Source organism: Pseudomonas sp. NFACC08-1 (genome assembly GCF_900106735.1).
GTDB classification, from domain to species: Bacteria; Pseudomonadota; Gammaproteobacteria; order Pseudomonadales; family Pseudomonadaceae; genus Aquipseudomonas; species Aquipseudomonas fluorescens_Q.
Map to the genome: position 1 here is coordinate 714,459 of NZ_FNNL01000002.1, position 55,771 is coordinate 770,229.

The window sequence follows — 55,771 nt, forward strand, 5'->3', positions numbered from 1 at the left end:
TACGAGAAGACCATTCCCACGGGGCATCCCTATGTCGCCAATTTCCTGGAGAATCGCAAGGAACTGAGCGGCCTGGGCAACTCGCTGCGCATCGCCGTGGAGGTCAAGCAGGGGAGCATTTTCACCAAGGACTACCTCGACACCCTGGCCAGGCTCAACGACGAGCTCTATCTGCTGCCGGGCGTCGACCGCCCCTACATGAAATCATTATGGACCCCGACCACGCGCTGGACCGCCGTGACCGAAGACGGGCTCGACGGCGGCACGGTGATCCCTGACGACTACGATGGCTCGGCCACCAGCCTCGAGCAGGTGCGAACCAACGTGGCCCGTTCCGGGGAAGTCGGTCAATTGGTCGCCGGCAACTTCAAGTCCAGCGTGATTTTCGTGCCGTTGCTGGAAATCAATCCGCAGACGGGCAAGGCGCTGGACTATGGCGAGTTTTCCCGACAACTGGAGGCGCTGCGAGACAAGTACCAGACCGATGACCTGCGGATTCATGTCACTGGCTTTACCAAGATTGTCGGCGACCTGATCGAGGGCATGACCCAGGTACTGCTGTTTTTCGTGGTGGCGGTGCTGGTGACGGTCTTGGTGCTGTTTGGCTACACCCGTTGCGCGCGAAGCACCTTGGTGGTGGTGATCTGTTCGCTGGCGGCGGTGCTTTGGCAACTGGGGTTGCTGGCGCTGCTCGGTTATGAACTGGACCCATACTCGGCCTTGGTGCCGTTCCTGGTGTTCGCCATTGGCATGAGCCATGGCGCGCAGAAGATGAACGGCATCATGCAGGACATCGGCCGTGGCACCCACCGGGTGGTCGCCGCGCGCTATACCTTCCGCCGACTGTTCGCCGCCGGCATCACCGCTTTGCTCTGCGATGCGGTGGGCTTCGCGGTGTTGCTGCTGATCAACATTCGGGTGATCCAGGACCTGGCAATCACCGCCAGCCTCGGGGTGGCGGTGCTGATTTTCACCAACCTGATCCTGCTGCCGATCCTGCTCAGCTATATCGGCGTCAGCCCGGCGGCGGCGCAGCGCAGCCTGAGTGCGGAAACCACCGAGCAACAGGCGCAGATCAAGCATCCCCTGTGGCGTGTGCTCGATTTGTTCACCCAGCGGCGCTGGGCCACGGGCGCCATGTTGACTGGCTTGCTGTTGGCCGCGTCTGGTTTTGCCGTGAGCCTGCACCTGAAAATCGGCGACCTGGACCCCGGCGCTCCAGAGTTGCGTGCCGACTCGCGTTACAACCGCGATGCGTTGTTCATGACCCAGAACTATGCGGCCAGCTCGGATATTTTCGTGGTCATGATCAAGACCCCCGAGGATCAATGCACCCGTTACGCCAGCTTGTCCGCGGTAGATGCGCTGGCCTGGCAACTGGAGCAATTGCCCGGCGTGGAATCGACCACCTCGATGGCCGCGCTGAGCAAGATCGCCACGGTCGGTTACAACGAAGGCAACTTCAAATGGTATGAACTGATCCCCAATGACGGCGCACTGGGGGCCGTGCAAACCCGTGCCCCGCGAGAACTGTTCAATCAGGGCTGCTCGATGCTGTCGCTGTACGTTTACCTGGCCGATCACAAGGCTGACACCTTGAACCGGGTGGTGGAGGCCAGTGAGCAGTTTATCGCCGGGCACCAGATGCCGGAGGTCAAGTTCATGCTCGCGGCCGGCAGTGCGGGTATCGAAGCGGCGACCAATATCGTGGTGAAGAAGTCCATGCGCGAGATGCTGTTCTGGGTCTATGGCGCGGTCAGTCTGCTATGCCTGGTGACCTTCCGCAGCTGGCGCGCAACCCTGTGCGCGATGCTGCCGCTGATGCTCACCTCGATCCTGTGCGAGGCGCTGATGGTGGGGCTGGGCATGGGGGTGAAAGTCGCGACGCTGCCGGTCATTGCACTGGGCGTGGGCATCGGGGTCGATTATGCGCTCTATGTGTTGAGCGTGATCCTGGCGCGAATGCGGGCCGGTGACACCTTGGCCCAGGCGTATTACCAGGCGCTTCTGTTCACCGGCAAAGTGGTGTTGTTGACGGGCATGACTTTGGCTGTGGCGGTGTCGACCTGGGCGTTCTCGCCGATCAAGTTTCAAGCTGATATGGGGATTTTGCTGGCCTTCATGTTCTTGGTGAACATGCTGGGAGCCTTGATCTTGCTGCCGGCGTTGGCTTGGTTGCTGTTGCCGCAGAGGGTGTTTTTAAAAAAGCCTGAGTTGAGTCGGCAGGGGCGGTGGGTTCGAGGGTGATGGGGGATATGGCACTGCGCAATACCTGCGTTAAGCCAGCGTGGTTAATGGGCCGCCGAGATCAACGCCCGCCGCGAGGTGGCCTGATAGCCGACCTGGTTCTTTGGTGATCGCGTTTCCTCTGTGGGAACGAGCTTGCTCGCGATGACGGTGGTTCAGTCACATGCATGTCGGGCTTGCTGGCCTCATCGCGAGCAAGCTCGCTCCCACAGGGTTTTGTATCGAATCTAGGTGTTGTGAACACATCACCATCCCCAGAACTGCAGCCACCAGCCATAACCCACCAGGCTGCTGGCCAAGACCAGGCAGGCCATGGCTGGCCATCGTCGGATCGGTGGAGTCTGCGCCTGCTGCAGGCGTTTGCAGCCCAGCCATAAACTCCAGGCTATCGCCGCTATCAGCAATACGGCCCGAGCCGGTTGTACCCATTCCAGCAGTAGACCTTCATAGCGCAGCAGCTTGACCGTGGTGGCCGACAAGCCGAGGAACAACCCTGCACCGCCAAGGGGCGTCAGGGTGATGGCTAAGGGCGGATATTGTGTGCTGTCACCCGAGAGGCGTGCCGCCAGGCGCATCAGCAGCATCAGCGAAGTGCCTATCAGTAGCGCACTCATGCCCAGGTACGCAACGATGCAAAAACCATCGAGCCAACTGAAACTGTCATTGAGTTGCGGATAGTGCGTCAACAGCCACCAGGGTGCATTGTCCTGGAGTGCCCAGAGCCAATCATGACCGACCAGCCATTGGGCCAGGCTTTGCTTGAGGTCGATGAACCATGGGCTGACAGTCCACTGGAAGGCGCCCATGGCCAGGCCGATGACACCGAACAACAGCAAGCGAACATCCCAGGGCGAGAGGGTGTTAGCCGTCGAGTGCAGGATTTCCTCGCTGCTGGAGCGGGCAATCAGGCGCACCGCATCGCGCTGGCCGCTGCAGCGACCACAGGCGTGGCAATCGGCGGCGCCACGCATGCGGCGGATGTCCAGCAAGGGCGCGCAGTTGGGAGGAGGGCGGCGCGGTGCGGGGTTTTTCAGCCAGCGTTGTTCGTCCACCTGAAAGTGCACCGGCGCCAAGCGAGCGAGCAGGGAAAAGACGCCGCTGACCGGGCACAGGTAGCGGCACCACACCCGCTTGCCCCGGGCGAACAACAGGCCGACGATCACCGCGGCGACGGTCGAGCCGCCCAGGATCAGCAACGCCGCCTGGGCGTAGTCGTAGACGCTGATCAGTTGACCGTAGAGGGTCGTCAGGCAGAACGCCAAGGTCGGCCAGCCAGCCCAGCGCAATCCGCGCGGCACCCCTAAGCCCTTGCCGTACTGGCTGGCCCATTCGCTCAAGGCGCCTTCCGGGCACAGCACGCCACACCAGAGCCGCCCGAACAACACGATCGACAGCAACACGAACGGCCACCACAGGCCCCAGAACAGAAACTGCGCCAGCAGCGTGAGATTGTCGAACAGGCGTGCCTGGCCGCTGGGCAATGGCAGCAGGGCCGGCACCACCAGCAGCACCGCGTAGAACAGTACCACTGCCCATTGCACGGCACGAATGGTTGCACCGTGGCGCCGCATGCCGTCGCCCAGGAGTTGGAGCCAGGGGTTCAGGTCGGGCATGGCAGGTTTTCCGTCTTGCGTGGCCGCAGCCAGCCCGCGACGACGCCCCAATAGCCCAGCCACACCAGCAGCGTCATCGCACTCGGGCTGGCCCGATACCCGGTGAAGTCCGCCAGGAACCCGCCGAAACCATGGCCGTCGTCGAGAATCGCGCTGCTGTCCCACAGCGCGTCGCCAATGGCGCGATACACCGCCTCGGGCCAATCCATCGCGAGCAGTTGCCCGCCGACCCGCTCGATACCGCTGACCAGCAACGCCGCCCCCAACAGCAGCAGGATCGCTTCGCTGATGGCAAAGAAACGCGGCCATGAGATGAATCGGCGGCTGCTGTGCAGCAACGAGACGGTCAGCAGCGACAGCACCAGCCCGGCCAGCGCGCCCGCAGCGAACAAGCCCAGTTGCGGCCCTTGCAGGCGCCCACCGGCACCATACAAGAACACCACGGTTTCACTGCCTTCGCGACTGACCGCCAGCAGGGCCAGCACCAACAGGCCCAGGCCGCCCTGGCGGCTCAGGCGCTGGTCGGCGTGGCGCGCCAGGTCATGCTTGAGCGTCCTTGCGTTTCGATGCATCCAGCCGACCATCTGCACGATCAGCAGGCTGGCGACCAGTGCCAGCGACGCTTGGAACCATTCATTGGCCGTCCCGCTCATGGCCTCGCCGGCCAGCAGGATCAGGCCGGCCAGCACGCCCGAAAGCAACAGGCCCAGCGCCGCGCCGGTCCATACATAGCGCAACAGCTGGCTGGCCTGGTGTTGCCGGCTGACCCAGGCCTGGAGAATCCCGATCACCAACAACGCCTCGACGCTTTCGCGCCATACAATGAACATCGATTGAGTCATGCAAATGCCTCCTGCAGACCAACTACTGCGCGAGAATCCCGCCCTCGGGCAGTTGCGGATTGAATTCGTCGAAAAACGGATAGTGCCCCGGGCGCAGTGGGTGGATGACCACGAAGGTCGTGACACCGGGCGAGAGCACTTTCTCGACGCGCAAAGGCGTGCTTTCGAACTCCGCCGGGCCTTGGCCGATGTTCTTCAGCACGATCTTGAAGCGTTGCCCGGCCGGTACTTCCAGTTGCGACGGCGTGAAATGCCCGTCGCGTATGCTCAGCTCGTAGGTCGGCAGTTCGGCATGGGCGATCGAGGGCAGCAGCAAACCGGCCAGCGTCAACCAGGCCAGGCGTCGATGAGGCGCGACGTGCCGTGGGCAGGATGAGCGGCGCATGCTCAGTACCCGCCTTTTTTACCGATCCCGGCATAGACGAATTCGTAATGCAGCTCGCAACGTTCGAACCATGGCGCCACGCCGGTTTCCTTGTCGGTATGACGGCCGAGGGAGCCATGGCCGCCAGGTGGCAGGAGGGTGAACGTCAGTTGATATTTGCCCGGGCCGAGCAGCTTGACGTTGTCGCCATAGTGCGGCCCGTCGTTGGCGACCATGGCGTGGAAGTCACCCTTGAGTTCGGTGTCGTTGCCTTGTTTCTTCAGTTGGAACGACACATTGAGGTAGGGCACGAAACTGCCTTCCTGGAAGCCCTGCTTATTGTCCGCCGTGGCGCGGATGTCGGCTTCCAGATGCACGTCGGAATCGGCAGTGGCGCGCATCATCCCGGCCGGGGCCATTTCAATCGGCTGCAAATACACCGCACCGACCTCCAGTCCCGGGCACAGTTGCGGTTCGCCGATGGGGTATTCCTTGGCCTGGGCCAGCGGTGCGAGAAACAGCAGGGCCAGAGGCAGAGTTGCAAGTGTGCGCATGATGACTTCCTGGTTGGCTAAATGATGGCGCCGAGTCTAGGAAGCTTTGCTGCGAATAATAATGATTCTTGTCAATTTTCAGCGCGAATTTTCCAACAACGAGTGACGACTCGTTCCTGCGCGGTTGTTCTTGATCGCGATCAAGGGGCACGGCGCCCCGACGCGGTAGGGTGCGGGTACACCCATCCGTTATACGGGGTCGTCATGGCAAAGCCCTTTCCCATCAGTCCCAAACATCCCGAGCGCATTTGCTGGGGGTGTGATCGCTACTGTCCGACCAGTGCGCTGGCCTGCGGCAACGGTGCCGATCGAACGATGCATCCGGCTGAGATGATTGGGGAGGATTGGTATCTGCACGGGGATTGGGGGTTGGAGCTGGTCGATATCACCGCCAAGGTCATCGATCCAAGCGCCACTCACCCGAAGGAATGAAATAACCTGTAGTGAGGGGCCCCCTGTGGCGAGGGAGCTTGCTCCCGCTCGGCTGCGAAGCAGTCGTAAACCGGCGGGTGGGGTGTGTCTGATGCTGCGCATTTGGCAGGTTTAGGGGCCGCTTCGCAGCCCAGCGGGAGCAAGCTCCCTCGCCACAATGGATCATACGCACCTTAGAGCTTCGGCAACTGCCCGATCCGCCCCATCATCTCGGTCACGATCTGCAAGTCCAACAGGAACTGCTCGACCGTCTTGAACTCGTTGTCGTTGTGACCGGTGTACTTGACGTCGGGCATGGCCAGGCCGAATTGCACGCCATTGGGCAAGTCATGAACCGAAGTGGCGCCGGCAGAGGTGCCGTATTTGTGTTCCATGCCCAGGTTTTCACTTGCCACGGCCAGCAGTGCCTTGACCCATTCCCCCTCGGGGTTGCGATACATCGGCTCGTCAATGGAATAGTCGAAGGCCACCGCGACGTGGGACTTCTTGCTCCAGGCGGCCAGTTTGTCGGCGATTTCAGTCTTGAGGGCTGCTGTGGTCTTGCCCACTGGCACTCGCAGGTTGACCGCCAACTTGAAGGTCTTCTCGTCCATGCCGACGTAGGTCAGGGACGCGGTCAGCGGGCCCATGAAAGCATCGGAAAAACCAATTCCCAGTTTGCTGCCCAGATAGTCCAGGCCCCAGTTGTCGGCGGCATAGCGGGCGGCGTCGGTGATGTGGTTGCGTTTGAGCGCGACCTTGCCGTCCAGGCCATGGATGAAGTCCAGCATCCTTGCCACCGGGTTGACGCCTGACTCGGGTTCGGAGGAGTGGGCGGACACGCCAGTGAAGGTCAGTTGGACATCCTTGCCGACAACCTGGCTGGCCACCTCGAAGTGACCGCCATTGCGCTTGGCATAGTCGGTACCGGCCTTGAGCAGGCTGGTAGCCAATTCGGCGGGCTTGTCGCTGGCGAAGGTGGCAACGGACGTCGACGGAATCTGATTGGTCGCCAGGCCGCCCGTCAGCGCGGTAATTTCTGCCCCCTTGCCCTGTGCAGCGCGTCGGGTGAAGTTCGCCATGACGGTGCCATAGCCTTTCTCGGCGATCACTACGGGGTAACCGCCATCCAGTGCCAGGTTGTAGTTGGGCGTCGGGTTGCGTTCAAAGTAATAGGGGATGGCGTCGCCAGTGGTTTCCTCGGTGGTGTCGACCAGCAGCTTGAAGTTGCGCGCCAGCGGCAGTTTCTCTTCCTTGATGATTTTCATGGCATAGAGCGCGACCACGATGCCGTTCTTGTCGTCCTCGGTACCGCGGCCATACATGCGGTCGCCCACCAGGGTGACCTTGAACGGGTCGAGGCGGGTGCCATCTTTCAACACCCAGTTTTCCGGCGTTACCGGCACCACGTCGGCATGGGCGTGAATGCCGACGACTTCGTCACCGCCGCCTTCGAGGGAAATCTCATAGACGCGGTTATCGATATTGCGGAAGTTGAGGTTGAACGCTTCGGCCAGGCTTTTGATCTTGTCGGCGATCTTGAGAAATTCCGGGTTCTCGTGCTGGGCGACGCCGTCCTTGCGAAAAGTCGGGATGGCGACCAGTTCCTTCAGCGTCTCGGTGGCCGCTTGGCCGTATTTCACTCGGGCATAGAGACCCAACAGGCGATGGATTTCATTCTGCTGTTCAGCGGAAAGGGTTTTGTTGCCTTGGAACGCGCTGATGGCCGGGCCGAGGTTGGCGGTTTTGCCCAGGTCGCTCTTGGCCACGTCGGCCAGGAACTGCCTGAAATCGGTGGCTGAGGTGTTGGAGAAGGTTTTGACGATGGCTGCGCCCTGTTGGGCGGTGATGTTGGCGAATGCTGGTGTGGTGATCGAAGCGAGGCTGGACAGCAGCAGGGTGGTCACTGCCAGATGTTTGAGCGAGAAGTCCATTGCTGGGCATTCCTTTGCAGGCGGTAGGAGACAAGTGTCTGATTTGATGACACAAACGCTTGCAACCTAACACCGCGAGGAAAGGGTGGGGGAGTCCTGCAGGAAAATCTGTCGCACAGCGAAGCAAAAACGGCGCAGAAATGAAAAATGGCGCAGGGCCATCAAACACCCGAAAACCCATGTGGCAGCGAGCTTGCTCGCGAAGGCGGCGATACATTCAGCCTCAATGCAAGCAGGCCCGCCGCTATCGCGAGCAAGCTCGCTGCCATAGGTGCGCATTGCTTAATGCGGTGCGCGGGGGATCGTCTTGAGCAGGTCTTCAGGGCTGATGTGGCCGACCACGGGCTGCGCCGTGCTGCCAGGTAACGGCAGGTCGAGGATGTGTCCCTTGATCTTGCCGACCACGTGCATTTCGCAGGGTTTGCAATCGAACTTCAACGTCAGCACTTCATCACCGTGTATCAGCTGCATCGGCGCCACCTTGGTGCGCACGCCAGTGACCCCCTTGGCCTGCTTGGGGCAGAGGTTGAACGAGAAGCGCAGGCAGTGCTTGGTGATCATCACCGGCACTTCTCCCGTTTCCTCGTGGGCCTCGAACGCCGCGTCGATCAGCTTGACGCCGTGACGATGATAGAAGTCCCGGGCCTTCTGGTTGTAGACGTTGGCCAGGAACGACAGGTGCGATTCCGGGTACACCGGCGGCGGGTTGGTCTCGGCCTTGCGGCCACCGCGTGGGTGGGCTTTGATGCGGGCGCTGGTCAGGGCCTCGATGGCTTCGCGGCGCAAGGCCTTGAGCTGCGAGTTGGGGACGAAGAACGCCTGGGGCGCATCCAGCTCGATCGCGGTGGCGTGGTATTCGGTGGTGCCCAGTTGGCCGAGCAGGTCGTGCAATTGCTCCAGGGCCTGTTCCGGCTTGTTGGCCTGGCCGAACGGTCCGTCCAGGGCGACGCTGGCGCTGATGCCTTCTTCGCTGGTGGCGGTCAGTTCCAGGCGCTCTTCGCGCAGGCGCGCAACCCAGGCCAGGCCGACGCGGCGCTCGGAGGAGGTCTTGAGCAACGCTTGCTGCCAGTTGTGGTCCAGGTTGCGGCTCAACGGGTGGTTGGGGCGCAACTGGTACATGCCGGCCGGCATCTCGTTGGGTTCGACACGGTAGCGGTAACGCTTCTGGCCGTCCTCTTCGAACTCACCCTTGGGCTCGGCGATGTTGGCGCGGAAACCGACGACTTCGCGCTTGACCAGCACATTGAGGCCGTCGCCGTTGGACAGCGGATCGAAGGTCACCACTTGCAGGTCACGTTTGCCGACTTTTTCCACCACGCCCACCGGCACGCCCGTAAAGGTCGGCGAATCGAAGGCGCCGATGTCGATCTTGCGTTCGCTGACGAAATAGTCGGTGCTGCCACGGTGGAATGTCTTGTCCGGGTCGGGGACGAAGAAGTGCGCGGTGCGGCCGCTGGACGCGCGGGCCAGGTCCGGACGGTCTTCGAGGACATCGTCCAGGCGCTGGCGGTAATAGGCGGTGATGTTCTTCACATAACCCATGTCCTTGTAGCGGCCTTCGATCTTGAATGAACGCACGCCGGCTTCGACCAGGGCGCGGATGTTGGCGCTCTGGTTGTTGTCTTTCATCGACAGCAGGTGTTTTTCGTAGGCGACCACCCGGCCCTGGTCGTCCTTGAGGGTGTAGGGCAGGCGGCAGGCCTGGGAGCAGTCGCCACGGTTGGCGCTGCGGCCGTTCTGGGCGTGGGAGATGTTGCACTGGCCGGAAAACGCTACGCACAGCGCGCCGTGGATGAAGAACTCGATGGCCGCCTCGGTCTCGTCGGCGATGGCGCGGATTTCCTGCAGGTTCAGCTCACGGGCCAAGACCAGTTGCGAGAAACCGGCCTGGTCGAGGAACTTCGCTCGGGCCAGGGTACGGATGTCGGTCTGGGTGCTGGCGTGCAGCTCGATGGGTGGAATATCCAGCTCCATCACCCCCAGGTCCTGGACGATCAGCGCATCGACGCCGGCATCGTACAACTGGTGGATCAGTTGGCGGGCTGGCTCCAACTCATTGTCGTGCAGGATGGTGTTGATGGTGGTGAACACACGGGCGTGGTAGCGATGGGCGAACTCCACCAGCCGGGCAATATCGCCCACTTCGTTGCAGGCGTTGTGACGTGCGCCGAAACTCGGGCCACCGATGTACACGGCGTCGGCGCCATGCAGGATGGCCTCGCGGGCGATGGTCACGTCGCGGGCGGGGCTGAGCAATTCCAGATGATGTTTGGGCAAGGACATTTGTTTTTAGTCAGGCTGGTCACGGTCGAAGCGAGCATTGTAGCCGCCAGGCGCCTTGCAGGCACCTGTGGACTTGGGTTAGCACGACCTTGACCGATACGCGGCGGTCCTGCTGGGGTCACCCAGGCGTCGAGCCGGCGCTGCACCAGCGGTTGCGCCCGGTGTTCTTGGCCAGGTACAGGAAGGCGTCCGCGGCCCTGATCAGCATGGCCGGGGTGACGTCCTCGCCGCTCGGCTGGCAGGTGGTGACGCCCGCGCTGATGGTCACGATGCCCAAGGGATGGTCGCCATGTTCAATGTTCAAGGCCCTGACCGCTTCGAGGATTTGCTGCACGACCCTGGTGGCGCCGGCGCTGTCGGTGTTTGGCAGCAGCACGGTGAACTCTTCACCGCCGTAGCGGACAGCCAGGTCGCCCGGCCGCTTGATGGTCTGCCTGAGCGCGGCTGCAATCGCCCGCAGGCAATCGTCCCCGGCGGCATGGCCGTATCTGTCGTTGAAACGCTTGAAGTAATCGACGTCGAGCATGATCAGGGCCAGGGACGAACCCTGGCGCCTGGCCAGGCGGATCTCATCGGCCAGGGCGATGTCCAGGCGCCTGCGGTTGCCCAGCCCGGTCAGGCTGTCGGTCAGCGCCATGTCGCGCATGGCCTGGTGGGCGCTGCGAATCTGCTTCTCCATGGCCATGCGGTAGCGCAGTTGGCTCAACACGATGAGCCCGAAGCCCACCAGTATCGCGATCAGGAAAATCAGCACCAAACCGGTCTTGAACAGGTCGCGGCGCCAGGGCGCGATGATCGATTCGCGGGACAAGCCGGCTTCCACCACCAGCGGGTAAGTGGTCAGCGCCCGGTAGCCGTATAGGCGCTCGGTGTCGTCGACGACGGCCTTGGCTTCGGCAACCCCTTGGTTGGAGGTGGGTAAATGTTCTCTGAAAATCACGCTGTTAACCAGGCTCTTGCCAATCACCGAAGCGACGAAGGGACGTCGGACCAGGATCGTTCCGCTGCGCTTGGCCAGGACCAGCGCGCCTTTGCCATCGATTTTGAAGTCGCCGTAGTAGTCGACGAAATAGCTCACCTTAACTGTTCCCAGCAATACGCCGGCAAACGAGCCATCGGGGTTGTTCAGGCGGCGGGAAATGGGAATGATCAGGTCATTGGTGGAACGGCTCTTGACGACGTCACCGATGCGCACGCCTTGATCCTTGTGGGTGCGGTGGTATTGGAAGTAGTCGCGGTCGGCGTTGTTCGCCATTTCCGGGATCGTCTCCTTGTCCGTCGCCAGCCATTGGCCGTCCGGGCCATAGATAAACAACCCGTGCAGTTGCGGCATGATGGCGGCCTGCTGCACCAATAGTTTATGGATGCGCGGGATATCCATGTTCTGCAGGCCATCGCCCTCCACTCGTTCGGCGAGGGCGGCGGTGACCACATCCACTTGTCGAATGGTGTCTTCAGCGTGCTGGGCCGTCGCCCGCGCCAGGTTCGTCACTGAATCCCGGGCAGATGCAAAAGCGGCGCGGTAGTCGCGCCAGGTCCGCCAGCCTTCGACGGCCAGGAAGGCCACAACCACCACCAGCATGAAGCTCACGGTGAGCCGCAACGCCGCTCCGGCCTGGGCGCTCTGGGGAGAAAAGACCTCATCAGTGTTTTCAATCTTTGGCTCTGGCCGTTTGCGTCCGAGCATCAACATTTCCTTTTACGACGGGCCTGCACACTATTGATGCGCAGCCTATCTTATTCGATTTCAGCACGTTAGCTTGCTACGACGAGGCAGGTACAACCGGCGACACACGATTGGGGAGAGAGGTTTCATGAAAGTTGGCGTCATTTCCGACACCCATGGTCTGCTCCGCCCGCAAGCGCTGGCAGCATTGCAGGGGTGTGAGCGTATCATCCATGCCGGTGACATCGGCAGCCCCGAGATCCTGGATCAATTGGCGTCGATTGCGCCATTGCACATGGTGCGCGGCAATAACGACCTGGGGGCCGATTGGGCCGGGCCGCTTGCTGACCGCCTGCAATTCGACCTGTGTGGATGGCAGGTCTTGCTGGTTCACGACATTGCCGATGTACAGGACTCGCTCGACCCGGGCGTGAACTGGGTGATCAGCGGCCATTCCCACAAGCCGGGCATCGAATGGCGTGGCGACCGGCTGTACCTGAACCCTGGCAGCGCCGGCCGGCGGCGGTTTACGCTGCCGGTGACGCTGGCGTTGGTCGAGGTGAGCGCTGGCGCGATCGAGCCGCGGCTGGTCCAGTTGCTGGAGTGATGGACACGCTTACTTGAAGTATTTGTCGACGTAGGACTGGATTTCCTTGCGCATGAAGCGCCCGGATTCATCCGCCCGCTCTTCCCAGCCGAACACGCACGCGGTGACGATGCCGTCGAAGCCGGTCTTGGCCAGCTCACTGAAGAACAGGTCCCAGTCGATCTCGCCCTGGTGCATGTCCATATGCTGGTGGACGGTGACCTTGGCGCCGGGCGGGTTGACGATGTAGCGCAGGCCGGACGAGGCCTTGTGATTGTAGGTGTCGGCGATGTGGACATGGGCGATCATCGACCCGGCCTCGGTGATCATGGCTTTCATGTCATCGCCGAAATAGAAGGTGTGCGGCGTGCAATAGAGGAACTTGACGTTGTTCGAACCGAGGGTCTTGAGCATGTCGAGGGCCGGGTGCAGTGTCTCGCACCAGTCCTCCGGGTGAGGTTCGACGTTCAGCGTGACGCCTTCTGCCTCCAGGACAGGCACCAGTTCTTCCATCGAACGCCACCAGGCCGCTTCGCTCGATTCGTGGCTGTGCACACCACCGCAGCAACTGACTTTATGCCCGCGATCAGGCGACGGCCCACGGCCGAACTCCGAGTTCATCGTCGTGCAACCCATTTCCACGGCGATCTGGATGGCCTCCTTCCAGTAGTTCACCGCTGCCCGGCGTTCGTCTTCGTGGGGGCTGGCCCAGCGATACATCGGCAGCAGCGAGGCCAGTTGCAGATCGTGATCGCGCAGGGCTTTCTTGAACTCGGCGATGCGTTCCTTGTGGGCGCGGGGGCGAACCCACCAGGGCAGGAAATCTTCCCGTGGCGACAGTTCGAGGTATTCGAAACCGAGCTCGGCAGTCTTGCGGCACAGGTCCGGCAGGCTCAGGTGGCGATGCATGTAGGGGTCGAGGGCGATTTTCATTGTTGTTCTCCTTAGGAACGCTCATTACCCGTGGCGAGGGAGCTTGCTCCCGCTGGACTGCGCAGCAGTCCCAAGACGGGGCCGCTTCGCAGCCCAGCGGGAGCAAGCTCCCTCGCCACAGGGTTATTTGACTGACGGGTGTCGGGTCAATAGGCGACCCAAGCAGCATCCTGGTTGGCCGATTCCACGCAGCGTTCGATCCAACGCACGCCTTCCACGCCGACGTCGATGTCGGGGTAGCGCAGGGCGGCCAGCACCTCGCTGTCACCGCGGTTCGCTGCATCCATGGCCAGGGCGAAGCGGCGATAGAGATTGGACCAGGCTTCGAACAGCCCTTCGGGGTGGCCACCACCGATGCGGTCGTCCTGCAGCGCGTCGGCGTGCAGGTAGCCCATGCCGCGTTCCAGGGTCTGCGCAGGTTGGCCCTGGATCTCGAAGCTCAACTGGTTGGGCCGCTCGTCCCACCATTCAAGGCTGGCCCGGGAGCCGATCACGCGGATTTTCTGCCCGTGCATGGAACCGGCATTCACAGCGCTGGACCAGACCATGCCCATGGCGCCGCCTTCGTACTCCATCAAGGTGTAGGCGTTGTCTTCCAGCGGTGCGCGACTGGCGACGAAGCTTTGCCGGCTGCACATCAAGCGTTTGATCTTGAGATCGGGCAACATCACCTTGGACAAATACAGCGGGTGCGTACCGACATCCCCCAGTACATAGCTGGGCCCGGCCTGGCGCGGGTCGACGCGCCACTGGGTGGCCTGGTTCTGCGCCTCCACCGGGGCGCAGTGAAAACCATGGGCAAACTGCATGTGCACCATGCGGATCTCGCCCAGTGCCTGCGCCGCGATCATCGCCCGGGCCTGCTCGATCAACTGGTGCCCGGCATAGCCGTAGGTCAAGCCAACGATGCGTCCCTTGGCGTGCGCCAGGGTGCGCAGCGCCTCGGCCTGCTCGAGGGTAAAGCACAGCGGCTTTTCGCAGACCACATGCAGCCCTGCTTCCAGGGCGGCGCGGGTGATGGCGTAGTGGGTGCCGTTGGGCGTGGCGATTGACACCGCTTCAATCCCGTCGGGACGTTGTGCTTCCAGCTCGAACAGGCTGAGGTAGTCCGGATAGCAACGCTGGGGGTCGATACCCAGTTGCTCGCCAAAGGCTCGGCCACGGGCTGGATCGATATCCAGCGCCGCGGCAACCAACTCGAAATTCCGGTCGCGCAGGGCGGCCGAGCGATGGATGTAGCCGATCTGGCTGTGCTCGCCGCCACCGACCATGGCCCAACGGATGGGCCGCGTGATTGTTTTGCTGCCGTTGATCATGACGTTGTCCTTGTGTGATCAGAAACCGATGCGGGCCAGGTAGGCGCGGCTGGCGGCCACGTCGTCGAGGCTGCTCCCGGCGTTGCGTGGGTCACGCTCCTGTTCGACGGTGATGCAACCCACATAACCCAGTTCATGCACGAGGCTGTGCAGCGCCGGGTAATCGATGACGCCCCGCCCGATGGGGCACATCACGCCCCGGGCGCAAGCGTCGAAGAAGCGGATGCGTTCGTTCAGCACCTGGTCGAACACCGCCGGGTCGATGTCCTTGAAGTGCAGGTAGTCCAGGCGATGGGCGTAGGTGCGCAGCGACGCGACCGGGTCCATGCCCGCGTAATAGAGATGCCCGGTGTCCAGGCACAACCCGGCGACTTCATCGGGAATGTCGTCCACCAGGCGCGCCAACTCGTCGGCGAACTCGATGTAGCCACCGGCGTGGGGATGGATGACGGCGCGGATGCCGTATTGATGCCAGGCGATGTCAGCGATGGCGCGGATGTGCGCCATCATCGTGTTCCAGCGAGCATCGTCCAGGCGTGGGGCACGGTCCGAGTGACCGGCTGCGTAGTCGCGCGCCTCGTGGCCCCAGTCGATGATCACCAGGTACGGCCCGGCGAAGCGTTGGCCGAGCTGTTTTTCCATGGGGGGCAACTGCCTGAGCAACGTGCAGATGTCGTGGGCCTGGCGCAGCAGTCCAGGCAGGTTGGCGGGGTTGACCAAGTCGTCGAAGATCGTCCCGGCAACCACGTGCAGGTCGTGTTCGGACAAGGCCGGGCCTACGTCTTCGGCGTCCAGGGGCAAGTAACCATAAGGCCCCAGCTCAATGCCGCGATAACCGGCCTCGGCGGCTTCGCCAAGTACCCGGCGCCACGGTGGCAGGAACGGGTTCTTGACGTCATCGACGCCCCAACAGCAGGGCGCTGTACAGATGTGAATGGCCATGGAAGCTCTCCGGCTGTGTTTATTGTTATGGGCTGGACTTGATGCTATTGCGTTGCTGGGGAGGGGGCCATGGGGCGTTGGCTTAATCTGTCAAAACCCCTCATGATGCCGGGCAGAGGTGTCAAAACATGTCAGAAAAGCCACGCCGAATGCTTCGCCCCACCATGGCTGATGTCGCCCGGGAGGCCGGGGTCAGCTTGTCTACCGTCGACCGGGTGTTGAACCTGCGCGCCGATGTGCGCGCCGATACCGCCCAACGTATTGCCGCGGCGGCCGCGCGGTTGGGGTTTCATGCCAAGGGCGTTATCGAGCAGCGGGTGCTCAACGACCGCCCGACCTTGCGGCTTGGCTTTCTGTTGCAGAAAAGCGGCGTACCTTTTTACCAGGGGCTGGCCCATGCGTTGTCGAACGCTGCCGCGACCTGCACGCGAGCACGGATTCGCGTGGTCATCGGCTACTTGGACGACCTCGATCCGGTCATCGTGGCGCAACGTATCCTGGCCCTGCGCGATCAAGTGGACGGCCTGGGCGTGGTGGCGGTGGATCATCCCCGGGTCCGGGAGGCGGTTGCGCAATTGCGCGAGACAGGGGTTTCGGTGGTAGCGCTGCTGTCGGAGCTGTCCAGCGCCAGCGGCACGGGGTATGTCGGGTTGGACAATCGACTCACGGGCCGCACGGCAGGTTGGTTCATCAGCCGTCTGGCGAGTCGACCCGGGGCGGCGGCCGTCATGCTCAGCAGCCAGCGTTTCCAGTGCCAGGAATTGTGTGAGCTGAGCTTTCACAGTTATCTGGCCGAGCACTCCAGCGAATGGGAGCTGCTCGCGTCGCGCCTGACGCTGGAGGACGATGAGTTCGCGTATGGCAACACGCTGGATTTGCTCACCGCAGAGCCTGACCTGGTAGGGCTTTATGTGGCCGGTGGTGGCATCGCCGGCGTATTGCGGGCCTTGCGCAGCCTCCAGAAACAGAAGATTCGCTTGCCTGTGGTGGTGTGCCATGACCTGACGCCGTTGACACGCGAGGCGTTGAAGACGGGGCTGGTCCAGGCGGTGCTGTCTCATCCCGTCGTGACCATGGCCGAACAGGCAGTCGAAGCCCTGGTCGAGGCAGCGACTGCCACCTCGCCAGGCTCGGCGCCGAGGCGGGTGGTGCCGCTTCAGATCGATGTGCCGGAAAGCACCTGAATGTTTGATGCATTCTCAGCCGCCGCTTTCGCGAACAGGCTGGTTCCGTCGGCTCCTGGGTATTAAGCCTCTTGGCCTGCTTGAGCCTCTGTCAGGGTCGGATAGTCCGTATAACCCCGCTCGTCGCCCTGGTAGAACGTCGATGCGTCAGGGGCGTTCAGCGCCTGGCCCCGTTTGAAACGCTCCACCAGGTCCGGGTTCGCCAGAAACGGCGTGCCGAATGCCACCAGGTCGGCTTCTCCACGGCTGATGGCAGTGGCCGCGCGTTCGGCGCTGTAGCCGCCATTGGCGATGTACGGCCCGCCAAAGCGGCGCTTGAGTTCCAGGAAGTCGAACGGGCCTTCGCCCAACTCCACAATGTGCAGGTAAGCCAGGCCATAGCGGCTGAGCATTCTGGCGGTGTAGTCGAAGGTCGCTTGCGGGTTGCTGTCGCTCATCGAGAAGTAACTGAAGATCGGCGACAGGCGAACACCGACACGGCTGGCGCCGAAGACTTCAATCACCGACTCGACCACCTCCTTGAGGAAACGGGCACGGTTCTCGATCGAGCCGCCGTAGGCATCGGTCCGTTGGTTGGTGCCATCACGCAGGAACTGGTCGATCAGGTAGCCGTTGGCGCCATGAATTTCCACGCCGTCGAAGCCGGCCAGCTTCGCGTTGGCCGCGGCCTGGCGGAAGTCGGCGACCACACCGGGGATTTCATCGAGCTCCAGGGCCCGTGGCAGCTCATAGGGCTTGAGACCTTCGGCGGTGTAGATCTCGCCATCGGCCTTGATTGCCGAAGGGGCTACGGGTTGGGCGCCGTTGACCTGCACCAGCGGATGAGAAAGACGGCCTACGTGCCAGAGCTGCAGAAAGATCTGTCCGCCCTCGGCATGAACTGCGTCGGTCACCTGTTTCCAGCCGGTGATTTGCTCAGGGGTAAAGATCCCTGGCGTTCTCAGGTAACCCTTGCCCTGGGCCGACACCTGGGAACCTTCGCTGACGATCAGGCCGGCGCTGGCCCGTTGGCTGTAGTACTCGGCCATCAGGGGCGTGGCGGCGTCACCGGCACCTGCCCGGCTGCGGGTCATGGGGGCCATGATCATGCGGTTTTTCAGGGACAGCTTGCCGACCTGGGCGCGGGACAGCAGCAGGTCGAGACCGATGTTGGTCATGATGTTCACCTCTATGGGATTCGGACAGTGGATCAGGGTTGAGTCGAGGAGCGGCTAGGCCAGCCGACCCTCTTGCTGCAAAACGGTGCCGATGCGCTGGATTTCCTTCTCGCCTTTTTCCAGTGCGGCTTTGCTGGTGTGCACGGAGTAGTAGCCCATCACCAGGTCGTGGGGATGCTTGACTGCGGAGCCGAGCACGAAGGACGTTGCGCCTTGGGCAACCATGTCGATGGCCCCGCCGGATTCATCGAAGACCACCATTTCCCCGGCATTGACGGTGTCGCCAGCATCGAGACTGCCGTCGTTGACCGCCAGCCAGGCGACGGTGTGCCCGGCCGGTGGCGTGTAGCGCCAGTGCTCGTTGTCTTGCAACTGCACGGCGAGGTAATTCATGCCTGCTGGCGCCGCGACACTGCTGCGGGCGCTGCCGTATTGGCCGAGCAACACCAGCGCCGGACCTTCACGGGGGATCTCGGAGGGCGCCAGGTAGACGCTGCGGGCCGGGGCATTTTCTTCTGCCGCCGGCAGCGCAACCCAGAGCTGGAAGCCTTGGTTCGGCAAACCTGCGACGGGGCGGGCGGTGTGCCATACGCCGTTACCGGCTTGCATCCACTCCATGCCGCCGCTGGGCAGCGTGCCTGACTGGCCCGTGGTGTCTTCGTAGATCACCTGGCCCTCGATCATGTAGGTCAGCGTGGCAATACCGGAATGCGGGTGCATGCCGAAACCTCTGTGCAGGGCGTCGGCGTTGAAGGCGAAGTGATCGAGAAACACGAATGGCTTGCAGAGCTGGCCCAGGTCACCGGGACTCATGAGCCGGGTGATCGGCCCATGGCGGTTGCCGGAGGTGCGATGGACGATGGCGCGGGGCGGTGCTGCGACGATGCTGTTCATGGGGTGTCTCCAAGTCTTGGGCGTTGGGCCTCGATGCGAGAAGGATAAGTGCCTGCCAATAGATTGATTAGCCGATACAATCGGATTGAACTCATCCATAAAACGAAGGAATGTCAGTGCCATGCTCGATCTCAACGATGTTGCGCTGTTCGTTCAGGTGGTCCGCAGCGGCAGCTTCGCCGAAGCCGCCAGACGCTTGGGCATGCCTTCCAATACCGTCAGCCGACGGGTTCAGCAGTTGGAGGCCCAGCTTGAATCGCGACTTTTGCAGCGCTCGACCCGCAAACTCACGCTGACTCATGCGGGCCAGGGGTTTTATGAGCGCTGCGTGGATGCGGTGGACGGCCTGATGGATGCCGGACAGGCGCTGATGATGGGCAGCGAGGAACCCAGCGGCCTGGTGCGCATCGCGGCGATGGCGGATTTTTTCGATTTCTTCCCGATGCAATGGGTGGCCGACTTTTTAGCCGCGCATCCGCGAGTGCAACTTGATTTCGTGCTCAGCGACGCCCGGGTCGATCTGATTGCCGACCGCATCGACGTTGCCTTTCGCGGCGGTCCCTTGCAGGACTCGGGGTATGTCGGTCGCCAACTGCTCAAGAACGACGGTGACGGCATGGTCGCCAGCCCCGCGTACATTGCCGCGCGCGGCGCACCGCTTTCGTTGCAGGATCTGGCTCACCACGACGGCGTGAGTTTCGCTCATCCCGGCGGCATGACCCATTGGCGATTCGTTGGCCCGGACGGCATCGAGGAACAGGTGCAGATCGCCAGCCGATTCCACGCCAACACCGCCCAGGCGTTGCGCAGGGCGACCGTCGCAGGCCTTGGCATCGCCGTGTTGCCCGGGGCGCTGAGCAGCCTCGACCTGGAAGCCGGAAGGCTGGTGCGTGTCCTGCCACAATACCAACGCGTCGGCTTCGGTCTGAATGTGCTCTATCCGAGCCGGCGGCAGTTGCCGCTGGCGGTTTCGGCTTTCATCGGGTTGGTGATGGAGAAACTTGAGCTCAAGGCGTTTCCGGCGCGGATGCAGTGAGTGAGCCATCCAGGCCGGTGTCGTGGCGGGATAAGCCCGCTGTGCCGCACCTCAATACCGTGGCGAGGGAGCTTGCTCCCGCTGGCTGCGCAGCAGCCTACAAGCTGAACGCAATCAGCCTGACAGACCTTGGCGACGGGTTTGGGGCCGCTGCGCAACCCAGCGGGAGCAAGCTCCCTCGCCACAAAGGCATTCCCTCTCCAAGATGTGGATGTCAGGGGTGGCGCTACCGCGTGCATCGACCTTCTTGCCACACCGCTAAACCGCTCTTGTGGCGAGGGAGCTTGCTCCCGCTGGCTGCGCAGCAGCCTAAAAACTGGACGCAGTCCGCCTGACAGACCTTGGTGATAGGTTTGGGGCCGCTGCGCAGCCCAGCGGGAGCAAGCTCCCTCGCCACAGGTTCCGTGTGTCTCAGCTGCAAACAAGACTCGCCTTGTTCCTTTGGGTATCACGCCCGGGCAGTAGCCCATTTTTTTCCTTCCCAGCAACGATAAAAACCCTCGTTTCGCAAATTCCCGCCTGCCAACACAATCGCCTCGACACCTCATCTCGATAGCCGCAACCGCAGAACAACAAGAAAGCCGAACCCGAGGCGGCGCCATGCCCGCCTGAATCAAACCTATTGTCGGAAGTGCACAGACATGCCTGTTGAACCCCTACACATCGATACGCTCGTCATAGGCGCCGGCCAAGCCGGCATAGCCATGAGTGAGCACTTGAGCCGGCAAGGCGTACCGCATCTCGTGGTGGAGCGAAGCGGCATTGCCGAAGCTTGGCGCACATCACGTTGGGATTCGCTGGTCGCCAATGGCCCGGCCTGGCATGACCGTTTTCCGGGGTTGGAATTCGAGGGACTCGGTCCTGATGACTTCGCGACAAAGGACCAGGTGGCCGATTATTTCGAAGCCTATGCCAACAAGTTCAACGCACCGATCCGTACCGGCGTGGAGGTCAGGAAAGTCGAGCGCAATGTCGGCCGTCCGGGGTTCACCGTTGAAACCTCTGAAGGCTTGATCGAGGCGATCCATGTCGTCGTCGCCACCGGGCCCTTCCAGCGACCGGTGATTCCACCGATTGCACCCGATATGGCGACGGTTACCCAGTTGCACTCGGCCCAGTACCGCAATCCCCGGCAATTGCCCGAGGGGGCTGTGTTGGTGGTGGGCGCCGGGTCGTCGGGGGTGCAGATCGCCGATGAACTGCAGCGCGCCGGCAAACAGGTCTATCTCTCGGTGGGCGCCCACGATCGTCCGCCCCGGGCCTATCGCAACCGCGACTTCTGCTGGTGGCTAGGCGTGCTGGGCGAGTGGGACGCGGAGGCGGTCCAGCCGGGCAAGGAGCACGTCACTATCGCGGTGAGCGGTGCCCGTGGTGGCCATACCGTGGATTTTCGCCGGCTGGCCCAGGAGGGCATCACCCTGGTGGGGCTGACGAAATCGTTCAATGGCAGCGTGGTGACCTTTGAGCCGAATCTGGCCGAAAACATCGCCCGCGGCGACGAAAACTACCTGGCGCTGCTGGATGCCGCCGACGCCTACATCGCCCGCAACGGCCTGGACCTGCCGCTCGAACCTGAAGCTCGTCACCGGCTGCCTGATCCGCAATGCCTGACCCGGCCAATCCTGGAACTGGACCTGGTCGCCGCCGGCGTGACCAGTGTCATCTGGGCCACCGGCTACTCGGTGGATTACAGCTGGCTGAAGGTCGACGCCCTCGGCGCCAATGGCAAGCCTCGGCATCAGCGTGGCGTTTCCAGGGAACCGGGCCTGTATTTCGTCGGCTTGCCCTGGCTGTCGCGACGGGGCTCGGCGTTCATCTGGGGCGTCTGGCATGACGCCCGGCATATTGCCGACCACATCGTGAAGCAACGCATTTATCTCGCCTATCAGGATGCTGCCCAGCGCCAGGCGTCGGCACTCGACAGCGATTCACAGCGTTCGAAAACCAGTCTCACGGGAGTTCGTTGATGCCTACTCACACGCGTATTCGCATGTTCAATACCAAGGACACCTACCCGAACCAGACGCTGGACAACGATCTGTGCCAGGCCGTGCGCGCCGGCAACACCGTCTACGTGCGTGGTCAGGTCGGTACCGATTTCAATGGCCAACTGGTGGGCCTCGGCGATCCTCGCGCCCAGGCCGAACAGGCCATGCGCAACGTCAAGCAATTGCTGGAAGAGGCCGGCAGTGACCTGAGCCACATCGTCAAGACCACGACGTACCTGATCGACCCGCGTTATCGCGAGCCGGTGTACCAGGAGGTCGGCAAGTGGCTCAAGGGCGTGTTTCCGATCTCCACCGGCCTGGTGGTCAGTGCCCTGGGCCAGCCGCAGTGGCTGATGGAAATCGACGTGATTGCGGTGATCCCCGAATAAGGAGTGCGGCATGACTTTTTCCATCGTCGGGCGCTGCGCCGAAACTGGCCAGTTAGGCATCGCCATCAGCTCCTCGAGCATTGCCGTGGGTGCCCGTTGTCCCTGGTTGCGAGCCGGCGTCGGCGCGGTGTCGAGCCAGAACATTACGCTGCCGGCCCTGGGCCCGCAGGTTCTCGATGAATTGGCCAGCGGCCTGACCGCGCAAGCGGCGCTGGAGCGGACCCTGGCGCGCAACGGCTACGGCCAATACCGGCAGGTGGCGGTGATCGATGCCGAGGGCCGCACGGCGATTTTCAGCGGCGAGCATACCCTGGGCACCCACAACGCCGTGGCCGGTGAGCAATGCGTGGCGGCTGGCAATCTGTTGGCCAACGCTGCGGTGATCGAGGCCATGGTCACGACCTTCGAGCGGGGCGGTGGTTGTCTCGCGTCACGCCTGCTGAGCGCGCTGCAGGCCGGGCAGGCGGCCGGTGGCGAAGCCGGGGCGGTGCACTCGGCGGCGTTGTCGGTGGTGGATGACCTGACCTGGCCCATCGTCGATCTGCGGGTGGATTGGGCCGAGGAAAATCCCATCGGCGAGCTGGAGAAACTCTGGCTGGCCTATCAGCCACAACTGCTGGATTACCTGACCCGTGCCCTGGACCCGACAGCGGCGCCCAGCTATGGCGTGCCGGGCGATGAATGAGCTGCGCAGCCGGGAAATGCTCGCCAGCCTGGTGGGCTTTGCCACGGTCAGTCGCGATTCGAACCTGGCGCTGATCGAGTTCGTTCGCGATTACCTGCAAGGCTTGGGTGTGGCCTGCGAGCTGATTTACAACCCAGAGCGGACCAAGGCCAACCTGTTGGCGAGTATCGGTCCGGCGGTGTCCGGTGGCGTGGTCTTGTCCGGGCATACCGACGTGGTGCCGGTGGATGGCCAAGCCTGGACGGTCGATCCGTTTTGCCTGAGCGAGTTGGACGGCAAGCTGTTCGGGCGCGGCACGGCGGACATGAAGGGCTATCTGGCATCAGTGCTGGCAGCGGTGCCGACATTCCTCGCCAGCCCGCTTCGGCGACCGGTGCACCTGGCGTTTTCCTATGACGAAGAGGTGGGTTGCCTGGGCGTTCACAGCTTGCTGGAGGTGTTGGTTCGGCGAGTTCCGCAACCGGCCCTGTGCCTGATTGGCGAACCCACCCAACTCCGACCGGTGCTGGGGCACAAAGGCAAGCTGGCGATGCGTTGTCATGTGCGAGGGGCGGCCTGCCATTCGGCCTACGCCCCTTACGGGGTCAACGCCATCGAACAGGCGGCGCGCCTGATCGGGCGGTTGGGCGAGATCGGCGCGCAACTGGCCGAACCCTCGCGGCACGACCCGCGCTTCGACCCGGCGTTTTCCACGGTGCAGGTCGGGGTGGTCCACGGCGGCACGGCGCTGAACATCGTCCCGGCGGACTGTCGCTTCGATTTCGAGGTGCGCGCCTTGCCGGATTTCGATCCCCTCGTGGTGGTCGAGCAATTGCAAGGTTATGCCGAGCAGACCCTGCTGCCGGCCATGCAGGCGGTGGCGGGGGATACCGCAATCCGCTTCGAACCGTTGTCGGCCTACCCGGGCCTCGCCACTTCGCCGGACAGCGCGGCCGCCCGACTGGTTGCGCAACTGTGCGGCAGCGACGCGTTCGGCACCGTCGCCTTTGGCACCGAAGGCGGCCTGTTCCATCAGGCCGGGGTGCCGACGGTGGTCTGTGGCCCCGGCAGCATGGACCAGGGGCACAAGCCCGACGAATACGTGAGCGTTGAACAAATGGCCGCCTGCGACCGCTTGATGGATCGGCTGGCGAGCCATCTCTGTGAACCCAATGATTGCTGACCGCAAGGTGCCTGAGGAGGACGATTTCAAGGGAAGGAGATTCCTCGCGGTCAGCCAGGCGACACCCATGAACAGGCCGACAAGAGCCTTTGCTGTAGACCTTGCCGCCCGTATTTACGGTCACTTTTGAGTCCCGTCACCGGCTCGTGCGGGCGAGCCGGTATTTTCGAGGAACCGCTTCATGTCCAGATCCTTGCGTTGCAATATCGCGTGTGCATTGGCGTTGTTGAGTTCAAGCGTCATGGCCGCGCCCCAGAGCTTGACCGTGATTTCCTTCGGCGGCGCCACCAAGCAGGCCCAGGACAAGGCCTACTTCCAACCTTTCAACGCCAGCGGCGCGGGAAACATCGTGGCTGGCGAATACAACGGTGAATTGTCGAAGATCAAGGCCATGGTCGCCGCCGGCCACACCAGCTGGGACGTCGTCGAAGTGGAGAGCCCAGAGCTGTTGCGTGGTTGCGAGGAGGGGCTGTTCGAGAAGCTTGACCTGGGGCGCCTGGGCGACCCGGCGAACTATGTGCCGGGAGCACTCAATGAATGTGGGGTCGCCACCTACGTCTGGTCGATGGTCCTGGCTTATGACCAGAGCAAGCTCGCCAAGGCACCCAAGTCCTGGGCGGATTTCTGGAACGTTGCCGAGTACCCAGGCAAGCGCGGCCTGCGCAAGGGCGCCAAGTACACTTTGGAAATCGCCTTGCTGGCCGACGGGGTCAAGGCGCACGACGTGTACAAGGTGCTGAACACCCCGGAAGGCGTGTCCCGGGCATTCGCCAAGCTCGACCAGATCAAGCCGAACATCCAATGGTGGGAAGCCGGCGCGCAACCGGCGCAGTGGTTGGTGGCGGGGGACGTGGCGATGAGTGCGGCCTACAACGGACGCATCGCGTCGGCGCAGAAAGAAGGCATGAAGCTGAGCATCGTCTGGCCGCAGAGCCTCTACGACCCGGAGTACTGGGCCGTGGTCAAGGGCACGCCGAACAAGGCCCTGGCCGAGCAGTTCATTGCCTTTGCCAGCCAGCCGCAGACCCAGAAGGTGTTTTCGGAAAACATCCCTTATGGGCCGGTGCACCGCAAGACACTGGCGCTGTTGCCGACGGCGGTACAGGAACAGTTGCCCACCGCCGAGGCCAACCTGGCTGAAGCCCAAGCCGTGGACGCGGAGTTCTGGGTCGACCATGGCGAGGAACTGGAGCAACGCTTCAACGCCTGGGCCGCTCGCTAGAAACATCCCTTGTGGCGAGGGAGCTTGCTCCCGCTGGGCTGCGCAGCAGCCCCAACACCAGGCGCCTCGGTGTATCAGCCTGACCGCGTTCGGCTTGCATGGGGTCGCTGCGCAACCCAGCGGGAGCAAGCTCCCTCGCTACGGGGTTGGTGTTTTACTTACAGGCCGGGGCGGGCAGTTGTGCCTGGCCTGTCGTGGCTCAAGGCAGCCATTGCCTGAACTGTTCCTTGCAATAGTCGACAAACAACTGCGCCGGCTTGGTAAGGTGCGCGCGCTTGAGCCAGCCTGCCACCAGTGCCGAACCGGTCACGTCCTCGGCGATGTCGACGCACACCAGGTATTGCCCATCGTAGGTGCAGGTGGAGTGCGGGCGGGTCACCAGTACGGCAAAACCAAAGGACTGGCCGACCATGCCCCGCACCATCTCGATGGACGGCGAGCTGAAGACAATGTTGGGCGTCAGGCCCAGCTCCTCGAAGATGCTCACGAAATAAGTGCGACTGGGCTGCACATCCAGCAGGATCATCGGTTCGAGGGCCAGGTCGCGCAGCGATACCTGGGCCTGGTCGGCGAAGCGATGCCCCACCGGCAACAACGCGTAAGGGCGTTGCGGCGCCGTCAGTGCTTCGGTCTCGATGGTACTGTCGAGGTCGTGTTCATAAAAAATCGCCAGGTCGAAACGCCCCCCTGTGAGGCCTTGCACCAGCTCCTGTTGCTCGCCATCCTGCACGCGGATTTCCACCCCCGGGAAGCGCTCGCGAAAGCCCGCGATCAGCCGTGGCAGGTAGAGCGGAGCGACGGTTTCGAAGCAGCCGATGTCGATCTGCCCGCTGACCACATCGTTATCGGCCAGCGCGTTCTGCTCGAACTCCCGGGCCATGCGCAGCAGTTCCTGGGCCTTGCGATAGAAGCGCGCGCCGCCGGGCGTCAGCGATACTCCCTGGGCGTGATGACGAATGAGCAATTGCACACCGAAACTGTCTTCCAAGCCCTTGATGGCGGAGGCGATCGACGGTTGGGCGATGTACAGCTTGCGAGAGGCTTCGGCGACGCTGCCACATTCGACGGTGGTGACGAAGTACTTCAGCTGACGTAGGGAATAGGACGCCACGGCGCACCTCGATCCGGATGATTCTGCCTACCTTACCTTGTGCACGGAGGACGATGGGCGGGCATTGATGCGGATTTTGCTGGGCAGTGACGATATTCAGGCTGGCTTGGGGACGAGCGCCGGAAAAAACGCCTGCCCAAGGATCGTTGGCAGGCGTCGGGAAAGACCGGCGAAGACCCGAAGGATATCGACGGTGTGCCAGGTTATGTCGAACGGAGGGAACCTCACCGGAATGCTTAAATCGTTGCCCGCAATTCACGTGGCGACAGGCCATAGCGTGAGCGAAAGCGCACCGCAAAACGTGAGGCCGAGGCGTAACCGCAGGCTCCGGCAATTTCACCGATGGGACGAGACGTTGTTTGCAACCATTGCAACGCCGTCGCCAGTCGAACGCCTTCCAGGATGCTCCTGAAACTGTCCCCCTCATTCGCCAGTTGGCGGCGCAATGTCGACTCACCCAGGTTAAGTTGCTGTGCAACGCTCGCCACCGTCCAGTCTCTCTCCGGGCTGCCCATCACCATCTGCTGCACACGTTCGCAAATGGGATCGTTGCGCCCCATCAGCAAAGGTCCGATCTGGCCACCAAGGCACAGGCTCAGAAGAACCGCTTCCCCATAGAGCGTGCGTAATGCGTCCGGGGCGTTCGCATTGATGGAGGCCAACAGCTGATTCCATGCCTGTGTCGTGTGCCTGTCCAGAGGGACGCACAGATCGGTCTTCAGTGCACCGCGACGGCTCATGATCTGTTGGCTATATTGGCTGCTGAAGTTACGCAGTGTCGAGAGGGGAAAGGTGACCGCATCGGCGATGTAGTGACCGTGAGGGCCGGGGAAGTTCGAGATACCAAGCTCGCGTCCGGCCGGCATCAGAATCAGATGTTGCGGCCCCGCGCGCATCTCCCGGTCATCCCATTGCAACAGTTTTTCCCCCTGCCGCACTCGACACAGAGTGGTCGCGAACACCGGTACCCTTGACAAGCTAAGGGGCTGTCGCGCCTGTATGACACACGCATCGATAATGTTTTCCCGGTGCTGTATGCCGTCACAAGCGCGCATCGTTTTTAACGTCCGTAAGTTGAAGTGATCGTCGCTTTGGCCAGGACGTTGGCATTGAGCATGTATCCAACCAAGGCGCCACTGGCCTCACCGTCGAGGGGTAGCTTATCGACTTTCAATGCCCATACGGTGAATTGATAGCGATGGGGCTTATCCCCTACAGGTGGGCAAGCCCCGCCGAATCCTGGCTGGCCATAATCGGTTCGCCCTTGTACGGCACCGGCAGGCAGGTTCGCTCCCACTCCTCTTGGCAAGCTATTGGTAGAGGCGGGTAGGTTGACCACCGTCCAATGCCACCAACCGCTACCCGTCGGCGCATCGGGATCATAGACCGTGATCGCGTAACTTTTGGTCCCCGCGGGGGCGTTTGTCCAGGAAAGCTCAGGAGACGTGTTGCCACCTTCGCAACCGAAGCCCTGGAACACTTCGCGACTGGTCAGCGGACGGTTGTCAGCAATATCCCGGCTGGTCAGTGAGAAGTCGGCAGCGTATCCACTGAATGCTACGGCCATGGTGAGTGCAGGCAGGAGTGACCTGATTTTCATCGTGATTCCATCTGGGGCTTAAAAGTGAAGCTCGAGTCTAGGATGAACAAAGAGTGGTTACTGTGCCGAAACGCTCGGCCAAAGTGCCGAAATGCTCGATTGACTACTGACCTGTGTTAACCAGGCGCCATTCCAGCACCTGGGCCATTTGAAAGCGGACTCGGTGGCGATGCCGATATCCAGGGACATCTCGTTCATATTCGCTTCGCGCCGGGTGTTCGTGAGGGGAGGTCTGCAAGGTTATCAAGTGATCGTGCCCGTGGGTGCGGCTTCATGGGCTCGGATACCGAATATTTAGGTGCTATTGATATGCCATTAAGGTATTTAAATTAATATTCTTATAGCTTTAAAGTCGTTATCTTCAGTCTTTCACCTACTGTGAGGTTCACCAGACCATGGCTTTCAAGCGTCCTGCGCTCACCTTGTTGGTTTCCCTGGCGGCCACTGCGCTGCTCAATCCCTTGGCCCACGCCGAGGGCAAGATCAGCATCGCCCAGCAATTCGGTATCGGCTACCTGATCCTGGATGTGGTGCGTGACCAGCAGCTCATCGAGAAGCATGGCAAGGCCCAGGGCCTGGATATCAAAGTGGACTGGAACAGCATTTCCGGCGCGACGGCGATGAACGAGGCCTTGCTGACCGGCGCTCTGGATGTGGTGTCGGCAGGCGTTCCACCGATGCTGACGATCTGGGATCGGACCCGCGGCAAGCAGAACGTCAAGGCCATCGCCTCGCTGGGATCGATGCCCAACTACCTGTTGACCAACAACCCGAACGTGAAGAGCCTCAAGGACTTCACCGACAAGGACCGGATCGCTGTCCCGGCCGCAGGGGTCGGATTCCAGTCGCGCACGTTGCAGATCGAAACCGCCAAGGTGTTCGGCAACGATCACTTCAAGAAATTCGACGACATCTCGGTCAGCCTTCCGCACCCGGATGCGACGGCGGCGCTGATCGCCGGCCAGTCGGAGATCAATTCACACTTCTCCAGCCCACCGTTCCAGTACCAGGCACTGCAAAGCCCCAATGTGCACAAGGTGCTCAGTTCCTATGATGTGCTGGGCGGGCCCGCGACGTTCAACGTGCTCTACACCACGGAAAAATTCCACGACGAAAACCCCAAGACCTACAAGGCGTTCTACGATGCCCTGGTGGAGGCGCAAGGCATCATCAAGGCCGACAAGCCGGCCGCTGCCCAGACCTACATCCGCGTTGAACAGTCCAAGTTGCCGCTGGCGCTGGTGGAGAAAATCGTCACCGACCCCGAAATCGACTTCACCGTCGTTCCGCAACGCACCTACATCTATGCCGAAAAACTGCATGAACTGGGCGTGTTGAAAAACAAGGCTGACAGCTGGAAGGACTATTTCTTCGAAGAGGCCCATGCCGACGCCGGCAGCTGAATCCGGGCCGATTATCCGTTTTCGGCACAATTGCCCGACCGGCCCACGGGGCGGAATGGAACTTGCCTGAGCTTTGACCCGTAAGCCCTGGAATCATCAAAGGTCGGGTCAATGAACAACTCCAACATGGCGCAGCCAGCGGTCTCGTGGGACCTGTTGCCGACGCTGCCGATCAATCGGTTCCGCACCGCTGACATCGATGAGCACGCCCGCAACATGGGGGGTTGGCAGGTCTGCTATGACCAGTTGACCCCCGGGCGTTTCGACGGTGAGTTGATCGAGTTCCGCTCGGACTGGATGCAACTGGTGCGCGACCGCTCTAATCAGGCCATGACCAAGCAAGGCATGGCCTGGGAGGGCGCCATCACCTTCAGCGTGCCGCTGAGTGCCGATGGACCGGTCTTTTGCTCCGGGCACCCGATTGTCGAACCCAGCCTGTTGGTCGCCCGCGGCCAAAACCTGCCCGAGCTGCGCACCCCCCAGCATCTGGATCTGCTCGGTGTCGCCATCGACGAGCAGGCGTTGGAACATGTGCTGGAGCGCCAAGGCAGTCGCTTTCGAATTACCGATCTTCCCAAGTGTTACCGTCTTGGCAATTCGACGCTGCCCGCCGAGCTTGCGGCGTTGTTCGATGAGCTTGAAGGGGGCGAGCAGGGGCGTGATTCGTTGCTGGGGTACGAGTCGATTCGCCGGGGCCTGCGGGACACGGTGACGTTGCACATATTGGAACTGGTGGCGCCTGACGAAGCGCCGCCGCTCAGTCCCACGGCGCGCAAACGCATGGTCGACCGCGCCCGGGAATATGCCTTGACCCATGTCGATGAGCCGCTGTCGATCCTCGACCTGTGCAATCACATCGGTGCCAGCCGACGCAAACTGCAGTATTGCTTCCAGGAGACCCTGGGCATCAATCCGGTGGCTTATCTGCGGGCGTTGCGCCTCAATGCGGTGCGCCGTGAGCTGCGCAATGGCGATCAGGCGCTGGGTGTGCAGGAGGTGGCAGCGCGCTGGGGGTTCTGGCATTTGAGTCGGTTTTCCAGTGATTACCGGACCCTGTTCGGCGAAACCCCATCACACACGTTGCGCCGCACGCATCTGTGCTGAAAACGGATAACGGCTGACCGGCCGGCTCCCTAGGATGACCCCGACACCACATGGTCGGAGGGGCATTCGATGTACCAAAACAAAAAAACAAACACCTGGCACTGTACGTGGTTAACCCTGGGGCTGATCGGTGCCTGCACCGCTGCCCATGGCACCGAAAACGGCGCACCGACCACGGCGGTCGGGGTCTATGATTTCGGCGCGGGCATGATGCCGCCGGCCACGCCCTTTGGCACTGTCGGCCTGCGTACCGCGTTCTATTCGGCCAACGTACAGAAAGATCGCCACGGCAAGTCCGTGGACAACCATTTCTCCCTGGATGTCTTGTCCATCGGCCTCGCCTACATGCGCATGACCGATTACACCGTGCTGGGCGCCAAGTATGGTTTCGGCGCCGTCGTGCCGTTTTTCCAGATGGACGCTTCGCTACAGGTGCAGACCCCTGTCGGCCCGCTGGACCTGGAAGCCGATCCGTTTCGCATGGCCGACATGCAGGTGTTGCCGGTGATTTTGCAGTGGACCCTGTCGCCGAACCTGTTCGTCAATGCCCAGTTCCAGATCCAGGCCCCCACCGGCGACTACGACAAGGATCGCTTGATCTCGCCGGGCCTCAACCACTGGACCTTCTCGCCGATCCTCAACGCCACCTACATCTCCGACAGCGGCTTCGAGGTGTCTTCGAGCTTTGAGGCCGACATCAACACCCGCAACCACGCCACCGACTACAAGAACGGCGTCGAATACCGCCACGAGTTCGCCGTGGGTCAACACGTTGGCCCTTGGACGGTGGGCGTGGGCGGCTATTACTACCGGCAATTCACCGATGACGATGCGCCGGGCCTGGAGGCGGGCAATCGCGCCCGGGTGTTGGCGGTCGGGCCGGCGGTGAGCTACTTCAAGCCTGGCATTCCACCGGTGTGGCTGCATGTCTACAAGGAGCTCGATGCGCGCAATCGCGCCGAGGGCTATACCGCGGCGCTGCGTATTTCCCACAGTTTCTAGAAGGGGCTCGTCATGAACCAATCAAGTTCCGTTTCAACGGCGGCCACCCCGTCGCGCCAGGCCAGTTGGCGCGAAGGCGCAGTGCTGATGCTGGGCAGCAGCCTGACGATCATGGGCGCGGTGATGGTCACGCCGATCCTGCCCCGGTTGGGTGCCGAATTCGGTCCCTTGGAACCGCGCGCCGATCTGCTGGTGCCGTTGGCGATCACCGGTCCCGCCCTGGCGATTGCCGTGTGCGCGCCGTTGGCTGGCTGGTTGGCCGACCGGGTTGGACGCAAGGCGTTGCTGGTGATTGCCACGGTGCTCTACGCCTTGCTCGGTGCATTACCGGCCCTGCTCGATAGCCTGACTTCGATTGTCGGTGTGCGGCTGTTGTTCGGGTGCACGGAGGCGGCGGTGATGACCTGCTGCGCGACGCTGATCGCCGACTATTGGCAGGGCGAGGAGCGGTTGCGTTACGTCAACCGGCAGGTGGTGACCATTGGCCTGGTGGGGGCGCTGTTTTTCGTGGTGGGCGGTGTGCTCGGCGAGCACTCGTGGCGTGCGCCATTCCTGTTGTATCTGCTGCCACTGCTGCTGGTGCCGGCCATGATGAAAATCCTCTGGGAACCGCCGGTGACGAAGCAGCAGAAGGTCGAGCAGCGCGTCGATGAGTCGGCTCCGGCCAAGGTCGCCGTGCTGCCACTGCTGGTCGGCTACCTGATGATTCTGGGCGGCATGGTCTTGACATTCATCATGCCTATCCAGGCGCCGACGTTGTTGGTCAGCCTGGGCGTCACCTCCAGCACGCTGATCGGCCTGGCGGCGGGGCTGAGCCTGTTGGCGACCTTGGGCGGTTCGCTGATGTGGCCGTTGCTGCGCCGTCGCTTCGGCATCGCCGGTTGCAACGCATTGTTGCTCGGCTTGATGGGCCTGGGGCTGTGGTTGCTGATGCGCGGGCAAAGCTACAACGCTGTGCTGGTGGCGGTGTTCATCCAGGGCCTGGGGGCCGGGTTGCTGGTGCCCAATGTGATGGCGCCGGTGATGAATGCCTTGACCGCCAACACCCGCGGCCGGGGTTTGGGCGGGTTTACCTCGTGCCTGTACATCGGCCAATTCGTCAGTCCGCTGGTGGTGGCGTCGGTGGTTGTCTTCGCCGGTGACCTGCGTCACGCCATCCAGTGGCTGGCCCTGGCCAGTTTTACCTTGGCATTGCTCTGGGTCATTGCCGGTCTGCGTGCACGGGGCCAGGGGCAGGCGAGCACCGTCGGATCACATCAATCGTCGTGACATAAGGAATCTGAAACATGGGTATGCAAGACATCCACCATTTGATGGACAGTGAAGACGCCACGGCGCTGGCCGAGTGGGTCAGGCGTGGCGAAGTCCAGCCCGGCGAACTGCTGGAAACCGCCATCGAGCGCCTGGAGCGGGTCGAGCCGCAGCTCAATGCGGTGGCCGAGCGTTTGTACGATTCGGCCCGGCAAGCCGTGCGCACGCCACAGGTTGGCCAAGGCTTGCTGGCCGGTGTGCCAACCTTGATCAAAGACCTGTTTTCGCCGGTCCACGGCGCGGCGATGACTAACGGCTCACGCGCACTGGGCGACTTCCGGGCGGATTTCGAATCGGAAGTCGTGACGCGTCTGCGTCGTGCCGGATGTCAAGTGATGGGCACCAGCACTTCGCCGGAGTTCGGCACCTCGTACTCCACCGAGTCCGCGCGCTTCGGCGCCACCCGCAACCCCTGGAGCACCGACCACAGCGCCGGTGGCTCCAGCGGTGGCGCGGCGGCGTTGGTGGCGGCCCGGGTGGTGCCGTTCGCCCATGGCAACGACGGCGGTGGTTCATTGCGGGTGCCGGCGTCTTGCTGCGGTGTGTTCGGGTTCAAGCCCAGCCGTGGCCTTATGCCGTCGGGGCCGATAGTGGGCGAGGGCTGGGCGGGGATGGGCACGCCCCATGCGATTACCTTGTCGGTGCGCGACAGTGCGGCGCTGCTGGACGCCACCGCCGGGAGGGACCTGGGGGCGCCCTATGCCGCGCCGGTCCAGGCGTTGCCGTATGTGATGGCGGTGCAGGCTGATCCCAAGCCGTTGCGCATTGCCCTGATCGAGCAACTCGAGCCTTGGCCTACGTCACCCCAGAGCCTTCAGGCGGTGGGCGAGGCCGCGCGGTTGTGCGAGTCCCTGGGGCACCGTGTCGAACCGGTGAGCCTGCCGGTGGGATTGCTGGAGTTTCTCGACCACGTGTTCACCATCATTGGCGCCAGCTCTCGTCACTATGTCGACCTGCTGGGCCAGATGCGTGGGTTTGCCGTGCAGGCCGAAGAGCTGGAGGTGCGCACCCGGATCATCTTGCGGGACAAGGGCAACGTCAGCGGCGCCCAATATGCCGCGGCGGTGGAATGGATTCATGCCCTTGGCCGGCAGTTGGCGGTGTTCATGCAGGATTATGACGTGATCCTGAGCCCAGTCCTGACCCGTGAACCGGTGCTGATTGGCGAGCTGGATCTGCAGGATGTGTGCATGAGCCTGGATCAATTGATCGAGCGCTACCACAGCTATTCGCCATTCACTGCACTGTTCAATGCCAGCGGCCAGCCGGCGATGTCCGTGCCGTTGTCCTGGAGCGCCAATGGCCTGCCGATGGGGGCGCATTTTGCCGGTCGCTTTGGCGAGGAAAACACTTTGCTGGCCCTGGCCGCCCAACTGGAACGCGCCCAGCCCTGGCGCGGCCGAGTTCCACGGGTCAACGCCTGCCGGCGATGAAACTGTGGGAGCGAGCCTGCTCGCGAAGGCGTTGGGTCAGTCGGCATCATGGTTGACTGAATAGTCCGCTTTCGCGAGCAAACCCGCTCCCACAAGCGGGATTTTTGCTGATAGGGCTCTGGGGTTGTCACAGAGCCCTTGAAGGTCAGTAGCGGATCATCACCGACTTCAGTTCGGTGTAATCATCAATGAATGCACTGCCGAATTCACGGCCTATCCCTGAAGATTTACTGCCGCCAAAAGGCACCGCCGGGTCGAGCAGGGTGTGCATGTTTACCCAGACCGTGCCAGCTTCGATGGCGGGAACCATGCGCAGGGCTTTGCCCAGGTCGTTGGTCCAGAGACTGGCGCTCAGGCCGTAGGGCGTGTCGTTCATCAGCTCCAGCAGTTCCTCTTCACTGTCGTAAGGGAAGAACGTGGCGATCGGGCCGAAGGTTTCTTCGTTGAGCAGGCTGTCGTCGCGGCGATTGGCGAGGATGATGGTCGGCTCCACATAGCAACCGGGTCCATCGATCAGCTTGCCGCCGTGGACGATGGTGTTGTTCTGTGCGCGGGCCTTGGCGAAGAATTCCGCGAGTTTGCGCTGGTGCTGGCGGTTGGTCACCGGGCCGAATTCGGTGCGTTCGTCCAAGGGCGAGCCGATGGTGAGTTTGCTCAGGCGCTGGGCCAGTTTGTCCATGATCGACTCGATCTGCGAGCGATGAACAAAGAACCGTTCCGCTGCTGCACAGATCTGTCCCGAATGCAGAAAGCCGGCCTCGATGATGCCGTTGACCGCCACCTCGGGATCGATATCACGCAGGAACCCCGCCGCATTCTTCCCGCCCAGTTCCAAGGTTGCACGGGTCAACCCGGCGCCCATGGCCGCTTGGCCCACCGCCAGGCCGGTGGGCACGGAACCGGTGAATGAGACCTTGTTGGTGCCTGGGTGTTCGATCAGCCCTTTGCCCACTTGGCCGCCGCCGGTCAACACATTCAGGGCACCGGCCGGAAGGCCGGCCTCGATGGCCAGTTCAGCGATGCGCAGGATGGTCAGCGGGGTGAACTCGCTGGGCTTGATGATGATGCTGCAACCGGTCACCAGGGCTGAGGCCAATTTCCAGATGGCGATCATGGTGGAAAAATTCCACGGTACGATACCGACCACCACTCCGACCGGTTCGCGCAAGGTGAATGCGGTATAGCGTTCGCCAGCGAAGGAGGGCAGTGATGGGGTGATCGTCTCGCCGTTGATCTTGGTCGCCCAGCCAGCGTAGTAGCGCAGGAAATGTGCGGCCTGGTCGACTTCGAAGGCCCGGGAGACGTGGATGATCTTCCCCGACTGGCAGGTCTCGATCTGCGCCAGCTCTTCGCGGTTGCGTTCCAGCAGGTCTGCCAACTTGAGCAGCACATGGCCGCGGACCGCGGGTGCCGTTTGGGACCACTGCTTGAAGCCGCGGCGGGACGACTCCACCGCCACATCAATGTCGCCGGAAGTGGCGTCGCTGACCTGGGCGATGACTTGGCCGTTGGCAGGATTGACGACGTCAAGTGTCTGGCTGCTCTGGCTTTCGACGTAGCCACCGTCGATGAACAGGGCGTGATGTTTGCCGAGGAAGGCTTCGACCGGAGGCAGCAGGGCAATATCGCTCATGAGGGTTTCCTGATCACGAATAGGGAAAGCCCCGAGGGTAATCCCGGCAGGATCATCCAGCTTGACTGTGCCTGCCGCGCCGTATGTCTGTGGCTGCCAGCCTGGGTGGTTGGCAGCCAGGAGCAAGGCCTCGTGCAGGCAGGGACAAGCCAGCCAGGCCGGTTTGCGATCAGATTCGGGTTTCGACTTGATGGCATAGGGGCGGGCGATGTTTCTCCAGACCAACAAACAGAGACTGGCGTTGACTGCGCAGGTGCAACGCGTGCTGACCGGCGAAACGGAGGACACGCCACAGCTCGACGCGTATCCGCAACTGCGCACCGTCCTTGAGCAGCATGCACGGCAGGTGGCGAGCGCGACTGCACATCTGCATCAGGTCGAAGCACAAGTGCAGGCGCAAACCCTGCAATGGCAGCACTGCGAGCGTGAGATGCACAGGGTTCGCCAGCAATTGGAGCAAGCCCTTGAGCGCGAGCAGGCGCTTGAAGTTCGTCTGGGCGAACACAGCCAGCATCTACAGCAACAACGCCAGGATGCGCAGATCTGGGAGTTGCTGCAATCGACCTTGACTGAAGGCTGCTGGGATATCACGGTCGTCAACGGTGACCTCCAGCACCCGGCCAGTGGCATGCGCTTTTCCAGTCAGTTCCGTTCGCTGCTGGGGTATGGGCCGGATGACTTGCCCGATGGCTGGGATGCCCAGGTCGGCATCACCCACCCGGACGACTTGCCCAAGATCATGGCCATTTTCGATCAGGAAATCCTTGGCTCCCAGGGCAGCGGTGAATACGTCTTCGAATACCGGATGCGCCACAAGACCCGGGATTACATCTGGTGTCGTGAACGCGGTCGGGCGGTACGCGACTCGCATGGGCAACTGGTGCGGGTCATTGGTGCGGTGCGTGATATCAGCGATGAGCGCTCGGCCCAGTCCACCCATCAGCGCATGCTCGAACAGAACCAGGTGACCTACGCCCAGATTGCCACGGTGGTGGGGGTGATCAAGGGCATTGCCGACCAGACCAATCTGCTCGCCTTGAACGCCGCGATTGAAGCCGCCAGGGCCGGAGATGTCGGGCGCGGTTTCTCAGTCGTGGCCGATGAGGTGCGCAAGCTGGCGCAGAGCACCCGGCAGGCGACCCATCAGATCCAGACCATGTTGCATCAGCACAAACAGTAAGCCGAGCGGGAGCTGCCGTCGGGGCAGCTCCCGCCACGTTCAGAACGCAACCGCCACGGTTCTGGCCGTTGAACATCGAGTCCCAGTCCTTGGAGTAACGGCTGTAGCGATAGGTCAGGTCCGGTGTCCAGGGCAGGTCGGCGAAGGTGTAGCCGGCTTCGCCGTACCAGGCTTTCTCCGGGCCCGCGTCCTTGTCCTGCCAGGCGTACTCGAAGGAGAAGTGGGCGTTTTCGATGCCAGCATTGCCGGCGCCGCGCAGGCTGTAGATGTCCATGCCTTCGTGCTGTTTCTGGAAGTTGCTGGCGTAGCGGTCATCGACATCGATGCCATGGATATAGGCCAGCCCCAGGGTGCCAGGCGCGGCGGTGTATTCCAGGGTTGGCCGTCCCGTAGAAACTGCCCAGGTTGCCGAGTGTCTGGTCGATACTCAGGCCATACTTAATGAAGTCTTCGCGCCAGCTTGAACCACCGGTGGAGCCGTCGTAGTTCTTGCGGCTGTTGAACAGCCCGTAGACCGCCAGGAAGTTGCCGATGACGGTGGTATCTTCGTCGGAATAAAGCTCATAAGCCTGGGCCGGTGAATCGGCGACCAGCAGGGCGATGCCCAAGCCGATGGGCATTGCGCAGCAGAGGTGTACGGCGTGTGTGCCCCATGGTGGAATTCCCCAGTGCGATTGGACAGTAGAGCGCGCATTAAGGGGAGAGGTACCCAGGGAAGTCTTTCACCTGCCTGCCATGGAGTTGATCCAGGCCGCCAGCGCGGCGGTGTTGGCAGGCAGCAACAAAACCGGCGGCAGACATGGGCAAGACGCCCGGCGCGGTGCGGCGCAGAGTAAGGCTGCACGCAACGCCGTTTCGATCAGGGACTGGTTGGGGAAGGCATGATCGCCGGTTCCTGGACGGCTGTGGCATCCATACTAAAAATACGCTTTCGAGGACCTTGCACCATGTCGATCAATGACAGGCTCACCGAGCACTTGAACCGGGGTTCGGTGGGCTTTCCCACCGCGTTGGCCAGCACCATTGGCTTGATCATGGCAAGTCCCGTGATTCTCACCGCGACCATGGGCTTTGGCATTGGCGGCAGCGCCTTTGCCGTGGCGATGCTGATCGCCGTGGTAATGATGCTGGCCCAGGCGACGACGTTTGCCGAGGCGGCGTCGATTCTCCCGACCACCGGCTCGGTCTATGACTATATCAACTGTGGCATGGGACGTTTCTTCGCGATTACTGGCACCTTGTCGGCCTATCTGATTGTCCATGTGTTCGCCGGAACCGCCGAGACCATCCTGGCCGGCGTCATGGCCCTGGTGAACTTCGAACACCTCAACACCCTGGCCGAATCGGCAGGTGGCTCCTGGTTGCTGGGCGTGGGGTTCGTGGTGGTCTTTGGCGTGCTCAACGCGTTCGGCGTCAGCGCCTTTGGCCGGGCCGAAATCATCCTGACGTTCGGCATGTGGACCACCCTGATGGTGTTCGGCGTGCTGGGCCTGATCGCCGCTCCGGCAGTGGAGTTGGAGGGCTGGTTCGGCGCGTCCGTGGTGGGCACCGATATGGTCACGGTGCTGTCGCTGGTGGGCATGGCCATGTTCATGTTTGTCGGCTGCGAATTCGTCACGCCGCTGGCACCGGACCTGCGCCAGTCCGCTCGGACCATGCCCCGGGCCATGATGCTGGGCTTGTTCAGCGTCGCCACCTGCATGTTCATCTACGGTGCGGCGATGAAGCGCCAAGTGGAAAACGTGCTGCTCGATGCCACCAGCGGCGTGCATCTGCTGGACACCCCCATGGCGATTCCACGCTTCGCCGAACAGGTCATGGGCGATATCGGCCCGATGTGGCTGGGCATTGGCTTTCTGTTTGCCGGTGCGGCGACCATCAACACCCTGATGGCCGGCGTACCGCGGATTCTCTACGGCATGGCGGTGGACGGTGCGTTGCCGAAAATCTTCACCTATCTGCACCCGCGCTTCAAGACGCCGTTACTGTGCATCCTGGTGGCGATGCTGATTCCGTGCCTGCACGCGTGGTGGCTGGGTGGCAATACCGACAACATCATGCACCTGGTGCTGGCCGCGGTGTGCGCCTGGAGTTTTGCCTACCTGCTGGTGACCGTGTCGGTGGTCAGCCTGCGGATTCGTCGTCCCGATCTGCCGCGGGCCTATCGCTCGCCGTGGTTCCCGTTGCCACAGATCCTGTCCAGTGTCGGCATTATGCTGGGCATGTGGTTCATCACACCGCCCGGCATGAACCCGGCAGACATCTACGTGCCCTTCGCGGTGATGCTCGGTGGCACGGCAGCGTACGCCTTGTTCTGGACCCTGGTGGTACAGAGGGTCAATCCATTCAAGCCAGCGTCGGTAGAAGACGTGCTGGCCAAGGAGTTCTCCCATGAACCAGGGCAACTTGCGGGCGAGTTTGTCGACCCTGCTGCAAAAACTGTCTGAGTTGTTCAGCGCCCAGCACACCCCGGCCGGGTATCGGCCCGGGGTGACCCTGGAACACCTGCGGCGCAACCTGGCGCTGGCGCAATTCGAGGTGACGGGCCTGACCACGGCGACGGCAGCCACCGACGATGGCAGCTTGCAGTTGGAGATCGTCGAACGCACCGAGTCGCAGTTGTTGATGCACCTGGTGATGACCGAGTTCGTCCTGCGCGTGCCTGCCTCCCGAGAGGGCACGGCGCGCCTGGAGCTGCACCACGGCGGGGCTGTTCGGCGCAGTGGTATTCGCTGCCGGCAGCGGGACGGGCGCAGTGACCTGGCGGACCGGTTGCAGGCGGCGGTGGAGCAGGATCTTGTGCTGTATCAGGCCCTCATGCCCCTGGATTTCAAACGGCTGCGCATCGATTTGCAGGGACGCCAGTGGTGCGTGCGCCTGGAACACATGGGCGGTAGCGAAGTGGTCAATCGCATGCCGGCCTTTCGTCGGTATATCCCGTTGAGCCGCGAGCAGCGCTGCGTCTTGCTGGCAACCTTGAGCGGTCTGCAGCGGGTACTGGCAACGCTCTGATTCTGTTGTGCTGCCCTGGCATCATTCCTGCTACTGCTCTGGCGATCAGGTACTTGTTGCGTGTATATAGATAACATGTTAACTATTGCCGCACAAAAACAAAAAGCCACTGCGGAGAATGCCATGAGCATGCAACAGGTTGGGCAGGACGGTCTGGACACCTGGAACCGGGATCTGCGGGCGACTTGCGGCCACTTCGATACCGAGCTGGCCTTCAATCGTTCCCTGTTTATTGGTGAAGTGTCGAATTTCCATCGGGGTGGCCTTGCCCTCGCGAACCTGCGCACCAACGCCGGTAGCATCAAGCGTCACCTACCCAACGCGGATCACGACGATGACCAGGATTGCTTCCTGGTCAGCCAGCGCAGCGGCTACTGCCGCATTACCCAGAACGGCTTGAGCATTCAGCTGGCACCCGGTGAACTGCTGCTGATGGATTCCGTGGGGGCGCTTGAGATCAGCCCGTTCGGCCTGATCGAGCACGCGGTGCTGTCCTTGTCTCGCCAGGACGTGTCGCGACAACTGGGCGGGGAGACCAAGACTTTCGGCAAGGTTTCGTCCAGCAAGGCGTGTGGGCGGATGCTGCATGTCTTGATGGACCAGCTGTGCAGGGACACACCCGACGGCGAGGGCGCCGCGGGCGAGGGTGAAGCGTTGCAGAGTGCCTTCGTTTCGCTGTTGGGCTCGGCCTTGGAGCACAGTAGCGATGCCCGTGATGAGGGGGTTGCGTTGCAGGGCAGCCATCTGCGCAGCTATGTACAGAAGGTCATCGACGAGTCACTGACCCAGCCCGGCCTCAGCCCGGTGGGCCTGGCCAATCGACTGAATATTTCGGTGCGGCATCTGTATCGATTGTTCGAAGAGCAGGATGACAGCGTTTGCCGCTATATCCAGCGGGCCCGGCTCAAGCGCAGCGCTGATGACCTGACCAATCCGTTCCTGCGGGACGAGTCCATTACCTCGATTGCCTACAAATGGGGCTTTACCGATTCGGCGCATTTCAGCCGTTCGTTCAAGAAGCAGTTCGAGCTGTCGCCCAAGGAGTTTCGTTCCAGCCGTTTGCAGGAGGGGCAAGGGATGGCTTGAATGAGGTCGTCGTTGACTGGATGATCGCTATCGCGAGCTTGCTCGCGATGACGGTGGTCCATCCACCCTCACCGCAAGCTGACTCCCCCCACTCAGGTTCAGACCTCCGGCAACGTCGAACCCCCGTCGACCACCAAAGTCTGCCCGGTCACATAACTGGCCAGGCTCGATGCCAGGTACAGCATGGCGCCGGCGATGTCACTCGGTTGGCCCAATCGACCCAGCGGCACTCGGCGGGCAATGTCCTGGTTGACTTCATCGTCGCCCAGGTTGGCCATGGCCGGTGTCGCGATCATGCCCGGCTCGACCCCATTAACGCGGACATTCTCGGCCGCCAGTTCCAGCGCGGCATTGCGAATGAAACCATTGACCCCGGCCTTGGAGGCCGCGTAGTGGCTGAGCCCTGGATACGCCACCCGCGGGCCGGTGACCGAAGAGGTCACCAGCACGCAGCCTCGGCCCTGGCGTCGGAACATCGGTAGCGCGGCCTGGGTCAGCCAGAACAGCGCCGACAGGTTCACCGCCAGCGTACGCTCGAGCATCGACGGGGTGATCTCGGCGAACGGTGTCAGCGGAAAATACCCGGCGTTGTGCACCAGGGTATCCAGCCTCCCCAAGCGCTGCTCCAGCTCGGCCATCATCCCGAAGACCGCCGTTGCGTCGGCCAGGTCAACCCCCACCGCTTGTACCTGACAGCCCTCGGCAGTCAATTCGTCGGCCACCGCTTCGGCGCGCGCCAGGCCAAGGTCGGCGATGACCACGCGAGCCCCACGCAGGGCAAACGCTTCAACGATGGCCCGGCCAATGCCCTGGGCGCCGCCCGTGACCAATACGGTCTGGCCGCTGAAATCCAGATCCTCAGACATCGCTGGCCTCCATCCGGCTGAAGGCCAGTGTCGGTACATCGACAATGTTGGAGCCGCCATCGGCCACCAGCGTCGCCCCGGTGATGATCGACGCATCAGGGGAGGCCAGGAAGCGGCAGACGTTGGCGATTTCCTCCGCGCTGGCCGGCCTGCGCAACGGCAAGTCGGCGCAGACCCGGTCATAGGCCTGTTGCAACGTTTCGCCATGGAACTGCATCAGTGCCTGCATTTCTTCATCGGCCATGGGGGTGCGGACCCAACCTGGGCAGATTGCATTGACCCGTACGCCGTGAGGCCCGTAATCCCTTGCCAGGGAGCGGTTGAGGCCTAACAGCGCATGCTTGGCTGTGGTGTAGCCGCACACGTGGGGGCCTGCCGCCAACGAAGCGATGGAGGCAATCAGCACAATGTTGCCGGCGCTTTCCTGCAGCAGTGGCAGGCACGCCCGGGCGCTGTAGAAGGCGCTGTCGAGGTTGCTGCGCAGGGCCGCTTCCCAGGCCGATGGCTGAGTCTCAGTGGCGCTGCCCATGCCCAAACCACCGGCACAGGCGAGCAGCACGTCGAGTCGGCCATGGCGCGTGAAAATCTGCTCGATGAAGCCGTCCCAGGTGTTCGGACAGGCCGCATCGCCCACCAGCACCAGGCCGCCGATGTCCTCGGCGAGTGCTTCCAGGGGCTCGCGACGGCGGCCGATCAGCACCAGGTTGGCGCCTTCGGCGGCATACAGGCGGGCGCAGGCGGCGCCGATGCCGGTACCGGCACCGGTGATCACCACGGTACGTGATTCAGGCATCGGGATACTCCGTCTGATTGAGTACCTGGCAGTAGGAACTGACCGGGAAATTGGAGAACTCATCGAACGACGCACCGGCGTAGCCGAAGATCTTGCCGTCGCTGCGGTGCTGTTGCAGGTCGATCAGCACCAGGCCCAGGGTCGGGATGATTTTTTCCCGCCAGACGAACAGGTACAACTGATCGGCGATCTTGTAGGTGTCGCAGCGATCGGTGTCGCACAGGCCTTGCTCAACGCCCTTGAGGCACTGCCAGGAGTAGAACTGGTCGTTGAGGTAAATGTGTTCGTAGACCTCGCTCGGGCTGTAGCGATACAAGTTGCGCAGCCCCACCAATTCGGTAGTCGGTGTGTGCGGGCACAGGCCAGGCTGCCAGGGACGATCGAGGCTGCCGTGCAGGAACTGCGCTTGAACCGAGGTCAGGGGCTTGCCGGCCAGCGCCCGACTGTAGAGGCCTTCGCCGGTTTCCGGCTGGCTCGGCATGCGGCCGATCACGGCGGTGAAGGCGGCGCTGGCGGTATCGAGCACCAGGCTTACCGACAGCGTCAGCTCGCCTTCGCGCTTGATGAAGTCCACCAGGTACAGGCCCGGGCGTACGGATGTGGCCCGGTAGGTCGCGCTGCCGTTGGAGTGCCCATCGGCGGCGTTCCAGGTCAGGGTGTCCTGCTCGAAGCGGTGCTCGATCTGCCAGCCATTGGCGAAATGCAGGGTGAAGGTCTTGCTGTCCAGGTCGGCCAGGTTTGGCAGGATGAAAGCTTCGGGGGCAAAGCCATCGGCCAGGGCGCCGACGGTGATCCAGTCTGAAGATGTGCTCATTACAAGGCTCCGGTGGTTGAATTAGCCACACGGATCATGCGGTGCCGGGTAACGGCGGCCTATCAACCAAATGGTTGATCAGAGGAACAGTGCGCTGACCAACTCGGTACGGCTGCTCACACCTACCTTGCGAAACAGGTGGATCAGGTGAGTCTTGATGGTCGGCAAGCCCACCTCCAGCTCCCGGGCCAATTGCTTGTTGCTGACGCCTTGGCGCAGCAGCCAGGCAATCTGGCGCTCCTTGGGCGTCAAGTCGCCCAGTGGGTCCTCATGGCTAGGCAAATGGGCCGCGGCCAGTTGCAGCAAGGCCTGCAACGCGCTGAGCTGGCTTAGATGCTGACTGGTGAAGATGCCTTGCTCGGCGGTGCGCAACAACGAAATCGCGGCTTGGGGCTGACCGTCCCGATGGGCGAAGACTTCCACCACGTCGACCACGCCGTAGCGCTGTAGGAAGTCGTGATAACGATGGTTGTCACGTCGCGGTTGGCGGGTCATCGCCAGGCTCAACGGCACCACGGCCAACTCGCTGGACACGCAGTGGCGCGGATGCAGCGGATCAAATTGGCGATAGTTGTCCAGATAGTCGCGGTGCATCTCGCCGCTCATCCTGTGCAGACTGAAGTCGTGGACCTGCAGTTGCCGATCAACGCAGTAGAACGCCGCCCGGCTGACGGGAACGAGCTGGGTAAATGCGTGCAGGCACTGGCTGGCGATGTCCTGGGTGGGGATGAGGTTCATGGTCGCACCTTCGCCGAGAGGGCTGCCGGTCGGGCCGGCAGCCAAGTCCGATCAGGCTACCGCGAAGTAGTGCTTGACGAAACTCTCGCTGACCACTTCCCACAGCACCGGTGTGCCCTTGGTCACGAACCAGCTGTCGCCGGCCTTGTAGCGGGTGCTCTGGCCGGTGGCCTCGTCGGTGAGCACCACTTCACCGGTGACCACGGTGGCGTGTTCGGCGAAGGGATAGACCATCCGGAACTTGCCTTGGGTGGTACCGAAGTAGGCGCTGCTGACGGGGTCGGTTGGTGCGCCGAAGGTCATCTTGCCGAAGGCTTTGACTTCGCCTTCGAGAATCTGCGAACCGAGATCGGCGACGGTGCCCCAGGCGTCCAGGTCGGACAGCTGGATGTCTTTTTTGACGGTGATAAGGGGCATGGCAGTGACTCCTGATGATTAAAAAATAGCGAAGTTGGAAGGGGGGCTTGTGGTGAGGGATTTATCCCCGCTGGGCGCGCAGCGACCCCTGAAAAAACCTGCATCTGTGCTGCTTATGGGGCTGCTTCGCAGCCAGCGGGGATAAATCCCTCGCCACAGGGTGTATGTTCAGCCACTCATCTCAGCGACGGCCGTTCCAGTAGCCCGACAGCTGATGCCAGGACTTGCCGGCGGTCAGCAGCAATGGACGAATGGCGTCTTTGCCGATGATGGTCGGGCGCCGGATCGAGCTGACCAGGTCGTAGCGCGCCGAGCCTTCGCTCATGCCTTCGGCCAGCACCTTGCAGATGATGTGGCTCGGCGTGACGCCAAAGCCTGAGTAACCCTGGACGAAAAACGCGTTGCTGCGCCCGGGCAGGGTACCGATCTGCGGGAACAGGTTCGGGCTGCACGCCATCGGGCCACCCCAGGCCAGGTCGATCTTCACGTCCTTGAGGTACGGGAAGATCTTCAGCATCAGGCGCCGGTTCCAGGCCTTGAGATCCTGGGGGATGTGCTCCACCAACGGCGTCGCAGCACCGAACAGCAGGCGGTTTTCGTTGGTGACGCGGTAGTAGTCGATCACCGGGCGAATGTCACTGTAGGCACCGCGAATCGGGCTGATGCGCTGGATCAGTTCGTCCGACAACGGCTCGGTCATCATCTGGAAGGCGTAGGTGTTGATGGTCGAGCGATGCAGCTCCGGTTCCAGCTTGTTGAGGAAACTGTCGCAGGCCCACAGCAGCTTGCTGGCCCTGACCGAGCCGCGCCCGGTACGCACGGTGATGCGCTCGCCATAACTGACTTCCAACGCCGGGCTGTTCTCGAAAATCCGTACGCCGTGGCTGACCAGGGCCTTGGCCTCACCCAATAACAGGTTCAGTGAGTGCACATGCCCGCCGCCCATGTGCAGCAAGGCGCTGCCGTAGGCCTTGGAACCGATGATCTGCTGCACCTCGGAGCCGCCGAGAAACCGGATCTCGTGTTTGCTATTGACTGACTTGAAGTCTTTTTCCCAGGCCCGCAAGGTTTTCTCCTGGCGCGCGTTGAAGCCCATGTAGCCGTAGCCGTGGCAGAAGTCGGCATCGATGGCGTACTTGGCGATACGGTCCTTGATGATGTCGGCGCCCAGGTCGCTGATCTCGAAGATCTGGCGCAGGCCGTCTTCACCCACGTCCTTCTTGATCTTTTCCAGGTCATGACCGATGCCGGCCATAATCTGCCCGCCATTGCGCCCAGTGCCGCCGAACCCCAGGTAACGCGCCTCCAGCACCACGATGTTGGTGATGCCTTTTTCGGCGAGCTCCAGCGCGGTATTGATCCCGGAGAAACCGCCGCCAATGACCACAACATCGGCGTCCACGTCCTGTTCCAACGTGGGGAAGCTGAGGTTGTATTTCTTGGTGGCCGTGTAATAGGTGGGCGTTTCGATATTGATCATGACGCAACCTGACAAAGTGAAAGGAAACTCCGTTGCCACGCCTTCGCAAGGCATTGCAGGGGATGGCCCTATTAAGAGCCTTGGCAGGGCGCTTGTCTTGATCATCCGTGCCGGGGGATTTGACCGAGCGCGCCATGGCGCCGAAAGCTGCCCCATGAAAAGTACAATCTTGGATCTGGAAGGTGCATTTTTCACCCGCCTGTGATTGCCCATACTGGACCGGCCTTAATCACTGATCCCGCTGTTTGCGCAACCTCAGGTTGCCGGGCAGAGACGGGATTGGCAGATGCCAATAATAAAAGAGCCTGTCCATGAAAAAGCCAAACCCGCTGCTCGAAGACCTCAAGCCCCTCCTGCCGGTCATTGCCGCCAATGCCTTCCAGGCGGAGAAAGACCGTAGCGTCCCTGCCGAAAATATAGCCTTGCTCAAAAGCATTGGCATGCACCGGGCCTTCCAGCCGAGACCCTACGGTGGCCTGGAGATTTCCCTGCCGCAGTTCGCCGATTGCATCGCGCTGCTGGCCGGTGCCTGTGCCAGCACGGCCTGGGCCATGAGCCTGTTGTGCACTCACAGCCATCAGTTGGCAATGTTCCCGGCCAAGGCCCAGCAGGAAATCTGGGGCGATGATCCCGATGCCACTGCCAGCAGCAGTATCGCGCCGTTTGGCCGCACCGAGGAAGTCGAGGGCGGTGTGACGTTCAGCGGTGAAATGGGCTGGAGCAGCGGCTGCGATCATGCCGAATGGGCGATCGTTGGGTTTCGCCGTAAAAACGCCGAAGGCGCCCAGGACTATTGCTTTGCGGTGCTGCCGCGCAGCGACTATGAGATTCGCGATGACTGGTTCGCGGTAGGCATGCGCGGCAGTGGCAGCAAGACGTTGATCATCGACAACGCTTTCGTGCCGGAACACCGGATCCAGAAAGCCAAGGACATGATGGAGGGCAAGTCCGGCGGATTCGGCCTGTACCCCGATAGCAAGATTTTCTACTCGCCATACCGCCCTTACTTCGCCAGTGGTTTTTCCACGGTCAGCCTGGGCGTGGCCGAACGCATGCTGGAGGTCTTTCGCGAGAAGACCCGCAACCGCGTGCGGGCCTACACCGGTGCGGCAGTCGGTGCCGCTACCCCGGCGTTGATGCGTCTGGCCGAGTCGACTCATCAGGTGGCCGCGGCCCGTGCCTTTCTGGAGAAAACCTGGCAGGAGCACGCCGAATACGGTGAGCGCCACGAATACCCCAGCCAGGAAACCCTGGCGTTCTGGCGGACCAACCAGGGCTATGCCACCAAAATGTGCATACAGGCTGTCGACCGCTTGATGGAGGCGGCTGGCGGCGGTGCCTGGTTCGAAAGCAACGAGTTGCAACGACTGTTCCGCGACGCCCACCTGACCGGCGCCCATGCCTATACCGACTACGACGTTTGTGCGCAGATTCTCGGTCGTGAGTTGATGGGCCTTGAGCCTGATCCTTCCATGGTTTGACCGCCTGTTCGTTGAACCCTAGAACAATAATCGAGGCCGTCCCTTGAGGCGGCCGGGAGTCTTGCATGTCCAGTCTTTGTGATACCGCTTTCGATACCCGCGCGTTCCGCCGGGCCCTGGGTAACTTCGCCACTGGCGTGACCGTGGTCACCGCTGCCACTGAAGATGGCCGCAAGGTCGGTGTGACAGCCAACAGTTTCAACTCGGTGTCCCTGGACCCGCCATTGATCCTGTGGAGCATCGACAAGCGTTCGAGCAGCCATGGCGTGTTCGAAGCCGCCAGTCACTTTGCGGTGAACGTGCTGGCCGCCGACCAGATCGACCTGTCGAACAACTTCGCACGACCCAAGGAGGACCGCTTCGCTGAAATCGAATTCGAAACCGGCGAAGGCGGTGCCCCGGTGTTTGTCGATTGCTCGGCGCGTTTTCACTGTGAAAAATTCCAGCAGGTCGATGGCGGCGATCACTGGATCATGATCGGCAAGGTCGTGGCGTTTGATGATTTCGGACGCTCTCCATTGCTCTATCACCAGGGCGCCTACTCGATGGTGCTGCCCCACACTCGCATGACCAGACGGGAAGAGGGCCAGTCCCCCAGCAGTCACTTCCAGGGGCGCTTGAGTCACAATCTGTATTACCTGATGACTCAGGCGCTGCGGGCTTACCAGGCCAGCTACCAGCCGCGTCAGTTGTCTACCGGCTTGCGCACCAGTGAGGCACGAATGCTGATGGTGCTCGAGAACGATGCCGGGCTGAACCTGTGTGACTTGCAGCGGGAAGTGGCGATGCCGGCGCGCGAGATCGAAGAAGCCGTGGCCAACCTCAAGCGCAAGGGCCTGGTGACCGATGAAGGCGAGCGGGTACGCCTGACTGCCAAGGGCATGGATGAGACCGAAGGGCTCTGGGCCATCGCCAAGGAACAGCAGGACAAGGTGTTCGGCCAGTTCGGCGAGGCCCAGGTGGAGCATTTCAAAGCGGTGCTCAAGGGTGTGATCAAGGGCGCTTGAGCTGAAACATGCATCAAGGCTTGGCACCAACCCCTGTGGCGAGGGAGCTTGCTCCCGCTGGGCCGCGAAGCGGCCCCAACACTCCAAGCTCAGATTGCCTGACACTCCGCTGCGACTGATCCAAGGGCTGCTGCGCAGCCCAGCGGGAGCAAGCTCCCTCGCCACAGAGGCCTCGCTTGATCCAGATTCTGTGAACGGATGGTCCGACATGGGTTGGAAGCTGTTAAGATTTAGTTAACTCATTAACTAACTCTTCTCGCGAACCCCATCCATGCCCAAGCCGCGCCAATCCTTGACCCTGACCCTGCTCCAGGCCCGTGAAGCGGCCATGGGCTTTTTCCGGCCTTCCCTCAATCAACATGGCTTGACCGAGCAGCAATGGCGAGTCATCCGCATTCTTAGCCAGCACGATGAGCTGGAGATCAATCGCTTGGCCGAATTGGCCTGCATCCTCAAGCCCAGCATGACCGGCGTGCTGGTGCGAATGGAGGCGGCAGGCATGGTGGTGCGGCGCAAGGCTGAACAGGATCAGCGGCGAGTGCTGGTGCGCCTGGCGCCGCAAGGGCAGGCGAGCTTCGATTCGATGAGCCAGAGCATGGAAGCGAACTATCAGCGTCTGCAGGACAAGTTAGGGGAGGAAAAATTGCAGACGCTGCTGGGGTTGCTCAATGACCTGAAGGCGATCAGGCGCTGAGGCTGGTCTGCTTTTGTGGTGAGGGAGCTTGCTCCCGCTGGACTGCGCAGCAGGCCCAAAAGTCTTGAATTCACTGTCGGATTCAAGGGGGCCGCTTCGCGACCCAGCGGGAGCAAGCTCCCTCGCCACGGGGTTTGTGGTGCTGTCAGTACACACCGCCAGCCGCAGGCTTTGGTGTGTCCTTGAACGTCGCCGCCAATGTCTGCAAGCCCCGCATCAACACCGTCGTATCCACGCCCACCGCGACAAACGCCGCGCCGAGTTCGATATAGCGCCGGGCCAGTTTTTCATCGGCACTGAGAATCCCGGCTGCCTTGCCGGCCTGACGGATGCGGGCGATGGCGTCTTCGATGGCCGCTTGTACCTGCGGGTGGCCGGGGTTGCCGCGAAAACCCATGGAGGCGCTCAGGTCCGCCGGGCCGATAAAGACCCCATCGACACCGTCCACCGCGGCAATGGCGTCCAGGTTGGCCAGGCCCTCGCGGCTTTCGATCTGCACCAGCAAACACATCTGCTCGTCGGCTTTGTCGAGGTAACCGGGGATGCTGTTCCAGCGTGACGCCCGGGCCAGTGCGCTGCCGACACCGCGTACGCCATGGGGCGGGTAGTGGATGGCGCGCACCAGTTCGCGCGCCTGGTCGGCGCTTTCCACCATCGGCACCAGCAGGGTCTGCACGCCAATATCGAGCACTTGCTTGATCAGCGCCGTGTCACCGATCACTGGGCGTATCACCGGCTGGCTGGGGTAGGGGGCCACGGCCTGGAGCTGGCCGAGCAAGGTGCGCAAGTCGTTGGGCGCGTGTTCACCGTCGATCAGCAGCCAGTCGAAGCCGGCGTTGGCCGCCAGTTCCGCACAGTAGGCATCGGCTAACCCCAGCCACAGGCCGATCTGCGCCTCGCCGCTGCGCAGGCGTTGCTTGAAGGTATTGATGGGCATGTCCATGAAACGGTCTCCGATCAGACGAAACGGCAGGCGATGGAGCCGAGCATGTCGTAGTCGACATGGAAGGTATCGCCGGGGTTGGCTGCCACGGGGCGGGTGAAGGAACCACCGAGGATGATCTGTCCCGGTTGCAGGGTGACGTCATAGGCCGCCAGCTTGTTCGCCAGCCAGGCCACCCCTTTGGCCGGGTGATTGAGCACCGCCGCCGAGACGCCGGACTCTTCGATCACGCCGTTGCGGTACAGCACCGCCGGCACCTTGCGCAGGTCGATCTCGGTCGGGCGTACGGCGCGACCGCCCATGACCACGCCGGCATTGGCGGCGTTGTCGGAAATGGTGTCGAACACCTTGCGGGTCGCCTTGGTCTGCGGGTCGATCTGCTGGATGCGCGCATCGATGATTTCCAGCGCCGGAATCACCCATTCGGTGGCGTCGAGCACGTCGAACACCGTCACATTCGGGCCTTTCAAGGGCTTGCCGAGGATGAACGCCAGCTCCACTTCCACCCGCGGCACGATGAAACGCTCGAACGGGATGTCGGTGCCTTCGTCAAAGAACATGTCGTCCAGCAGCGCGCCGTAGTCCGGCTCGGTGATGTTCGACGACACCTGCATGGCCCGGGAGGTCAGGCCGATCTTGTGGCCGACCAGCTTGCGGCCGTCCTTGATTTTCTGCGCGACCCAGGCGCGCTGAATGGCGTAGGCATCCTCGATCGTGATGTCCGGGTGATCGAGGGAAAACTGCCGCACCTGCTCGCGGGAGCGTTCGGCATGGTCGAGGCGGGCGGCGGCTTGTTGGATGAGGTTCTGGTCAAGCATGGCAAGGGTCTCTTATTGAGGGTTGACGATGGCGGCCTGTGTGCGCAGCACCAGCAAGCCACCAAGGGCGATGAGCAGGGCCAGCACATACAAGGCGAGGCTGGCGCTCTGGGTGGTGTCGCGCATCCAGCCGATCAGGTAGGGCGCGAAGAATGAGGCGATGCTGCCGAAGGAGCTGATCAGCGCGATACCGGCGGCCTGGGTGCCGTTGGACAGGAAGGCTGGCGGCAGCTGCCAGAACATCGGCAACGCCGCACTGGCGCCCATGCCGGCGACAATCAGGCCGCTGAGCACCAGGATTGGATTGCCGGGTGAGAACCCGGTGACCGCAATGCCCAGCGCGGCCATCAACAGCGGTACGCACAGGTGCCAGCGACGTTCGCGATGGCGGTCGGAGGAGCGCCCGCAGCCGATCATGAAGAAACAGCCGGCCAGGTAGGGCACCGCGCTGAGCAGCCCGACCTTGCCGTCGCTGCCGATGCCGGCGCCATGGATCAGGGTGGGCATCCAGAAGGCCAGGGTATTCACCGCCAACATCACGGCAAAGTACACCGCCACCAACAACCAGACCTGCGGATTGTTGAGAATCGCCGAAAACGAGGTGATGGATTTGCGCTGTTCTTCAAGGCTCAGTTGTTCGCGCAGCTGCTGCTTGGCGTGCGGTGTGAGCCACTTGACCGTCTCGAAATCGTCCGGCAGGCATTTGAGCACAACAAGGCCGAGCAGGATCACCGGCAGCCCTTCGATGACGAACATCCACTGCCAGCCACGCAAACCGCCAACATCATGGAAGTGCTCGAGAATGCCGCCGGACAAAGGCCCGCCAATCACCCCGGCCATCGGCACGGCGATGGCGAACAACGCGGTCACCTGGGCCCGGCGCCGGGCCGGATACCAACGGTTGAGAAAGACCAGGATGCCAGGAAAGAAACCGGCCTCGGCCACGCCCAGCAGAAAGCGCAACACGTAGAAACCGGCGGCGCTGTCGATAAGGAACATGCCGGTGGACAAAGCGCCCCAGACCACCATCAGCGTGGCGATCCAGCGCCGCGGACCGACCCGGTCCAGGGCCATGTTGCTGGGCACCCCAAACAGCGCATAGGCGATGAAGAACAGCCCTGCGCCGAAGCCGTAGACCGTGTCGCTGAACTGCAGGTCGGCGCTCATCTGCATCTTCGCGAAGCCGATGTTGATGCGATCAAGGTGGGCAAAGAGGTAACAGACCAGCAGCAGCGGCATCAGCCGCCAGGTGATGGTGGCATGGGTGCGGTCGTGCGCGACGGTGCCGGCGGTGTTGGCGGTATGGGCTGTGCTCATGATCTTGTACTTTTTGTCAGAGAGGCCGATGGGGAACGCGAGGCAGACGGATTCAGGTGGCCTGGCCCTTGAGGAAGGCGTGGACGTTGTTGGCCTTGAAATTGAGCTGTTCGTGCAGCTCGATCATCTCGAACGACAGGGCCAGCAGGCGCTGGGCCTGGAGCTCGGCAAAGTGCGCGGTGATCACCTCGAAGAGTTTTTCCGCGACTTTCTGGCGCGTGGCCAGGTCGCGGCCGTGGCCGACTTTCAAGGTCATGTGTACGAAGGCGTAGTCGTGCTTGCCGTCGGCCATGCGCCAGGTGTCGAGGCGCACGCCCCGGCTGCGGATGCCGCCCAGGGGGAACACGCCGCTGTCGCCCAGCAAGGTGTGGACCTTTTCAAACAGGTCGGGCAGGTCGGCTTGTTGTTCGATGTTGTCGGTGTATTCAGCGATGAAATGCGGCATGGGGGCCTCCTGCGTCGGCAGCTTTGAGTGGTGAGCTACAAGCGGCAAGTTGCAAGCGATCAGCTTTTAGCTTGCGGCTTGCAGCTGCTGTTCAGACTGGAAAAATGGCGTTGATCTGTCCGGTGCCGGAGCTGCCAAAAGGCTCGGTGATGATTTCGGCAGGCTTGTCGTAGTCCGGCCCGCCGAGCAACCCCAGCAGCATCGCCGTGTCATGCATCTTGCCTTCGCCGAAGCAGTGTTCGGCATAGTCCGGGAGCATCGCGCAGAACTCTTTCCAGCGGCCCTGGCGCCACATCTCGACGACGTGCAGGTCGACCTGCTTGTCGAACTCCCGCGTCCAGTTGTGGATGTTGGCTTCAGCGTTGCGATCGTCGGAGAAACGGTGCGACAGCGAGCCGGACGCGAGCACCAGGACCTTGCGGTCGCTTTTTTCGATGGCCCGGCGCACGGCGGCGCCGAAGGTGAAGCTGTCTTGCAGGCGGTGCCAGGCGCACCAGGCAGCAATCGATACGACGTCGAATTTCTGTTCCTGAGGGACGTCCATGTGCATGTAGCGCATCGGCACCAGCGTGCCGTATTCCAGTTCAAGGCTTGGGATGTTGTGGGCCAGGGTGCGCACATCGGCGGCATTGGCCTCGGCGGCGATCAGCTCGCCCAGTTCCGGGGCGCCTGAGTATTCGTACTCCATGTTCTTGATGAAGTGCGGCAGCTCGTTGCTGGTGTAGATGCCCTTGAAGTGCGCGCCGCTGTTGACGTGATAGGCGCTGTTGACCAGCCAGTGCACGTCGAACACCACGGCGGCGTCGGCCCCCAGCTCACGGGCGCGACGGCCGATTTCCTTGTGGCCGGCAATCGCGGCGGCGCGGCAACCGTGGTGCTTGCCGGGCAGCTCCGACAGGTACATCGAGGGAACGTGGCAGATTTTCGCAGCCAGGACGACTTCGCCCATGATGATTCTCCTGAAAAGATTGTTCTTGTTGGATCTTGGATAATCGGTGAATCGGGTGTTGATGATGAGTTGTGGCGAGGGAGCTTGCTCCCGCTCGATTGCGCAGCAATCGTCAGGAAAAGCGGGGCTGCTTCGCAGCCCAGCGGGAGCAAGCTCCCTCGCCACAGGGTTCATCACTTACCTTGGGTTAAACACCCCATCGCGGTATGTGATGACTGCCCATGGAGATGCAAACGTTCTTGATCTCGGCAAACACTTCAAAGCTGTACTGTCCGCCTTCGCGGCCGGTTCCGGAACCCTTCACGCCGCCGAAAGGCTGGCGCAGGTCGCGCACGTTCTGGCTGTTGATGAACACCATGCCGGCCTCGATGCCATGGGCCAGGCGATGGGCCTTGCCAATGTCCTGGGTCCAGATGTACGAAGCCAGGCCATATTCGGTGTCGTTGGCCAGTTGCAGGGCCTCGGCTTCATCCTTGAACGGGATCAGGCACACCACCGGGCCGAAGATTTCTTCCTGGGCGATGCGCATCTTGTTGTTGACGTCGGCGAACACCGTCGGCTGGATGAACTGGCCACGGCTCAGGTGGGCAGGCAAATTGGCCGGACGCTCCAGGCCACCGGCCAGGAGGGTGGCGCCCTCTTCGAGGCCGATCTTGATGTAGCCGGTGACCTTGTCGTAATGGGCCTGGGTGATCATCGAACCGACCTGGGTCTTCGGGTCCTGCGGATCACCGACGATCAGGCGTTTGGCGCGGGCGGCAAACTCGGCCACGAATTGCGGGTAGACGCTTTCCTGGATGAAGATCCGGCTGCCGGCGGTGCAGCGTTCGCCATTGAGGGAAAAAATGGTGAACAGCGCGGCGTCGAGGGCGCGTTCCAGGTCGGCGTCTTCGAAAATCAGTACCGGCGACTTGCCGCCCAGTTCCATCGAGTACTTTTTCAACCCGGCGGTCTGCATGATTTTCTTGCCGGTGGCGGTGCCCCCGGTGAAGGAGATCGCCCGTACATCCGGGTGGCGCACCAGCGCGTCGCCGGCGGTGGCGCCGTAGCCTTGGATCACGTTCAATACGCCATTGGGAATGCCGGCCTCGACGGCCAGGCGCCCCAACTCGTTGGCGGTCAGCGGCGACAGCTCGGACATCTTCAGCACGGCCGTGTTGCCCAGGGCCAGGCACGGCGCCGTTTTCCAGGTCGCGGTCATGAACGGCACGTTCCAGGGCGATACCAGCGCGCAGACACCCACCGGTTGGTACAGGGTGTAGTTGAGCATCTGGTCGTCGACCGGATAGGTGTGACCGTCCATTCGCGTGCAGACTTCGGCAAAGAAATCGAAGTTGTGGGAGGCCCGCGGGATCAGCACGTTCTTGGTCTGGTGGATCGGCAAGCCCGTGTCGAGGGTTTCCAGTTCGGCCAGTTGCGGCACGTTCTGCTCGATCAGTTCACCGAGCTTGCGCATCAGCCGGGCGCGTTCCTTGGCCGGGGTATTGGCCCATTTCGGAAACGCTTCCTTGGCTGCCGCGACCGCTTGGGCCACTTCCTCGGCGCCGCCGCTGGCGACTTCGCCGATGGCCTCGCCGGTGGCGGGATTGTAGTTGACGAAGACGTCTTTGCTTTCGACCTCACGGCCGTCGATCCAGTGTTTGATCATGCTGCTCAAGCCTCTTTACGGGATGCGAAGAACTCGGCTTCGCTGACAATTCGATTGACCAGGCGACCGACGCCTTCC

General features: G+C 62.2%; 51 protein-coding genes and 1 pseudogene (2 of these 52 only partly in view). 22 read left to right on the top strand and 30 right to left on the bottom strand.

Annotated features, from left to right (window positions below; all coding sequences use genetic code 11):
- Positions 1–2,247 carry the 3' portion of an efflux RND transporter permease subunit gene (locus BLU76_RS06735; RefSeq protein ID WP_063321431.1) on the top strand. It extends 174 nt beyond the left edge of the window, so the window shows 2,247 of its 2,421 coding nt (coding positions 175–2,421); the start codon falls outside the window, past its left edge; it ends in the stop codon at positions 2,245–2,247.
- Positions 2,248–2,492: 245 nt separating this feature from the next.
- On the opposite strand, the gene BLU76_RS06740 is transcribed toward BLU76_RS06735, so the two are convergent.
- The 4 genes from BLU76_RS06740 to BLU76_RS06755 are packed head-to-tail and all read right to left on the bottom strand — an operon-like array spanning position 2,493 to position 5,620.
- Positions 2,493–3,860: a 4Fe-4S binding protein gene (locus BLU76_RS06740; RefSeq protein WP_092222130.1), complete on the bottom strand. Its 1,368-nt coding sequence runs from the start codon at positions 3,858–3,860 to the stop codon at positions 2,493–2,495.
- Complete coding sequence (locus BLU76_RS06745) at positions 3,848–4,702, bottom strand: FTR1 family iron permease (protein ID WP_092222132.1); 855 nt, start codon at positions 4,700–4,702, stop codon at positions 3,848–3,850. Before BLU76_RS06745 ends, BLU76_RS06740 begins: the two co-directional genes overlap by 13 nt.
- Before the next feature lie 22 nt (positions 4,703–4,724).
- Entirely contained in the window at positions 4,725–5,087 is a 363-nt protein-coding gene (locus BLU76_RS06750) for a cupredoxin domain-containing protein (protein ID WP_092222134.1), read from the bottom strand.
- A 2-nt stretch (positions 5,088–5,089) separates the two neighbouring features.
- A complete protein-coding gene (locus BLU76_RS06755; RefSeq protein ID WP_063321427.1) occupies positions 5,090–5,620 on the bottom strand; it encodes an iron transporter in 531 nt (176 codons plus the stop codon).
- A 204-nt stretch (positions 5,621–5,824) separates the two neighbouring features.
- Between BLU76_RS06755 and BLU76_RS06760 the strand changes: the two genes are divergently transcribed.
- A complete protein-coding gene (locus tag BLU76_RS06760) occupies positions 5,825–6,052 on the top strand; it encodes a DUF3079 domain-containing protein (protein ID WP_027911723.1) in 228 nt (75 codons plus the stop codon).
- Positions 6,053–6,225: 173 nt separating this feature from the next.
- On the opposite strand, the gene BLU76_RS06765 is transcribed toward BLU76_RS06760, so the two are convergent.
- The 3 genes from BLU76_RS06765 to BLU76_RS06780 form a co-directional block, all read right to left on the bottom strand.
- Entirely contained in the window at positions 6,226–7,965 is a 1,740-nt protein-coding gene (locus tag BLU76_RS06765; protein ID WP_092222136.1) for a dipeptidase, read from the bottom strand.
- Between the two features lie 282 nt (positions 7,966–8,247).
- On the bottom strand, positions 8,248–10,248 hold the full coding sequence (locus BLU76_RS06775; protein WP_092222137.1) for a peptidase U32 family protein: 2,001 nt from the start codon (positions 10,246–10,248) through the stop codon (positions 8,248–8,250).
- A gap of 118 nt (positions 10,249–10,366) precedes the next feature.
- A complete protein-coding gene (locus BLU76_RS06780) occupies positions 10,367–11,935 on the bottom strand; it encodes a sensor domain-containing diguanylate cyclase (protein ID WP_092141343.1) in 1,569 nt (522 codons plus the stop codon).
- A gap of 127 nt (positions 11,936–12,062) precedes the next feature.
- Between BLU76_RS06780 and BLU76_RS06785 the strand changes: the two genes are divergently transcribed.
- The gene (locus tag BLU76_RS06785; protein ID WP_092141340.1) at positions 12,063–12,521 is read left to right on the top strand and encodes a metallophosphoesterase family protein; all 459 of its coding nucleotides are present in this window, start codon (positions 12,063–12,065) and stop codon (positions 12,519–12,521) included.
- A 9-nt stretch (positions 12,522–12,530) separates the two neighbouring features.
- On the opposite strand, the gene BLU76_RS06790 is transcribed toward BLU76_RS06785, so the two are convergent.
- From BLU76_RS06790 to BLU76_RS06800, 3 genes are all read right to left on the bottom strand, one after another.
- Positions 12,531–13,433: a sugar phosphate isomerase/epimerase family protein gene (locus tag BLU76_RS06790; protein WP_092141337.1), complete on the bottom strand. Its 903-nt coding sequence runs from the start codon at positions 13,431–13,433 to the stop codon at positions 12,531–12,533.
- A gap of 146 nt (positions 13,434–13,579) precedes the next feature.
- Positions 13,580–14,749, bottom strand: coding sequence for a Gfo/Idh/MocA family protein (locus BLU76_RS06795; protein WP_092141334.1), 1,170 nt, complete (start codon positions 14,747–14,749; stop codon positions 13,580–13,582).
- An 18-nt stretch (positions 14,750–14,767) separates the two neighbouring features.
- On the bottom strand, positions 14,768–15,691 hold the full coding sequence (locus tag BLU76_RS06800; protein ID WP_092222138.1) for a TIM barrel protein: 924 nt from the start codon (positions 15,689–15,691) through the stop codon (positions 14,768–14,770).
- A gap of 128 nt (positions 15,692–15,819) precedes the next feature.
- Here BLU76_RS06800 and BLU76_RS06805 point away from each other — a divergent pair, with 128 nt between their 5' ends.
- A complete protein-coding gene (locus tag BLU76_RS06805; RefSeq protein ID WP_092222140.1) occupies positions 15,820–16,875 on the top strand; it encodes a LacI family DNA-binding transcriptional regulator in 1,056 nt (351 codons plus the stop codon).
- 62 nt (positions 16,876–16,937) lie between these two features.
- Here BLU76_RS06805 and BLU76_RS06810 read toward each other — a convergent pair whose 3' ends face one another.
- Positions 16,938–18,032, bottom strand: a complete 1,095-nt coding sequence (locus BLU76_RS06810; protein ID WP_092141325.1) for an alkene reductase — start codon at positions 18,030–18,032, stop codon at positions 16,938–16,940.
- Positions 18,033–18,086: 54 nt separating this feature from the next.
- Positions 18,087–18,926: a pirin family protein gene (locus BLU76_RS06815; protein ID WP_092141322.1), complete on the bottom strand. Its 840-nt coding sequence runs from the start codon at positions 18,924–18,926 to the stop codon at positions 18,087–18,089.
- A gap of 121 nt (positions 18,927–19,047) precedes the next feature.
- On the opposite strand from BLU76_RS06815, the gene BLU76_RS06820 reads away from it, so the two are divergent.
- The 6 genes from BLU76_RS06820 to BLU76_RS06845 all read left to right on the top strand — a co-directional run bounded on the left by BLU76_RS06820 (position 19,048) and on the right by BLU76_RS06845 (position 25,408).
- Positions 19,048–19,962: a LysR family transcriptional regulator gene (locus BLU76_RS06820; RefSeq protein WP_092141319.1), complete on the top strand. Its 915-nt coding sequence runs from the start codon at positions 19,048–19,050 to the stop codon at positions 19,960–19,962.
- A 641-nt stretch (positions 19,963–20,603) separates the two neighbouring features.
- Positions 20,604–21,929 (top strand): flavin-containing monooxygenase, encoded by a 1,326-nt coding sequence (locus tag BLU76_RS06825; protein ID WP_092141316.1) that lies wholly within the window; start codon positions 20,604–20,606, stop codon positions 21,927–21,929.
- Positions 21,929–22,339, top strand: coding sequence for a RidA family protein (locus BLU76_RS06830; RefSeq protein WP_003201555.1), 411 nt, complete (start codon positions 21,929–21,931; stop codon positions 22,337–22,339). Before BLU76_RS06825 ends, BLU76_RS06830 begins: the two co-directional genes overlap by 1 nt.
- A gap of 10 nt (positions 22,340–22,349) precedes the next feature.
- Entirely contained in the window at positions 22,350–23,024 is a 675-nt protein-coding gene (locus tag BLU76_RS06835) for a DUF1028 domain-containing protein (protein WP_092141313.1), read from the top strand.
- Complete coding sequence (gene argE / locus BLU76_RS06840) at positions 23,017–24,186, top strand: acetylornithine deacetylase (RefSeq protein ID WP_092141310.1); 1,170 nt, start codon at positions 23,017–23,019, stop codon at positions 24,184–24,186. Before BLU76_RS06835 ends, argE begins: the two co-directional genes overlap by 8 nt.
- A 241-nt stretch (positions 24,187–24,427) precedes the next feature.
- The gene (locus BLU76_RS06845) at positions 24,428–25,408 is read left to right on the top strand and encodes an ABC transporter substrate-binding protein (RefSeq protein WP_371856933.1); all 981 of its coding nucleotides are present in this window, start codon (positions 24,428–24,430) and stop codon (positions 25,406–25,408) included.
- Positions 25,409–25,607: 199 nt separating this feature from the next.
- On the opposite strand, the gene BLU76_RS06850 is transcribed toward BLU76_RS06845, so the two are convergent.
- From BLU76_RS06850 to BLU76_RS06860, 3 genes are all read right to left on the bottom strand, one after another.
- The gene (locus tag BLU76_RS06850; protein ID WP_092141305.1) at positions 25,608–26,519 is read right to left on the bottom strand and encodes a LysR family transcriptional regulator; all 912 of its coding nucleotides are present in this window, start codon (positions 26,517–26,519) and stop codon (positions 25,608–25,610) included.
- A 236-nt stretch (positions 26,520–26,755) separates the two neighbouring features.
- The gene (locus BLU76_RS06855) at positions 26,756–27,574 is read right to left on the bottom strand and encodes a helix-turn-helix transcriptional regulator (protein WP_092141303.1); all 819 of its coding nucleotides are present in this window, start codon (positions 27,572–27,574) and stop codon (positions 26,756–26,758) included.
- A gap of 5 nt (positions 27,575–27,579) precedes the next feature.
- Positions 27,580–28,119, bottom strand: coding sequence for a kinase inhibitor (locus BLU76_RS06860; RefSeq protein WP_092141300.1), 540 nt, complete (start codon positions 28,117–28,119; stop codon positions 27,580–27,582).
- Between the two features lie 395 nt (positions 28,120–28,514).
- On the opposite strand from BLU76_RS06860, the gene BLU76_RS06865 reads away from it, so the two are divergent.
- From BLU76_RS06865 to BLU76_RS06885, 5 genes are all read left to right on the top strand, one after another.
- Positions 28,515–29,522, top strand: a complete 1,008-nt coding sequence (locus tag BLU76_RS06865) for an ABC transporter substrate-binding protein (RefSeq protein WP_092141298.1) — start codon at positions 28,515–28,517, stop codon at positions 29,520–29,522.
- Between the two features lie 111 nt (positions 29,523–29,633).
- Positions 29,634–30,626, top strand: a complete 993-nt coding sequence (locus BLU76_RS06870) for a helix-turn-helix domain-containing protein (protein WP_092141292.1) — start codon at positions 29,634–29,636, stop codon at positions 30,624–30,626.
- Positions 30,627–30,695: 69 nt separating this feature from the next.
- The gene (locus BLU76_RS06875) at positions 30,696–31,628 is read left to right on the top strand and encodes a SphA family protein (RefSeq protein ID WP_092141289.1); all 933 of its coding nucleotides are present in this window, start codon (positions 30,696–30,698) and stop codon (positions 31,626–31,628) included.
- Positions 31,629–31,640: 12 nt separating this feature from the next.
- Positions 31,641–32,897, top strand: a complete 1,257-nt coding sequence (locus BLU76_RS06880) for an MFS transporter (protein WP_092141286.1) — start codon at positions 31,641–31,643, stop codon at positions 32,895–32,897.
- A gap of 17 nt (positions 32,898–32,914) precedes the next feature.
- Positions 32,915–34,372, top strand: coding sequence for an amidase (locus BLU76_RS06885; RefSeq protein WP_092141283.1), 1,458 nt, complete (start codon positions 32,915–32,917; stop codon positions 34,370–34,372).
- Positions 34,373–34,517: 145 nt separating this feature from the next.
- Here BLU76_RS06885 and BLU76_RS06890 read toward each other — a convergent pair whose 3' ends face one another.
- A complete protein-coding gene (locus tag BLU76_RS06890; RefSeq protein ID WP_092141280.1) occupies positions 34,518–36,005 on the bottom strand; it encodes an aldehyde dehydrogenase family protein in 1,488 nt (495 codons plus the stop codon).
- A 208-nt stretch (positions 36,006–36,213) separates the two neighbouring features.
- Between BLU76_RS06890 and BLU76_RS32065 the strand changes: the two genes are divergently transcribed.
- Positions 36,214–37,185: a methyl-accepting chemotaxis protein gene (locus BLU76_RS32065; RefSeq protein WP_092141278.1), complete on the top strand. Its 972-nt coding sequence runs from the start codon at positions 36,214–36,216 to the stop codon at positions 37,183–37,185.
- A 52-nt stretch (positions 37,186–37,237) separates the two neighbouring features.
- Here the strand turns inward: BLU76_RS32065 and BLU76_RS06900 are convergent.
- A pseudogene (locus BLU76_RS06900) lies at positions 37,238–37,839 on the bottom strand (hypothetical protein); the annotation flags it as partial.
- 293 nt (positions 37,840–38,132) lie between these two features.
- Between BLU76_RS06900 and BLU76_RS06905 the strand changes: the two are divergent.
- The 3 genes from BLU76_RS06905 to feaR all read left to right on the top strand — a co-directional run bounded on the left by BLU76_RS06905 (position 38,133) and on the right by feaR (position 41,283).
- Positions 38,133–39,632 carry an APC family permease gene (locus BLU76_RS06905; RefSeq protein ID WP_092141271.1) on the top strand — a complete coding sequence of 500 codons (1,500 nt, stop codon included), beginning with the start codon at positions 38,133–38,135 and terminating at the stop codon, positions 39,630–39,632.
- Complete coding sequence (locus tag BLU76_RS06910; RefSeq protein WP_170867281.1) at positions 39,577–40,197, top strand: DUF3156 family protein; 621 nt, start codon at positions 39,577–39,579, stop codon at positions 40,195–40,197. Before BLU76_RS06905 ends, BLU76_RS06910 begins: the two co-directional genes overlap by 56 nt.
- Positions 40,198–40,320: 123 nt before the next feature.
- Positions 40,321–41,283: a transcriptional regulator FeaR gene (feaR, locus tag BLU76_RS06915; protein WP_092141268.1), complete on the top strand. Its 963-nt coding sequence runs from the start codon at positions 40,321–40,323 to the stop codon at positions 41,281–41,283.
- Positions 41,284–41,381: 98 nt separating this feature from the next.
- Here feaR and BLU76_RS06920 read toward each other — a convergent pair whose 3' ends face one another.
- From BLU76_RS06920 to BLU76_RS06945, 6 genes are all read right to left on the bottom strand, one after another.
- Complete coding sequence (locus tag BLU76_RS06920) at positions 41,382–42,149, bottom strand: SDR family oxidoreductase (protein ID WP_092141266.1); 768 nt, start codon at positions 42,147–42,149, stop codon at positions 41,382–41,384.
- Positions 42,142–42,942, bottom strand: coding sequence for an SDR family NAD(P)-dependent oxidoreductase (locus BLU76_RS06925; protein WP_092141263.1), 801 nt, complete (start codon positions 42,940–42,942; stop codon positions 42,142–42,144). Before BLU76_RS06925 ends, BLU76_RS06920 begins: the two co-directional genes overlap by 8 nt.
- Entirely contained in the window at positions 42,935–43,756 is an 822-nt protein-coding gene (locus BLU76_RS06930) for a molybdenum cofactor biosynthesis F family protein (RefSeq protein WP_092141259.1), read from the bottom strand. The genes BLU76_RS06925 and BLU76_RS06930 overlap by 8 nt, the downstream gene beginning before the upstream one ends.
- A gap of 78 nt (positions 43,757–43,834) precedes the next feature.
- A complete protein-coding gene (locus tag BLU76_RS06935) occupies positions 43,835–44,494 on the bottom strand; it encodes a helix-turn-helix transcriptional regulator (RefSeq protein WP_092141256.1) in 660 nt (219 codons plus the stop codon).
- Between the two features lie 51 nt (positions 44,495–44,545).
- Positions 44,546–44,911 carry a cupin domain-containing protein gene (locus BLU76_RS06940; protein ID WP_092141253.1) on the bottom strand — a complete coding sequence of 122 codons (366 nt, stop codon included), beginning with the start codon at positions 44,909–44,911 and terminating at the stop codon, positions 44,546–44,548.
- Positions 44,912–45,092: 181 nt separating this feature from the next.
- The gene (locus tag BLU76_RS06945; RefSeq protein ID WP_092141250.1) at positions 45,093–46,391 is read right to left on the bottom strand and encodes an NAD(P)/FAD-dependent oxidoreductase; all 1,299 of its coding nucleotides are present in this window, start codon (positions 46,389–46,391) and stop codon (positions 45,093–45,095) included.
- 311 nt (positions 46,392–46,702) lie between these two features.
- Between BLU76_RS06945 and BLU76_RS06950 the strand changes: the two genes are divergently transcribed.
- The 3 genes from BLU76_RS06950 (at position 46,703) to hpaR (ending at position 49,573) form a co-directional block, all read left to right on the top strand.
- The gene (locus BLU76_RS06950) at positions 46,703–47,872 is read left to right on the top strand and encodes a p-hydroxyphenylacetate 3-hydroxylase oxygenase component (protein ID WP_092141247.1); all 1,170 of its coding nucleotides are present in this window, start codon (positions 46,703–46,705) and stop codon (positions 47,870–47,872) included.
- A gap of 65 nt (positions 47,873–47,937) precedes the next feature.
- A complete protein-coding gene (locus BLU76_RS06955) occupies positions 47,938–48,879 on the top strand; it encodes a p-hydroxyphenylacetate 3-hydroxylase reductase component (RefSeq protein WP_092141244.1) in 942 nt (313 codons plus the stop codon).
- 271 nt (positions 48,880–49,150) lie between these two features.
- The gene (gene hpaR / locus BLU76_RS06960) at positions 49,151–49,573 is read left to right on the top strand and encodes a homoprotocatechuate degradation operon regulator HpaR (protein ID WP_092141241.1); all 423 of its coding nucleotides are present in this window, start codon (positions 49,151–49,153) and stop codon (positions 49,571–49,573) included.
- Between the two features lie 145 nt (positions 49,574–49,718).
- On the opposite strand, the gene hpaI is transcribed toward hpaR, so the two are convergent.
- The 7 genes from hpaI to BLU76_RS06995 form a co-directional block, all read right to left on the bottom strand.
- Positions 49,719–50,516 (bottom strand): 4-hydroxy-2-oxoheptanedioate aldolase, encoded by a 798-nt coding sequence (gene hpaI, locus BLU76_RS06965; RefSeq protein ID WP_063321382.1) that lies wholly within the window; start codon positions 50,514–50,516, stop codon positions 49,719–49,721.
- A gap of 14 nt (positions 50,517–50,530) precedes the next feature.
- Complete coding sequence (gene hpaH / locus BLU76_RS06970; protein WP_003201609.1) at positions 50,531–51,334, bottom strand: 2-oxo-hept-4-ene-1,7-dioate hydratase; 804 nt, start codon at positions 51,332–51,334, stop codon at positions 50,531–50,533.
- 12 nt (positions 51,335–51,346) lie between these two features.
- Positions 51,347–52,651 carry an MFS transporter gene (locus BLU76_RS06975; protein WP_092141238.1) on the bottom strand — a complete coding sequence of 435 codons (1,305 nt, stop codon included), beginning with the start codon at positions 52,649–52,651 and terminating at the stop codon, positions 51,347–51,349.
- 52 nt (positions 52,652–52,703) lie between these two features.
- Positions 52,704–53,096 carry a tautomerase family protein gene (locus BLU76_RS06980; protein WP_092141235.1) on the bottom strand — a complete coding sequence of 131 codons (393 nt, stop codon included), beginning with the start codon at positions 53,094–53,096 and terminating at the stop codon, positions 52,704–52,706.
- Between the two features lie 91 nt (positions 53,097–53,187).
- A complete protein-coding gene (hpaD, locus tag BLU76_RS06985; protein ID WP_092141232.1) occupies positions 53,188–54,045 on the bottom strand; it encodes a 3,4-dihydroxyphenylacetate 2,3-dioxygenase in 858 nt (285 codons plus the stop codon).
- Between the two features lie 187 nt (positions 54,046–54,232).
- Positions 54,233–55,693, bottom strand: coding sequence for a 5-carboxymethyl-2-hydroxymuconate semialdehyde dehydrogenase (gene hpaE, locus BLU76_RS06990; RefSeq protein WP_092141229.1), 1,461 nt, complete (start codon positions 55,691–55,693; stop codon positions 54,233–54,235).
- A 5-nt stretch (positions 55,694–55,698) separates the two neighbouring features.
- Positions 55,699–55,771, bottom strand: partial view of a fumarylacetoacetate hydrolase family protein gene (locus tag BLU76_RS06995; protein WP_063321376.1) — the 3' end only. It continues 698 nt past the right edge of the window; the window shows 73 of its 771 coding nt (coding positions 699–771); its start codon lies off the right edge, out of view; its stop codon occupies positions 55,699–55,701.

What these genes read in the sequence shown, in the direction of transcription:
- BLU76_RS06945 (WP_092141250.1), bottom strand. Translation starts at nt 46,391, where the DNA reads ATGATCAATATCGAAACGCCCACCTATTACACGGCCACCAAGAAATAC.
- BLU76_RS06795 (WP_092141334.1), bottom strand. Translation starts at nt 14,749, where the DNA reads ATGATCAACGGCAGCAAAACAATCACGCGGCCCATCCGTTGGGCCATG.
- BLU76_RS06935 (WP_092141256.1), bottom strand. Translation starts at nt 44,494, where the DNA reads ATGAACCTCATCCCCACCCAGGACATCGCCAGCCAGTGCCTGCACGCA.
- BLU76_RS06810 (WP_092141325.1), bottom strand. Translation starts at nt 18,032, where the DNA reads ATGACCAACATCGGTCTCGACCTGCTGCTGTCCCGCGCCCAGGTCGGC.
- BLU76_RS06790 (WP_092141337.1), bottom strand. Translation starts at nt 13,433, where the DNA reads ATGAAAATCGCCCTCGACCCCTACATGCATCGCCACCTGAGCCTGCCG.
- BLU76_RS06855 (WP_092141303.1), bottom strand. Translation starts at nt 27,574, where the DNA reads ATGCGCGCTTGTGACGGCATACAGCACCGGGAAAACATTATCGATGCG.
- hpaI (WP_063321382.1), bottom strand. Translation starts at nt 50,516, where the DNA reads ATGGACATGCCCATCAATACCTTCAAGCAACGCCTGCGCAGCGGCGAG.
- BLU76_RS06930 (WP_092141259.1), bottom strand. Translation starts at nt 43,756, where the DNA reads ATGAGCACATCTTCAGACTGGATCACCGTCGGCGCCCTGGCCGATGGC.
- BLU76_RS06825 (WP_092141316.1), top strand. Translation starts at nt 20,604, where the DNA reads ATGCCTGTTGAACCCCTACACATCGATACGCTCGTCATAGGCGCCGGC.
- BLU76_RS06865 (WP_092141298.1), top strand. Translation starts at nt 28,515, where the DNA reads ATGGCTTTCAAGCGTCCTGCGCTCACCTTGTTGGTTTCCCTGGCGGCC.
- BLU76_RS06785 (WP_092141340.1), top strand. Translation starts at nt 12,063, where the DNA reads ATGAAAGTTGGCGTCATTTCCGACACCCATGGTCTGCTCCGCCCGCAA.
- BLU76_RS06845 (WP_371856933.1), top strand. Translation starts at nt 24,428, where the DNA reads ATGGCCGCGCCCCAGAGCTTGACCGTGATTTCCTTCGGCGGCGCCACC.
- BLU76_RS06860 (WP_092141300.1), bottom strand. Translation starts at nt 28,119, where the DNA reads ATGAAAATCAGGTCACTCCTGCCTGCACTCACCATGGCCGTAGCATTC.
- BLU76_RS06775 (WP_092222137.1), bottom strand. Translation starts at nt 10,248, where the DNA reads ATGTCCTTGCCCAAACATCATCTGGAATTGCTCAGCCCCGCCCGCGAC.
- BLU76_RS06880 (WP_092141286.1), top strand. Translation starts at nt 31,641, where the DNA reads ATGAACCAATCAAGTTCCGTTTCAACGGCGGCCACCCCGTCGCGCCAG.
- BLU76_RS06885 (WP_092141283.1), top strand. Translation starts at nt 32,915, where the DNA reads ATGGGTATGCAAGACATCCACCATTTGATGGACAGTGAAGACGCCACG.
- hpaH (WP_003201609.1), bottom strand. Translation starts at nt 51,334, where the DNA reads ATGCTTGACCAGAACCTCATCCAACAAGCCGCCGCCCGCCTCGACCAT.
- BLU76_RS06740 (WP_092222130.1), bottom strand. Translation starts at nt 3,860, where the DNA reads ATGCCCGACCTGAACCCCTGGCTCCAACTCCTGGGCGACGGCATGCGG.
- BLU76_RS06920 (WP_092141266.1), bottom strand. Translation starts at nt 42,149, where the DNA reads ATGTCTGAGGATCTGGATTTCAGCGGCCAGACCGTATTGGTCACGGGC.
- BLU76_RS32065 (WP_092141278.1), top strand. Translation starts at nt 36,214, where the DNA reads ATGTTTCTCCAGACCAACAAACAGAGACTGGCGTTGACTGCGCAGGTG.
- hpaD (WP_092141232.1), bottom strand. Translation starts at nt 54,045, where the DNA reads ATGGGCGAAGTCGTCCTGGCTGCGAAAATCTGCCACGTTCCCTCGATG.
- BLU76_RS06950 (WP_092141247.1), top strand. Translation starts at nt 46,703, where the DNA reads ATGAAAAAGCCAAACCCGCTGCTCGAAGACCTCAAGCCCCTCCTGCCG.
- BLU76_RS06800 (WP_092222138.1), bottom strand. Translation starts at nt 15,691, where the DNA reads ATGGCCATTCACATCTGTACAGCGCCCTGCTGTTGGGGCGTCGATGAC.
- BLU76_RS06910 (WP_170867281.1), top strand. Translation starts at nt 39,577, where the DNA reads ATGAACCAGGGCAACTTGCGGGCGAGTTTGTCGACCCTGCTGCAAAAA.
- BLU76_RS06815 (WP_092141322.1), bottom strand. Translation starts at nt 18,926, where the DNA reads ATGAACAGCATCGTCGCAGCACCGCCCCGCGCCATCGTCCATCGCACC.
- hpaR (WP_092141241.1), top strand. Translation starts at nt 49,151, where the DNA reads ATGCCCAAGCCGCGCCAATCCTTGACCCTGACCCTGCTCCAGGCCCGT.
- feaR (WP_092141268.1), top strand. Translation starts at nt 40,321, where the DNA reads ATGAGCATGCAACAGGTTGGGCAGGACGGTCTGGACACCTGGAACCGG.
- BLU76_RS06875 (WP_092141289.1), top strand. Translation starts at nt 30,696, where the DNA reads ATGTACCAAAACAAAAAAACAAACACCTGGCACTGTACGTGGTTAACC.
- BLU76_RS06745 (WP_092222132.1), bottom strand. Translation starts at nt 4,702, where the DNA reads ATGACTCAATCGATGTTCATTGTATGGCGCGAAAGCGTCGAGGCGTTG.
- BLU76_RS06955 (WP_092141244.1), top strand. Translation starts at nt 47,938, where the DNA reads ATGTCCAGTCTTTGTGATACCGCTTTCGATACCCGCGCGTTCCGCCGG.
- hpaE (WP_092141229.1), bottom strand. Translation starts at nt 55,693, where the DNA reads ATGATCAAACACTGGATCGACGGCCGTGAGGTCGAAAGCAAAGACGTC.
- BLU76_RS06760 (WP_027911723.1), top strand. Translation starts at nt 5,825, where the DNA reads ATGGCAAAGCCCTTTCCCATCAGTCCCAAACATCCCGAGCGCATTTGC.
- BLU76_RS06805 (WP_092222140.1), top strand. Translation starts at nt 15,820, where the DNA reads ATGTCAGAAAAGCCACGCCGAATGCTTCGCCCCACCATGGCTGATGTC.
- BLU76_RS06765 (WP_092222136.1), bottom strand. Translation starts at nt 7,965, where the DNA reads ATGGACTTCTCGCTCAAACATCTGGCAGTGACCACCCTGCTGCTGTCC.
- BLU76_RS06780 (WP_092141343.1), bottom strand. Translation starts at nt 11,935, where the DNA reads ATGCTCGGACGCAAACGGCCAGAGCCAAAGATTGAAAACACTGATGAG.
- BLU76_RS06820 (WP_092141319.1), top strand. Translation starts at nt 19,048, where the DNA reads ATGCTCGATCTCAACGATGTTGCGCTGTTCGTTCAGGTGGTCCGCAGC.
- BLU76_RS06835 (WP_092141313.1), top strand. Translation starts at nt 22,350, where the DNA reads ATGACTTTTTCCATCGTCGGGCGCTGCGCCGAAACTGGCCAGTTAGGC.
- BLU76_RS06755 (WP_063321427.1), bottom strand. Translation starts at nt 5,620, where the DNA reads ATGCGCACACTTGCAACTCTGCCTCTGGCCCTGCTGTTTCTCGCACCG.
- BLU76_RS06750 (WP_092222134.1), bottom strand. Translation starts at nt 5,087, where the DNA reads ATGCGCCGCTCATCCTGCCCACGGCACGTCGCGCCTCATCGACGCCTG.
- BLU76_RS06925 (WP_092141263.1), bottom strand. Translation starts at nt 42,942, where the DNA reads ATGCCTGAATCACGTACCGTGGTGATCACCGGTGCCGGTACCGGCATC.
- argE (WP_092141310.1), top strand. Translation starts at nt 23,017, where the DNA reads ATGAATGAGCTGCGCAGCCGGGAAATGCTCGCCAGCCTGGTGGGCTTT.
- BLU76_RS06975 (WP_092141238.1), bottom strand. Translation starts at nt 52,651, where the DNA reads ATGAGCACAGCCCATACCGCCAACACCGCCGGCACCGTCGCGCACGAC.
- BLU76_RS06940 (WP_092141253.1), bottom strand. Translation starts at nt 44,911, where the DNA reads ATGCCCCTTATCACCGTCAAAAAAGACATCCAGCTGTCCGACCTGGAC.
- BLU76_RS06870 (WP_092141292.1), top strand. Translation starts at nt 29,634, where the DNA reads ATGAACAACTCCAACATGGCGCAGCCAGCGGTCTCGTGGGACCTGTTG.
- BLU76_RS06890 (WP_092141280.1), bottom strand. Translation starts at nt 36,005, where the DNA reads ATGAGCGATATTGCCCTGCTGCCTCCGGTCGAAGCCTTCCTCGGCAAA.
- BLU76_RS06830 (WP_003201555.1), top strand. Translation starts at nt 21,929, where the DNA reads ATGCCTACTCACACGCGTATTCGCATGTTCAATACCAAGGACACCTAC.
- BLU76_RS06905 (WP_092141271.1), top strand. Translation starts at nt 38,133, where the DNA reads ATGTCGATCAATGACAGGCTCACCGAGCACTTGAACCGGGGTTCGGTG.
- BLU76_RS06980 (WP_092141235.1), bottom strand. Translation starts at nt 53,096, where the DNA reads ATGCCGCATTTCATCGCTGAATACACCGACAACATCGAACAACAAGCC.